General features: G+C 62.4%; 53 protein-coding genes and 1 rRNA gene (1 of these 54 running past the window's edge). 22 read left to right on the top strand and 32 right to left on the bottom strand.

Going from position 1 to position 57,671, the window contains the following annotated elements:
- The 3 genes from IB234_RS15105 to IB234_RS15095 form a co-directional block, all read left to right on the top strand.
- Nucleotides 1-211: the 3' portion of a DNA cytosine methyltransferase gene (locus IB234_RS15105; RefSeq protein ID WP_192319290.1), read on the top strand. The gene continues 500 nt to the left of window position 1, outside the view; the window shows 211 of its 711 coding nt (coding positions 501-711); the start codon falls outside the window, past its left edge; it ends in the stop codon at nt 209-211.
- A gap of 6 nt (nt 212-217) precedes the next feature.
- A complete protein-coding gene (locus IB234_RS15100) occupies nt 218-457 on the top strand; it encodes a hypothetical protein (protein ID WP_192319287.1) in 240 nt (79 codons plus the stop codon).
- A gap of 109 nt (nt 458-566) precedes the next feature.
- Nucleotides 567-773 (top strand): hypothetical protein, encoded by a 207-nt coding sequence (locus IB234_RS15095; RefSeq protein WP_192319284.1) that lies wholly within the window; start codon nt 567-569, stop codon nt 771-773.
- A 74-nt stretch (nt 774-847) separates the two neighbouring features.
- On the opposite strand, the gene IB234_RS15090 is transcribed toward IB234_RS15095, so the two are convergent.
- The 6 genes from IB234_RS15090 to IB234_RS15065 all read right to left on the bottom strand — a co-directional run bounded on the left by IB234_RS15090 (nt 848) and on the right by IB234_RS15065 (nt 3,427).
- Nucleotides 848-1,048: a hypothetical protein gene (locus IB234_RS15090; protein WP_192319281.1), complete on the bottom strand. Its 201-nt coding sequence runs from the start codon at nt 1,046-1,048 to the stop codon at nt 848-850.
- An 88-nt stretch (nt 1,049-1,136) separates the two neighbouring features.
- Nucleotides 1,137-1,454 carry a hypothetical protein gene (locus IB234_RS15085; protein ID WP_192319278.1) on the bottom strand — a complete coding sequence of 106 codons (318 nt, stop codon included), beginning with the start codon at nt 1,452-1,454 and terminating at the stop codon, nt 1,137-1,139.
- Nucleotides 1,455-1,508: 54 nt separating this feature from the next.
- Nucleotides 1,509-1,676: a hypothetical protein gene (locus tag IB234_RS15080; protein WP_192319274.1), complete on the bottom strand. Its 168-nt coding sequence runs from the start codon at nt 1,674-1,676 to the stop codon at nt 1,509-1,511.
- A 114-nt stretch (nt 1,677-1,790) separates the two neighbouring features.
- Nucleotides 1,791-2,024 carry a hypothetical protein gene (locus IB234_RS15075; RefSeq protein WP_192319271.1) on the bottom strand — a complete coding sequence of 78 codons (234 nt, stop codon included), beginning with the start codon at nt 2,022-2,024 and terminating at the stop codon, nt 1,791-1,793.
- 12 nt (nt 2,025-2,036) lie between these two features.
- Complete coding sequence (locus IB234_RS15070) at nt 2,037-2,288, bottom strand: hypothetical protein (protein WP_192320092.1); 252 nt, start codon at nt 2,286-2,288, stop codon at nt 2,037-2,039.
- A 395-nt stretch (nt 2,289-2,683) separates the two neighbouring features.
- Nucleotides 2,684-3,427, bottom strand: a complete 744-nt coding sequence (locus IB234_RS15065; RefSeq protein WP_192319268.1) for a DUF4145 domain-containing protein — start codon at nt 3,425-3,427, stop codon at nt 2,684-2,686.
- Between the two features lie 86 nt (nt 3,428-3,513).
- Between IB234_RS15065 and IB234_RS15060 the strand changes: the two genes are divergently transcribed.
- The 5 genes from IB234_RS15060 (at nt 3,514) to IB234_RS15040 (ending at nt 8,219) form a co-directional block, all read left to right on the top strand.
- On the top strand, nt 3,514-3,825 hold the full coding sequence (locus tag IB234_RS15060) for a hypothetical protein (protein WP_192319265.1): 312 nt from the start codon (nt 3,514-3,516) through the stop codon (nt 3,823-3,825).
- 52 nt (nt 3,826-3,877) lie between these two features.
- Complete coding sequence (locus tag IB234_RS15055; RefSeq protein WP_192319262.1) at nt 3,878-4,330, top strand: hypothetical protein; 453 nt, start codon at nt 3,878-3,880, stop codon at nt 4,328-4,330.
- A 149-nt stretch (nt 4,331-4,479) separates the two neighbouring features.
- Nucleotides 4,480-5,079 (top strand): hypothetical protein, encoded by a 600-nt coding sequence (locus IB234_RS15050; protein ID WP_192319259.1) that lies wholly within the window; start codon nt 4,480-4,482, stop codon nt 5,077-5,079.
- Between the two features lie 337 nt (nt 5,080-5,416).
- Nucleotides 5,417-6,598, top strand: coding sequence for a tyrosine-type recombinase/integrase (locus tag IB234_RS15045; protein WP_192319256.1), 1,182 nt, complete (start codon nt 5,417-5,419; stop codon nt 6,596-6,598).
- Nucleotides 6,599-6,632: 34 nt separating this feature from the next.
- A complete protein-coding gene (locus IB234_RS15040; RefSeq protein ID WP_192319253.1) occupies nt 6,633-8,219 on the top strand; it encodes an ABC-F family ATPase in 1,587 nt (528 codons plus the stop codon).
- A gap of 62 nt (nt 8,220-8,281) precedes the next feature.
- Here the strand turns inward: IB234_RS15040 and IB234_RS15035 are convergent, their stop codons facing one another.
- Together IB234_RS15035 and IB234_RS15030 are read right to left on the bottom strand one after the other, a co-directional pair.
- Nucleotides 8,282-8,716, bottom strand: a complete 435-nt coding sequence (locus IB234_RS15035) for a DoxX family protein (RefSeq protein WP_192319250.1) — start codon at nt 8,714-8,716, stop codon at nt 8,282-8,284.
- A 94-nt stretch (nt 8,717-8,810) separates the two neighbouring features.
- Complete coding sequence (locus IB234_RS15030) at nt 8,811-10,238, bottom strand: transglycosylase SLT domain-containing protein (protein WP_192320049.1); 1,428 nt, start codon at nt 10,236-10,238, stop codon at nt 8,811-8,813.
- A gap of 215 nt (nt 10,239-10,453) precedes the next feature.
- On the opposite strand from IB234_RS15030, the gene IB234_RS15025 reads away from it, so the two are divergent.
- Nucleotides 10,454-11,260 carry a TatD family hydrolase gene (locus IB234_RS15025; protein ID WP_192319247.1) on the top strand — a complete coding sequence of 269 codons (807 nt, stop codon included), beginning with the start codon at nt 10,454-10,456 and terminating at the stop codon, nt 11,258-11,260.
- Here IB234_RS15025 and IB234_RS15020 read toward each other — a convergent pair.
- The 14 genes from IB234_RS15020 to tagH all read right to left on the bottom strand — a co-directional run bounded on the left by IB234_RS15020 (nt 11,257) and on the right by tagH (nt 29,321).
- The gene (locus IB234_RS15020; RefSeq protein WP_192319244.1) at nt 11,257-12,054 is read right to left on the bottom strand and encodes an acyl-CoA thioesterase; all 798 of its coding nucleotides are present in this window, start codon (nt 12,052-12,054) and stop codon (nt 11,257-11,259) included. The two genes, IB234_RS15025 and IB234_RS15020, sit on opposite strands and share 4 nt — an antisense overlap.
- Nucleotides 12,055-12,148: 94 nt before the next feature.
- Nucleotides 12,149-12,880 carry a CHAD domain-containing protein gene (locus IB234_RS15015; RefSeq protein WP_318652026.1) on the bottom strand — a complete coding sequence of 244 codons (732 nt, stop codon included), beginning with the start codon at nt 12,878-12,880 and terminating at the stop codon, nt 12,149-12,151.
- A 49-nt stretch (nt 12,881-12,929) separates the two neighbouring features.
- Nucleotides 12,930-14,924 carry a DUF3488 and DUF4129 domain-containing transglutaminase family protein gene (locus IB234_RS15010; RefSeq protein ID WP_192319241.1) on the bottom strand — a complete coding sequence of 665 codons (1,995 nt, stop codon included), beginning with the start codon at nt 14,922-14,924 and terminating at the stop codon, nt 12,930-12,932.
- Nucleotides 14,921-15,880: a DUF58 domain-containing protein gene (locus IB234_RS15005; RefSeq protein ID WP_192319238.1), complete on the bottom strand. Its 960-nt coding sequence runs from the start codon at nt 15,878-15,880 to the stop codon at nt 14,921-14,923. Before IB234_RS15005 ends, IB234_RS15010 begins: the two co-directional genes overlap by 4 nt.
- The gene (locus IB234_RS15000; RefSeq protein WP_192319235.1) at nt 15,880-16,797 is read right to left on the bottom strand and encodes an AAA family ATPase; all 918 of its coding nucleotides are present in this window, start codon (nt 16,795-16,797) and stop codon (nt 15,880-15,882) included. The genes IB234_RS15005 and IB234_RS15000 overlap by 1 nt, the downstream gene beginning before the upstream one ends.
- A gap of 1,287 nt (nt 16,798-18,084) precedes the next feature.
- Nucleotides 18,085-18,369, bottom strand: a complete 285-nt coding sequence (locus tag IB234_RS14995; protein ID WP_192319233.1) for a hypothetical protein — start codon at nt 18,367-18,369, stop codon at nt 18,085-18,087.
- Between the two features lie 340 nt (nt 18,370-18,709).
- On the bottom strand, nt 18,710-19,261 hold the full coding sequence (locus IB234_RS14990; protein ID WP_192319230.1) for a hypothetical protein: 552 nt from the start codon (nt 19,259-19,261) through the stop codon (nt 18,710-18,712).
- A gap of 194 nt (nt 19,262-19,455) precedes the next feature.
- Complete coding sequence (gene tagF / locus IB234_RS14985; RefSeq protein WP_192319227.1) at nt 19,456-20,088, bottom strand: type VI secretion system-associated protein TagF; 633 nt, start codon at nt 20,086-20,088, stop codon at nt 19,456-19,458.
- Nucleotides 20,088-23,693, bottom strand: a complete 3,606-nt coding sequence (gene tssM / locus IB234_RS14980) for a type VI secretion system membrane subunit TssM (protein WP_192319224.1) — start codon at nt 23,691-23,693, stop codon at nt 20,088-20,090. The genes tagF and tssM overlap by 1 nt, the downstream gene beginning before the upstream one ends.
- Nucleotides 23,694-24,995 (bottom strand): DotU family type VI secretion system protein, encoded by a 1,302-nt coding sequence (locus IB234_RS14975; RefSeq protein ID WP_192319221.1) that lies wholly within the window; start codon nt 24,993-24,995, stop codon nt 23,694-23,696. It lies immediately after the preceding gene.
- 29 nt (nt 24,996-25,024) lie between these two features.
- Nucleotides 25,025-26,362 (bottom strand): type VI secretion system baseplate subunit TssK, encoded by a 1,338-nt coding sequence (tssK, locus tag IB234_RS14970; protein WP_192319218.1) that lies wholly within the window; start codon nt 26,360-26,362, stop codon nt 25,025-25,027.
- A gap of 35 nt (nt 26,363-26,397) precedes the next feature.
- Entirely contained in the window at nt 26,398-26,976 is a 579-nt protein-coding gene (gene tssJ / locus IB234_RS14965; RefSeq protein ID WP_192319214.1) for a type VI secretion system lipoprotein TssJ, read from the bottom strand.
- Nucleotides 26,977-27,009: 33 nt separating this feature from the next.
- Complete coding sequence (locus IB234_RS14960; protein WP_192319211.1) at nt 27,010-27,828, bottom strand: PP2C family protein-serine/threonine phosphatase; 819 nt, start codon at nt 27,826-27,828, stop codon at nt 27,010-27,012.
- Nucleotides 27,825-29,321 (bottom strand): type VI secretion system-associated FHA domain protein TagH, encoded by a 1,497-nt coding sequence (tagH, locus tag IB234_RS14955; protein WP_192319208.1) that lies wholly within the window; start codon nt 29,319-29,321, stop codon nt 27,825-27,827. The genes IB234_RS14960 and tagH overlap by 4 nt, the downstream gene beginning before the upstream one ends.
- A 77-nt stretch (nt 29,322-29,398) precedes the next feature.
- Between tagH and IB234_RS14950 the strand changes: the two genes are divergently transcribed.
- The 12 genes from IB234_RS14950 to tssH all read left to right on the top strand — a co-directional run bounded on the left by IB234_RS14950 (nt 29,399) and on the right by tssH (nt 43,946).
- Nucleotides 29,399-31,771 carry a serine/threonine-protein kinase gene (locus tag IB234_RS14950; protein WP_192319205.1) on the top strand — a complete coding sequence of 791 codons (2,373 nt, stop codon included), beginning with the start codon at nt 29,399-29,401 and terminating at the stop codon, nt 31,769-31,771.
- Nucleotides 31,772-31,806: 35 nt separating this feature from the next.
- Nucleotides 31,807-32,244, top strand: coding sequence for a TssQ family T6SS-associated lipoprotein (locus IB234_RS14945; RefSeq protein WP_192319202.1), 438 nt, complete (start codon nt 31,807-31,809; stop codon nt 32,242-32,244).
- A 15-nt stretch (nt 32,245-32,259) separates the two neighbouring features.
- Complete coding sequence (locus IB234_RS14940; RefSeq protein ID WP_192319198.1) at nt 32,260-33,255, top strand: ImpA family type VI secretion system protein; 996 nt, start codon at nt 32,260-32,262, stop codon at nt 33,253-33,255.
- 41 nt (nt 33,256-33,296) lie between these two features.
- Nucleotides 33,297-33,845, top strand: coding sequence for a type VI secretion system contractile sheath small subunit (gene tssB, locus IB234_RS14935; protein ID WP_192319195.1), 549 nt, complete (start codon nt 33,297-33,299; stop codon nt 33,843-33,845).
- Between the two features lie 17 nt (nt 33,846-33,862).
- Nucleotides 33,863-35,356, top strand: coding sequence for a type VI secretion system contractile sheath large subunit (tssC, locus tag IB234_RS14930; protein WP_192319192.1), 1,494 nt, complete (start codon nt 33,863-33,865; stop codon nt 35,354-35,356).
- A gap of 182 nt (nt 35,357-35,538) precedes the next feature.
- Complete coding sequence (locus tag IB234_RS14925; protein WP_192319189.1) at nt 35,539-36,024, top strand: Hcp family type VI secretion system effector; 486 nt, start codon at nt 35,539-35,541, stop codon at nt 36,022-36,024.
- 361 nt (nt 36,025-36,385) lie between these two features.
- The gene (locus IB234_RS14920) at nt 36,386-37,060 is read left to right on the top strand and encodes a type VI secretion system accessory protein TagJ (protein WP_192319186.1); all 675 of its coding nucleotides are present in this window, start codon (nt 36,386-36,388) and stop codon (nt 37,058-37,060) included.
- 29 nt (nt 37,061-37,089) lie between these two features.
- A complete protein-coding gene (gene tssE, locus IB234_RS14915) occupies nt 37,090-37,569 on the top strand; it encodes a type VI secretion system baseplate subunit TssE (protein WP_225580623.1) in 480 nt (159 codons plus the stop codon).
- Between the two features lies 1 nt (nt 37,570).
- Nucleotides 37,571-39,439, top strand: a complete 1,869-nt coding sequence (gene tssF / locus IB234_RS14910) for a type VI secretion system baseplate subunit TssF (protein WP_192319179.1) — start codon at nt 37,571-37,573, stop codon at nt 39,437-39,439.
- Nucleotides 39,436-40,485 (top strand): type VI secretion system baseplate subunit TssG, encoded by a 1,050-nt coding sequence (gene tssG, locus IB234_RS14905; protein ID WP_192319176.1) that lies wholly within the window; start codon nt 39,436-39,438, stop codon nt 40,483-40,485. Before tssF ends, tssG begins: the two co-directional genes overlap by 4 nt.
- 1 nt (nt 40,486) lies before the next feature.
- Nucleotides 40,487-41,278 carry a hypothetical protein gene (locus IB234_RS14900; RefSeq protein WP_192319173.1) on the top strand — a complete coding sequence of 264 codons (792 nt, stop codon included), beginning with the start codon at nt 40,487-40,489 and terminating at the stop codon, nt 41,276-41,278.
- A gap of 10 nt (nt 41,279-41,288) precedes the next feature.
- Complete coding sequence (tssH, locus tag IB234_RS14895; protein WP_192319170.1) at nt 41,289-43,946, top strand: type VI secretion system ATPase TssH; 2,658 nt, start codon at nt 41,289-41,291, stop codon at nt 43,944-43,946.
- Nucleotides 43,947-44,144: 198 nt separating this feature from the next.
- On the opposite strand, the gene IB234_RS14890 is transcribed toward tssH, so the two are convergent.
- The 5 genes from IB234_RS14890 to IB234_RS14870 all read right to left on the bottom strand — a co-directional run bounded on the left by IB234_RS14890 (nt 44,145) and on the right by IB234_RS14870 (nt 49,064).
- On the bottom strand, nt 44,145-45,101 hold the full coding sequence (locus IB234_RS14890) for an NAD(P)H-dependent flavin oxidoreductase (protein ID WP_192319167.1): 957 nt from the start codon (nt 45,099-45,101) through the stop codon (nt 44,145-44,147).
- A gap of 56 nt (nt 45,102-45,157) precedes the next feature.
- Nucleotides 45,158-45,841 (bottom strand): enoyl-CoA hydratase/isomerase family protein, encoded by a 684-nt coding sequence (locus tag IB234_RS14885; RefSeq protein WP_192319164.1) that lies wholly within the window; start codon nt 45,839-45,841, stop codon nt 45,158-45,160.
- 17 nt (nt 45,842-45,858) lie between these two features.
- Nucleotides 45,859-47,052, bottom strand: coding sequence for an acyl-CoA dehydrogenase family protein (locus IB234_RS14880; protein ID WP_318652032.1), 1,194 nt, complete (start codon nt 47,050-47,052; stop codon nt 45,859-45,861).
- An 82-nt stretch (nt 47,053-47,134) separates the two neighbouring features.
- Complete coding sequence (locus IB234_RS14875; RefSeq protein WP_192319158.1) at nt 47,135-48,250, bottom strand: acyl-CoA dehydrogenase family protein; 1,116 nt, start codon at nt 48,248-48,250, stop codon at nt 47,135-47,137.
- 31 nt (nt 48,251-48,281) lie between these two features.
- Entirely contained in the window at nt 48,282-49,064 is a 783-nt protein-coding gene (locus IB234_RS14870) for an SDR family oxidoreductase (protein ID WP_192319154.1), read from the bottom strand.
- A 114-nt stretch (nt 49,065-49,178) separates the two neighbouring features.
- On the opposite strand from IB234_RS14870, the gene IB234_RS14865 reads away from it, so the two are divergent.
- Nucleotides 49,179-50,219: an AraC family transcriptional regulator ligand-binding domain-containing protein gene (locus IB234_RS14865; RefSeq protein ID WP_192319151.1), complete on the top strand. Its 1,041-nt coding sequence runs from the start codon at nt 49,179-49,181 to the stop codon at nt 50,217-50,219.
- A gap of 135 nt (nt 50,220-50,354) precedes the next feature.
- Here IB234_RS14865 and IB234_RS14860 read toward each other — a convergent pair whose 3' ends face one another.
- The 5 genes from IB234_RS14860 to rrf form a co-directional block, all read right to left on the bottom strand.
- The gene (locus IB234_RS14860; RefSeq protein WP_192319148.1) at nt 50,355-52,499 is read right to left on the bottom strand and encodes a 3-hydroxyacyl-CoA dehydrogenase NAD-binding domain-containing protein; all 2,145 of its coding nucleotides are present in this window, start codon (nt 52,497-52,499) and stop codon (nt 50,355-50,357) included.
- Between the two features lie 76 nt (nt 52,500-52,575).
- Nucleotides 52,576-53,781 (bottom strand): acetyl-CoA C-acetyltransferase, encoded by a 1,206-nt coding sequence (locus tag IB234_RS14855; RefSeq protein WP_192319145.1) that lies wholly within the window; start codon nt 53,779-53,781, stop codon nt 52,576-52,578.
- A gap of 250 nt (nt 53,782-54,031) precedes the next feature.
- Nucleotides 54,032-55,171: an acyl-CoA dehydrogenase family protein gene (locus IB234_RS14850; RefSeq protein ID WP_192319142.1), complete on the bottom strand. Its 1,140-nt coding sequence runs from the start codon at nt 55,169-55,171 to the stop codon at nt 54,032-54,034.
- Nucleotides 55,172-55,223: 52 nt separating this feature from the next.
- Nucleotides 55,224-56,879 carry an AMP-binding protein gene (locus IB234_RS14845; RefSeq protein ID WP_225580622.1) on the bottom strand — a complete coding sequence of 552 codons (1,656 nt, stop codon included), beginning with the start codon at nt 56,877-56,879 and terminating at the stop codon, nt 55,224-55,226.
- A gap of 699 nt (nt 56,880-57,578) precedes the next feature.
- Nucleotides 57,579-57,671 (bottom strand): 5S ribosomal RNA (gene rrf / locus IB234_RS14840); the annotation flags it as partial.

The raw sequence follows: 57,671 nt of genomic DNA, 5'->3' as shown, positions 1-57,671 counted from the left end.
GATCCAGCCACTGGGGCGGGACATTTCAGGAAGTCGGCGGCAGCAAGAACAAATTGCGTGGAACGCCCACCGGCAAGCTGTATGTGAACCCGGATTTCTGGGAAGGCCTGATGGGATGGCCGATCGGATGGACCGGAACCGAGCCATTGGCGACGGCCAAGACCCGCGAGTGGCAGCGGCAGCATTCCGCCTGCTTTCAGGTCAGGGGTGACGCGGCATGAGCTGGTACGCCACCAGCTGGCAGCACATGCTGGCGGTGCACCAGCAGGCCCAGGCCGACGGCAAGGACGCCGCCGGCATCGCGCGAATAATCGACGAGAGCTACCCGTACAGCGAGCGCAGCGGATGGGCCTACAAGGCCTGGCTGGATGCGCGGCGGGACTTCTTCCGTCAGCACAGCCTACCGCTGCGCAGGGCGAAGAAACCGAAGGAAGGTCTGTTCACGGGGGAGCAGTAAATCCGCATACCTGCTCGTCGTCCGATATCGCCGCCGAATCATTGAACAGCTCTCAGCGCCCCTTCCTCCAATTCAATAGGAGCCACCACGGCTTCGATTGAGGTGAATCATGACCAATACCGACTATGCGAATACCCAAGGGGCAAATGATCCGCAAGATCCGGTGCCGCCTGTAGGGCCGGACGTGGAACCTGATGAGGGCGATGAGGACGTACAGGACGAGGAGCGTCCAGACGACTGGCACGATCCGAATGATACTGGGAACAAGCGACCCAACCGGCCCGATGAAGGCGAGCCGATGAAGTACCCTCGCTGAGCGCTCAGCCTCCCAACAAACCCGGCTAAGGCCGGGTTCTTGCTTGGCTTACATCGCAAGCTCGGTCCGCAACGTCACCCCTTCGCATCCTCAGCATCCGCGTTCTCGAAGTAGTCGTTGTGGGCCTGCTCTGCCACGGACTCCAGCTGAAACATATGCTCCTTGGCATCCGACGTGCTCAGATCAGGATCGCTGCTCAGGTAGCTATCGATTTCGCTCCACGATGCAGCTGCAGCCCTTGCCAGTCGACGACTGCGCTCTTTGAAAGGGTCCATGACGATCTCCGAGTGTGGTATTCAAAAGACCGCAAACGGCGCGCAAAGGTTTAAGGAGTTCGCTTCCAGATGCCTGGAGCCATCATGGCTACTCAGCCCGCTGATAGGCTTCAGGGAAGATGCCTTGTGCGGCCAACTGCTCGTCGTATGCGTCGATCACAAGCTCTCTGGCCTGGAAATAGCCGAACAGTCTGCCGCTGTAGATGAACGCCAGCTCGCCCCAGAAGTGGTAGACCGTGGCCACCGCAGCGATATCTGGATGCCGCTGCCAATCTGCACGGCCGCGAATCTCAGATAGCCGTTTTCGGATCGTAGCGCGGTCGCCCGTGAGCCCTGCTATACCGCGCTCAAGAACATAATTCAGGATCGCTTCGGCCGATTCAGTGTCGTTGAATATCTTGATCATGCTGCCTCCTTGCACAGCAGATATATGACTACCGCTTTCGGTGTACGAACGCCCTCAATTCGTATTCAGCAGCGGCAGCGTCTCGGGCGAGAAGGCGCAGACCCACAGCCTTCTCATCGGAGTCGATAGGATAATTTCGAAGAGAAACAGCTCAACAGCTCGTTGAGCTTCGTTGCGGTGATCCATCAGCATCTGCACGCTTGTGGCGAGGAACTTGATCATGGCGCCCTCCCTGTTGGGAATGGGGCCGCCGGGAAAGCCGTTCCCTGGCTGGGCAGCAAGAGACCCAGCATAGACCCATCTAAGCGGCGCAGCGCACCGCTTGTCACATATCGGCTACTTGGGCTGCAGCAGGTCGACATCGGCGATGGTAAGCGCCGGTACCGGAACCAGTTTCCGGCTCTCTGCCAGGCGCTGGCGGGCTGACAGGCGCTGGAACATGTGGCTTTGCAGGCGGGACAGCAGCGCAGCGTCGACACGGAAGTGGCCGCAGCCGAGGCAGATCACCTCGCGGCCTTCGGAGGTGGACAGGTCCTCGCACGGCTGGAAGCACACCGGGCAGCCGATCATAGCGGCCCCCGGTCAGAGCACACGGTTGCGCTCGTAGTACATCACCTGCTTGAGACGGTGCAGGGCGACCAGATCGCCTCCAACACTGTCGCGCCAGGACTGGTGAATGTTCTTGTAGTGCCCGTCGATATCGGCGAACAGGCGCCGGTACCGCATGATTTCCAGCACCAGCGTGCGCGCCTCCGGACAGGGTTGCTCAGCCCAGAGGCGGCGCAGCTCCTCGCTGGTGATTGGCTTGAAGTCAGGGAGATTGTAGGAATTCATAGCCTGCAAATACTGTATGCATTTACAGTATTCTTGCACGCTGTGTCGCGGCCGTCTCCAGCCGCTCATCACCAGGGCCGCCCTGCCCGGCCGTCATCCCGATGCTGCCGGCCAGGCGGGCGGACCGGCAGTGTAGGCCTTGGCGGAGGGCGCCGGTGACGGCATGCGACGAGCGCACCTTGGCGGAATTGTGCGCCTGGGGGAATGGCCACCCTCGCCTTCACTCTAGAGGGTGTCGAGTTCGTGGATGGCCAGATGTATCAGCAGGCTTGGCACTGCAAGTTCTCGGACGAGAAGTTCACAGTGCCCTGGTCATTGTGCCCGCGGTCGACGCTGAATGAGCTTATATAGATTTATCTATTCCCTATATCCAGCTCTACTCGATGCTCAATCATCTAAACACTTCTCCTCACTGGTCCCTTGTGCTCACGAATTGCTGCCGCAAGCTCTTGAATCTCCTTTCTGCGCTCGCTAAAGCACTCCTCAACAAGAAAGCTGAATATTTGAAAGGCATCTTCAGCGTCTTTATGAGTTATGCGAGATCCCGAATGACTTCCTTCATTCCCGAGCCAGCGTATAGCATCAAGTAAAGTATATTCGTTTGACGCAGGATCGAGACTCTTAATTCTTGTACCCAAACTAACAAAGGCACCAACAGGAGATTCCGGAACACCAAGGAATGTCAATACACCCTCTGCGGCCATTCTCAAGCTATTACAGCAAGCCGCAGGGTGGGAATAATATAGAGCCGACGCAGACTCCAAATGCGCGACTACTGCATCGGGAGTTTTCGGCGGGCAGACAACAAATTTGAGAGGAGGGAAGAAATACTTAGGACTTAGATAGTCATGCCATATTTTGTTCCAGCCGCCCTCTCCATCGACCTCGTACTCTTCCTCCACATAACCATCGCCTTGAACAAACACCAACTCCTCACAGGCTGAGCACTTTAAGGAGAGTCTGAATACATGAACCACATACGTAGGATCCCACCAATACTCTTTCATATCCTTCGTGCTAGCCTCAGTTGATGTGACATGCATATCAACCGCGGACATAGTAGCGGCTTGACAGCAGGGGCACCTGTAACTCGGCACATGTTCTTTATGGAAGGAAGTTTTAAACAACAGGCTATCCACACTTAGCTCCTTGCTAGTTCGGCCTCTGCCGCTTCGCTTGACCCTATCCCAACTCTCCTACTTCACGCCACTGGCGAGGTATCCCCATGCCCACTGATTTGGTCGCTGCCCTGCGCGGCGAAGACGGCGATCTGTTCGTCAAAGAAGCTGCTGACATGCTGGAGCGCCAGCAGAAGCTGCTGGACAAAGACGCCGCTGTCGCCGGCCACATGCAGGCAATAGTCGATGGCCTGCGCAACCAGTTGGAGGCACTGCGCACTGCCGCGAACACAGCCATCGAGCGTGCTGCGGTGTTCGACGATGGTAGCGACGGGGCTGATGCTGAGTCCGCGCGCAGCGTGGTGGTCATCCTCCGCGGGGCACTCGCGCCGCAGCCCGTAGAACACCAATCCTCCTAACCCCCTTCCCCTACTACCCAACTGCCGGCCACGCCGGCGGTAAGGATTCCCTATGCCTGTTAATCCGACTCACCACATCTGCCCGGAGTGCTTCTACACCTGGGCCCATGGCCAGGACGGTGGCCATAGCTGCGTGCAGCGGCTGAAGGCCCGTATCTCCGTACTGGCAGCCGCACTGCAGGAGAACCACGAATGGCACCAGCAGTACGACGAGCACGGCGGTTACCCCGGCTCTGCTCTGGAGAACAGCAACGCCCACGCACTCGCTGATGCCGCTGCCGAGTGGAAACTGCCGTGCCAGGTCCGACTGCCGGGCGGCATGACCATCGGCAAGGGCTGCAACCTCAACACTCTGCTGCTGGCCGTGCGCCGACGCGAAGGCGCCCTGCCATGGCAGTTGGATTTCGACATACCGATCCCGGTCGATAGCGGGCTGCTACGACTCCTGCGGCCACTACCTGAGCAGCCCCTGGGCATCGACAGCGAGGGCGGCAGCCATGACTGAAGTGAAACCATGCAAGCTCGGCAAGCGCCACAAGTGGAAGTTTGCCCACAACCGCATCACCCAGAGCGGCGGACCTCGAACCATCCGAATCAGCAAACGCGGCGTATATCGCTGCGCATGCGGCGCGACCAAGCTCGGGGAGCCAGGCCATGACTGAGCGCCCGATCCTGTTCAGCGGCCCGATGGTCCGCGCCATCATCGAGGGCCGGAAGACGGTCACGCGGCGGGTGGCCAAGCCGGTCAAGCACCCTGACCTGGGCAATATCTACGCGCCCGGAGCCCTGGTGCTGGAGCACGAGCCACAGCATGTGATTGACCGCGCCTGCCCCTATGGCCAGCCCGGCGACAGGCTGTGGGTTCGCGAGACGTTTGCCGTCTACGGCGACGAGAAATTCGCCGCGATTCATTACCGCGCCGACCGCCCGCACGACGTTGGCCGTAAGGGCGTGGGATACAAACCGTCCATCCACATGCCTCGCTGGGTCTGCCGCATCCTGCTGGAGATCACCGCAGTGCGCGTCGAGCGCCTGCAGGACATCAGCGAGGATCAGGCCGAAGCCGAGGGTACTCAGGGATGCGTGCCGTACTGCCAAAGCCCGTACGACAGTGATGGCGCTCCAGCGTGTGACTGCATGAACCTGACTTACAAGGAGTCATTCCAGGCCCTATGGAGCAGCATCAACGGCGCCAATTCATGGGCCGCGAATCCCTGGGTCTGGGTCGTAGAGTTCAAGCGGGTGATGCCTTGAACGCCCCGACCTACTGCCGCACCTCCGGCGCACGCATTGGCCTCTGCACCTGCCTACGGTGCACAACGCCCGCTCCACCTGCAGGGCCCTAAACGGGCCTCGCAGTCTCACCCCATCGCAAACATCATTCACAGCCGGCCGATGCCGGCGGAGGTAGCCCTATGTCTGCAGCAGAGATCGTGCAGCCGCCGGACAAGGTGACAGAGAAACAAATGGCCGCGCGCCTCGGCATTACCCCCAGAGCGCTGGAGGCCAGGCGCGCCCGCGGGCAGATCCCCGCGAGCGTGTGGAAAAAGGTCGGCAGCCGTATTTGGTATAGCGTCAGGAGATACGACGAGTGGCAAGAAAGCCTGTGGGCCTCCCCCGAGGCGTTGAACTGCGGGGCGACACCCTCCGCGTCCGCTTCAAATGGAACGGTAAGCGCTGCTCCGAAACCCTCACCTATCCCACCACGCAAGCGGGCATCGCAGCTGCCGCCCGTCTACGTGATCAGGTAGCCCAGATGATCAGGCTCGGCGTGTTCAATGAACAGAAGTACGCCGAGCTCTTCCCTACCTCCCCCAACGCTGCTTACAGCGTGTCCCGTGCCTTCGGTCCTTTTGCACAGGTCTGGCTCGATAGTCGATCGATCACGGAGGGCACCCGCGACAACTACAAGTCGACGCTGAATGTCTGGTGGATGCCATACCTGGCGACGACACCCCTGCATGCCATGTCACCGGCCTTCATGCGCGAGTTGGTGGTGCGGATCCCTTGGACCTCCGACGGCGTGAAAGCCAATGCCATGTCGAAGCTGAGCACCATCATGGACTCGGCGGTCGCCGACAAGCTGATCACGGAGAATCCCATGGAGGGCCTGGACATCCCAGAGCGTACGGACGCCAAGGTCGACCCATTCACCCTGGCGGAAGCCGATCTGATCATTGAGAAGCTATACGCCACGGAGCATTGGCCGAGCCAGATCTACGCCGCCTTCTTCGAATTCGCCTTCTACTCCGGTATGCGCCTTGGAGAAATCACGGCGCTGCGCTGGGAGGAGGTCAACTTCGAGAAGCGGATGGTGCACGCCTGTCGGACGGTCGCGAAGAAGCAAGTGGTGGAGCGGACCAAGACCAAAAAGAATCGCTACGTGCTGCTCAATGACCGCTCGATTCATGCTCTGCAGGTCGCCAAGGCCTATGTAGAGCGGCGCGCTAAGGGGAAAGGCAGAGTGACCGAGTTCCCCTACTGCTTCCCCCCGAGCAAAGGCGCGGAGTTCATTCAGCAGACGAGTGACCTGCACCATCAGTGGCGGCCAACCCTAAAGGCGCTGGGTATTCGTTACCGGCCCCCGTACAATGCGCGCCACACTTACGCAACGATGTGCCTGATGGCCGGCATGATGCCCGCATTCATCGCAAAGCAGCTCGGCCATTCGATTCAGATTCTGCTGACTCGATACGCACGATGGCTCGATGGCGCGAGCGACTGGGCAGAGATGGAAAAACTAACTTTTGCCCCAAAAGTGCCCCAGGCATAAACGCAACCCTCTGAAACCCGCGAGATAGAGCCTCTTGATTTCCACCGCAAATATCACCATGCAGTTCGGCGCCAAGCCGCTGTTCGAGAACGTTTCCGTCAAGTTCGGCAGCGGTAACCGCTACGGCCTGATCGGCGCCAACGGCTGCGGCAAGTCGACCTTCATGAAGATCCTCGGCAGTGATCTGGAACCCTCCGCTGGCCAGGTGATGCTGGAGCCGAACGTGCGCCTGGGCAAGCTGCGTCAGGATCAGTTCGCTTACGAAGAATTCACCGTGATCGACACCGTGATCATGGGGCACGAGGAGCTGTGGAAGGTCAAGGCCGAGCGAGACCGCATCTACTCGCTGCCGGAGATGAGCGAAGAAGACGGCATGAAGGTCGGTGAGCTCGAGGGCGAGTTCGCCGAGATGGACGGCTACACCGCCGAATCCCGAGCCGGCGAGCTGCTGCTCGGCCTGGGCATCCCGCTGGAACAGCACTTCGGTCCGATGAGCGAAGTGGCTCCTGGCTGGAAGCTGCGCGTGCTGCTGGCCCAAGCGCTGTTCTCCGATCCGGAAGTGCTACTGCTCGACGAGCCGACCAACCACCTGGACATCAACACCATCCGCTGGCTGGAAAACATCTTGGTGCAACGCAACAGCACCATGATCATCATTTCCCACGACCGTCACTTCCTGAACTCGGTCTGCACTCACATGGCCGACCTGGACTACGGCGAGCTGCGCCTCTTCCCGGGCAACTACGACGAATACATGACCGCCTCGACCCAGGCTCGCGAGCGCCTGCTGTCCGACAACGCCAAGAAGAAGGCACAGATCGCCGAGCTGCAGACCTTCGTCAGCCGCTTCTCGGCCAACGCCTCCAAGGCCAAGCAGGCCACCAGCCGCGCCAAGCAGATCGACAAGATCCAGCTGGAAGAGGTCAAGCCATCCAGCCGCGTCAGCCCGTTCATCCGCTTCGACCAGAACAAGAAGCTGCACCGCCAGGCAGTCACCATCGAGAAGGTGTCCAAGGCCTTCGACGACAAGGTGCTGTTCAAGAATTTCGGTTTCCAGATCGAAGCCGGCGAGCGCGTAGCCATCATCGGCCCCAACGGCATCGGCAAGACCACCCTGCTACGCACCCTCGTGGGCGAACTCACCCCGGATACCGGCAACGTGAAGTGGACCGACAGCGCCGAAGTTGGTTACTACGCCCAGGACCACGCCCACGATTTCGAGGCCGACGACACCCTGTTCGAATGGATGGGCCAGTGGACCACTGGCGAACAGAACATCCGCGCAGCCCTGGGGCGCATGCTGTTCTCCTCTGACGAGATCCAGAAGTCGGTCAAGGTTCTCTCCGGTGGCGAGCAGGGCCGCATGCTGTTCGGCAAGCTGGCCTGTCAGAAACCCAACGTGCTGGTGATGGACGAACCGACCAACCACCTCGACATGGAATCCATTGAGGCGCTCAACCTGGCGCTGGAGAACTACCCTGGCACGCTGATCTTCGTCAGCCACGACCGCGAGTTCGTCGGCTCCCTGGCGACCCGCATCATCGAGCTGTCGGAAACCGGCGTTACCGACTTCAGTGGTAGCTACGACGACTACCTGCGCAGCCAGGGCGTGATCGTCTGAAATCTGGGACCCAAAAAGAAAAAGCCCCGCACTAGGCGGGGCTTTTTCTTTTGCGAGGCGGATCAGCGAGCGATGGCCCGATCAGCAGAGAGTCGGCCTGCACCCTCGACAACCAACACCGCTCCGATCACTCCCAGAATCATCGCGTACTCGAATCCGTTGTTGGTGATGAAGAAGCCATTGGCCCAGTGTACCGTTGCCGCAGCGATAACCATGGTGAACACCAGTACAGCCGCCGCCGGGCGCACCAGCAGCCCGATAACCAGGGCCAGGCCGCCGAAGAACTCCGCACTACCCGCCAGTGCCGCCATCAGGTAGCCCGGGGTGATACCTATGCTCTCCATCCACTGCCCTACTCCCTCCAGTCCGTACCCACCGAACCAGCCGAACAGCTTCTGGGAACCATGAGCGGCGAAAGTCAGACCAGCGATTACGCGCAGCAGGGTAATACCGTAGCCAGCGCGAGTGGGCATCAGGGTGTTGATCAGCTTGTTCATGTGTGCCAGTTCCTTGTGTTGAAGTTCAGTTAAGTGAGGCACATCTTATTCGAATAATTAGATACAAAAAGCGCAAATTAGCGACAATTAAAATCTAATTTTTAGATAATTTATTGGCACTGAGTTTTTGTGAACGAGGATCGAGCCGGAGCCGCTCCCGGTCATAGGCCAGGAAGTACTTGTTCACGCTGTTCACGTAACTGACGGCTCCCATACCGAGTTGCTCCATGGCCACTCGCTCGACCTGGAAAAACCAGCGATTGGGGTTCAACCCTCGCCGCCTCGCCTCCGCCCGCAGGCTTTGCACCCTCTGGGGGCCAAGGTTGTAGGCCGCGAGGACGAAGGCCATTCTCTCCGACTCTTCAATCTGCTTGCTGGCGAAGAACTCCCGGCGCAAACGCGCCATATAGAGAGAGGCCGCATGCACGTTGCCTTCCAGCCCTTGAATACTGCCGACCCCTACGCTGCGAGCCGCCGCAGGGGTGATCTGCATCAGGCCGGTAGCCCCGGAGGCACCCCGGGCGGCCGGATTGAGGGTCGACTCCTTGTACGCCACAGCAGCCAGGTGCAGCCAATCCACGCCTTGTGCTTCGCCGTGCTTCTGCAGCACGCTACGAACTTTCTCCAGACGCTGGCGATCCATGGTGGACATCGGATTGCGCACCTTGTAGGAGCGCCGGTAGAAACGCTGAAAGGCAGAATCCTGATCGGCAGGTACCCGATAGTCGGCGAAAAATCGATCGATCCTGGCTCGCAGCATCGGCGAGTCGCTGCGCACAAACCAGCTCATATCCCCTTTTTTGCCCACCACGAGATGGCGATCGATGCGCAGCCCGGGCATCACCTTCTGCCAACGCTCGGCGATCGGCAGTTCGACGGCGGTCCATGGATAGATGCCCGCCTGCACCATCTCTAGTACATCCTCTACCGCCAGGCTCGAATCCGCCCACTCAACCGCTATGGGCGGCCTGCCATCCCGGTGCAGCTTCTGATTGATCTCGCGCAACGCATCACTTACGGCGCTGCCCACCGGCAACGTCAGGGTACGCCCGGACATCTCCTCCAAGCGTTTGAAATTTCTGTTCTTCCGATTACCCACCACGACCAGCACCACATTGCTCCGAGCAGGAACACTGGCGCTGATGCCGAGGCCAGGGTGGGCATCCAGTAGCTCTCCTGGGGCCACCAGATCCCCCTCGCCCTTCTGCAAGGCGGCTATCAGTTGGTCCTTGGGCTTGGGGATGATTTTTAGACGCAGCTCGTGACCATCACCGGAGCCACGATTGAGGAACTGGTCGAATGCCCTCAGCCTCTGGTACTCGACACCTATGGCCTGTCCCCGGATCTGCCCAGAACTGTTCCGGCTCTGATTGACCAGCACTCGCAGTTCGCCACTCTTTCGAATCTCGGCCAAGTCACGGTGTTTGATGGTAGGCGGCAGGTTGCCACCAAGCCCACTCAGCCGCGCCTGGGCCGGGAATGTCATCAGCAAACAGAGTAGAAGCAGTAACGTCCGTGTCATCGATACCCTCCAGCAAGCCATCGCCCGCTCAAAAGAGCCGAAACGACGGATGGCCTGCATACAAAGGTCGCGGAGGTTGGCACAACAGCTCTCAGGCTGCCAGACAGAACTGACAAGAGGCATTAAAAATCATAAATAACCGCCTGTAATTTAAGTATTTTTTATCAAAACACCGGCTCTGTTATCCTGCCCGTCCCGGTTTGCGAGGTAGCACCATGCAACTCATCGACATCGGCGTCAATCTGACCCATCCAAGCCTCTTTCGAGAGCGTGATGCCGTACTCGCCAGAGCGAGAGCCGCAGGTATCTGCCAATTGCTACTGACGGGGACCAGCCTGGAGGATAGCGATCGTGCGCTGGCCCTGTGTGGCGAGCTGGATGAGAGCGGGAAATCGCTTTTCAGTACCGCCGGGGTACATCCTCACGAGGCCAGCCAATGGAGTGCCGACAGTGCACGCCACCTGAGAGCTCTACTAGCCGAGGCATCGGTGCGTGCGGTGGGAGAATGCGGGCTCGACTTCAACAGGGATCTGTCACCTCGCCCTCAGCAGGAAAAGGTACTTGAGGAGCAGTTAGCCCTGGCGGTCGAAACAGGGCTGCCGGTGTTCCTGCACGAACGTGATGCCGGGGAGCGCCTCGGAGCCATACTGCGAGAGTTCCGCGACCAACTGCCGGCGGCTGTGGTGCACTGCTTCACTGGCGACAAGACCAGCCTGTACGGATATCTTGATCTGGACCTTCACATCGGCATCACCGGCTGGATCTGCGACGAGCGACGGGGAACCCATTTACATCCGCTGGTGCGGGATATCCCGGCGGGTCGTCTGATGCTGGAGAGCGATGCTCCCTATCTGCTGCCACGCACCCTGCGCCCGAAGCCGAAGAGTGGGCACAACGAACCAGCCTACCTGACCGAGGTGCTGCATCAGGTAGCCATGCACCGGGGCGAGACCAGCGAGCAGTTGGCTACCCATACCACCGCCACTGCTCGCGCCTTCTTCGCCCTGCCGGAAATCGACTAGTCGAAAACGGTCGTCGTCTGCCGGCTCAAGGCGAGCAGTTGGCCATCCGGAGTCCATAGACGCGCCGCGATATGGCCGTAACCATCGGCGGCATGTTCGATTTCAGCGCGATACAGGCACCAGTCATGGGTAGTAAGGCTGGGGATCGGATGGACGAACTCGATGGTCCACGTCAGCGAGCTGCCCGGTGCCGGCTTGCTCAGGTGCGAAAGCACTGCCGGCGGCCAGGCATCGACAAGTGCAAGCAGATGGGCCTCAGTCACCTTGTCATGGCTGACATCGCTCCGCAGACGCACCCAGCCCCCCATGTACCGCGAGGGATTATTACTGAAGGGCATGCCGCCCTCGCCCCAACGCATGGCCAGAAAGCGGGTGAACTCCGGAGTCACGCCACTCACATAAGGCAGCTCCTGGCACTGTTCAGCCGCAGGCATGGCCGGAGCAGGGTCGGCACCGATACGCACCGAGGAGTCGCGCCCCGCCCCGAAGCTGCCTTGAACCAGAGCGACCACGGCGCCGTTCTGCACAGCCCGGCCAACCAGTTGGCTGACCGATTTGCCCTCGCGCAATACCTCAACATCGAAGGCCACCGGCTCCCCCATCAGCATGGGGCCGACAAAGGTAACTGAAAGCGAGCGCACCGGCCGACCGGCCGGCACCTTCAGACGCATGGCCTCGAACACCATGGCGGCCACGAGACCACCGAAGGTGGCGCGGCCCTGCCCCCACAGACCGGGAACGACAACATGCTGCGGATGTGTGTGTACCGCGTGAATCAATTCGGCAAAGGTCATGCACTGTCTCCTGTATGCAAGCTAAAGCTTAGAGAAAAGTGCGACATGACGGGAGAGACCTGCCGGCCAATTCAGCGGCGATATCGGCGCCCATTCAGAAGGGGCGCTGCTCCAGCGGATAGTATTCGAGCAGTTCCGAGAGTGCCTGATCAGCATCCTGCTCAGCCTGCGCCAGGCGGTCGCGCCAAGCGGCGACACAGGGTGCCAGATCCGGCTCTATCAAGGCGCGTTGCAGCCACTGCCAATGGTCGTGCCAGTCACCAAGGGCACTCTGCACCTTACGCAACGCCTTCAGCTCAGCACCACTCAGCTGGACCCGCTGTGGCCAGGCCTCAGCACAGTAGCGAATCCGCTTGATCAACAGTCGCAACCTGTGGCGATCATGGGAGGAGTCACGCAGCGCTTCGGCCAGTTCCTGGCGCTGCCTACGCATATACCTGCCGACATCCCGGCCGCGTACCCGCCATTCGCCGTCACAGAGCGCACGTCGCTGATCCTCCGGCCACTCATCGAGCAGGATGCCCAGTTTCAACATCGGTATGCCATCCAACAGGCGAGAACGCCCTCCCTCCAATTGCATGCGTCGAATCTTGGCGGCCTGAGGCTGGCCACGCCGCTCCAACTCCCCGGCCAGCACCTCCAGATCTCGCAACGGCCCGCTCGCATCACCAACTGCCGATGCCGCTTTCTCGAGCGCCATACAAAGCTCCTGCTTGCGCAGCGGGCGCAGAAGGCTACGCAGACGGCGTAAGGCAATGCGCAGATCATGCAAAGCCTCGTCATCGGTCTGCATCTGCAACCTGGCGCTGCAGGCATACAGTTTCACCTGCAACTCGATGATCCGCTCACACAACTCACACCTGAATCCGGCCACCCTATCCCTCCTCTCGCCGAGCCCGCCAGGGCAATTCACGGCGCAAGCGCCTTAGCAGATCACGCAGGACCCCAGGCGCCGGCTCCTGGCTACCATAGCGCTGAGCCTCGAATGCCTGGGCGAACTCGGCTATCGCCCGAGCCTGAAGCGGCATCAGCGCCATGGCTCGCTCGGAAAAGGCTCGTATTCCCTCGCCCTTGCTGCGCTGCACACCATGGCGAGCGAGCAGCGTCTCGTAGCGACGCAACAGCTTCTGCTGCGGATCGCCCACACGTCGCCAAGGTTCGAACAGCCATAGAGCCAGCAGCCCCAGCATAAGGCCGCCGCCGCCGACCATCACGATGGCCATGCGTTGCCAATCCAGCTTGCCGAACCAACTTTGCAGCAGGCTCAGCTGCTGCTCACTCCGGTAACCCAGCACCCAACGCTGCCAGTTGTAGTTGATATTCTCCCAGGCAATTCTCAGATCATTGACCCACCCCAGGTTGCGGTACCGCAGGGGCGAGAACGGCGAGTCCTGCAAAAAGCCATCGTCAGCAGCGAAAGCATCCTGTGCGCCCCGCTCGATTCGCGTAGGCGCAACCTGGAAAGTAGGATCAATGCTCACCCAACCCCGCCCCTCCACCCAGTACTCAACCCAGGCATGGGCGTCAAGTTGGCGAACCGAAAAGTAGTTGCCTACAGAGCTGTATTCTCCCCCCTGATACCCCGCTACCACGCGTGCAGGTATTCCGGCAGCGCGCAAAGTAAAGGCCGTGGCTCCTGCATAATGCGCGCAGAAGCCCTTGCGGCTAGAAAACAGAAACTCATCGACACTATCGTCCCCCATCACTGGCGGGCGCAGGGAATAGCTGAAAGGTTCGCGGCTGAAATGCTCCAGTACCGCGCCAACCAAGGACTCATCGTTAGGATGCGTCTGCCTGAGCCCGGCCGCCCAAGCTCTGGTCTGAGGATTACCCTGCTCGGGAAGCTGCAAGGTATTGCGGCGCACAACCGGTGGAAGGCCGACCGGCTCACGTAGCGCTTGCGGCCAGGACTGCGCTTTATAGAGCCAATTTTGAGTCAGCGGACGTCTGGCCTGCTGGCGAAAATCACTCATCTGAACCGCATTGGCGTCGCTAACCTGCCCCACATCCAGCACGAACAACCAAGGTCTGCCGCTCGGTTGCACAACAACTTCATAGCTCACTGCTTCTCCACGAGCAGCCCAGCGCGGCCTGACACCCAGTTGCCCTCCCCACGACTGCGACCAGCGCCGGCCGTCGAAATGTTCCAGAGTGAGCGCCCGCCAATACAAGTCGCGCTGCGCCGGGGCTTCACCATCGAAACTGGCGCGAAAGGCCAGCGCCGTTGACTGCGCCAGCTCCGCCACATCTGCCGGGCTCATGCTCTCAGAAAGACCGGTCACGCCCTTCTTCGGGTTCGGCAAGCTCCACAGCGGCTCCATGCGCGGGAAGAACAGAAACAGCAACAGCATCATCGGCACGGCCTGCAGCATCATTGTGGCCGCCTGCTTGACCGTAGCAGCCGGCCGCTCGGCAAAGTCGCTCTGTTGCATGCCGATCAGGGCAGCCAGAAGCGCCGTCACGGGCAACAGGCTGTAGAGCGCCGACAACAGCCCATCGTCGAACAGATAGCTGGTCACCACCACGAAGAAGCCCAGGAATATCACCACCAGCGCATCGCGCCGGCTACGCAGTTCCACCAGTTTTAGGGTAAAGACAGCAACCAGTAACAGCACCCCACCCTCGACACCGATCAGGGTGCCGCGAGAGAAAAACACGGCGCCCGCGGCGGCCAGCAGCAAACCTATGCGCACCAGCCGCGACGGGTAGCGCGCCCGCATGCGAAACACCTGCACCCGCCAACCGGCACAGAGCATCCACAACGCGGCGATCCAGATAGGCAGATGCAACAGATGCGGAAGTATTACCAGGACCTGTGCTACCAGTAACCAGGTAAGCGCGATACGTGGAGTCGGTTGCACGACACTCATGGCTGCCCCCCGTACAACGCCAGTGTCCGCAGGCAACGCTCACGGTGCGCCTCACCGACACCGGGAACCAGCTCGGTGCCCGGTAGGCGGAGGCCATAAGGCTGCTGGCGCATGTCCAGATGCAGCACCCAGTGACACAGACGTGAAAGCCGCTCTTCGACACCACCACCAAGCGCCTGGAAATCCAACCACAAATCATGCCCGGCGAGCGCGGAGAAATCCTTGACCAGCAATCCCTGGCCACGGGAAAACGCTTTCCAGTGCAATCGCCGCTTGGAGTCTCCCGGCTGGTAGATTCGTAGCCCCTGGTAGTCATCCGCCCCCTGCCCCGCAGCACGCCGCCCTTCACCCTCCTCATCGGCGATGCCGTCCACCGCGAGGGGCAGATCTCCCTCCAGCGGTCGCGGGTAAACAAGCACTGCCTGATCGAGATCGACCCAGCTCCAGGCCACCAGAATACCCAGAGGGAAATGACTCTCGACCCGCATTCGCTCAGGCCGTAACCAGCCACGGTGATGGGCTGGCAATGTCAGCTCGCACTCGCGTTGGCCGGCAAGAGGTACATCCACCACCTGCAACGGCTGGGGAGGCCAGCCGATGCCTACAGCATGATGCGCGCTGCGCACCCCCTCCAGACGCACTCTGAAGCGGGCCTGCTCGCCGACGAATACGGGGTTGCTGGCACCGGCCTTGAGAACGAGTCCCGCAAAATTGCGATAGGTATGCAGAATCGCTACCACGAACAGCGCGCTCAGCAGAAACGTCAGGCCATACGCCAGGCTGTTCTCGTAGTTGATGCCGGCCAGCAGCATCAGCATCAATACCACCGCGAACACCGCGCCGACCCGATTGGGCATGATGAAAATGCGCCGCTGGTTAAGCTGCACCTGCGCGGCCGCAGGAATGCGCCGCACCACCCAGCGACGCCAGCGCGCCTTGATCGAAGCCGACGCCATCACACCGCCGACACTTCGCGCAGCAGCCACTGCACCAGTGAACCGCCACCGTGCCCGGCCGGGTCGGCCCGCTCACGCAGGCGATGCCCGACGACCGAGGGCAGTACTGCCTGCACGTCCTCAGGAATCACATAATCGCGGTTGGCCAGGAACGCCCACGCCCGCGCGGCCGCCAGCAACGCCAGGCTGGCGCGCGGCGACAATCCCCAGGCGAACTGCGGCTCGCTGCGGGTCGCCTCTACCAGGCGCAACACGTAATCGACCAGCGCATCGCTGGCTCGCACCTGGGGAATCAGCGCCTGGATTGCCGCCAGTTCCGAATGATCGAGGATCGGTTCCAAGCGAGGCAAAATCTCCCGGCGGGCCTCTCCCAGCAGCAGCGCACGCTCGGCTGCTCGTGCCGGATAGCCCAGCGACAGACGCATGAGAAAGCGGTCCAGTTGCGACTCTGGCAACGCGAAGGTACCACCGGAGCTGACCGGATTCTGGGTGGCAATCACGAAGAAAGGATCAGGCAGCGGGCGGGTCGCCCCCTCAATGGTCACCTGCCCCTCCTCCATCGCCTCGAGCAGCGCGCTCTGGCTCTTCGGCGTGGCACGGTTGATCTCGTCGGCTAGCACCAGCTCCGCGAAGATCGGGCCGGGATGGAAAACGAACTGGCTGCTCTCCCTATCGAACACCGAAGTACCGAGAATATCGCCAGGCAGCAGGTCGGAAGTGAACTGGATGCGCTGGAAACTCAGCCCTAATACGCGTGCCAGGGCGTGGCTGAGAGTGGTCTTGCCCATCCCAGGCAGGTCCTCGACCAGAAGGTGCCCCCTCGCCAGCACACAGGTCAGTGCCAGGCGCACCTGCGGCTCCTTGCCCAGCAACACCTGGTTCACCTCATGCAGCACCGCTTCGAGTTTCGTCCGCATTCTTCGCTCCTGTTCCAGTCCGTCGATGCTACTGGGCGCTCCGGTCCGGGCAAAGCTTTGCGAAACAGTTGCTCACGAAACTGTGCAAAGGATCGAAGACTCGACCTGATTGGGCAGCCCGATTCGTGGAAGCAAAAAGACCATCCTGCGATGGGAAACAGCAAGCCCACTCGACTATTGGACCGTCGAGGGCCGTGGCGTATTTCAGTTAAAGCCTCGGTGGCTCAGGCTCCCGCCCTTCCCTGCCGATGAAGCCATGAAACACCCAAGAATGTAGGCACTTCTACAGTCGACCTCGCCGCACCTCTAGATGAATGCAGCGCAAAAGCTGCCCAGCCGATTAGCGCTCATGCCCGAGCCTTATTCCTCGAGCGCCCTACAGGGCTCAAGCAAGCCACCATGCAGTCACAAGTTAGATCCTGTATAAAACATGCCGCCATAGACACTAGCTCTGAGACCGAAACCAGCCCGACACACATTTAAAACCGGCAAAAACCGCACATTCAAAAAACAAAGACAAAATAAAAACATAGAGAGTCTCTATATTTGAACTCTCCTCTATCGAGCTCGAACCGAAATAGTCAATAACAGCATTACAAATATCACTCAATAGCTTTGGAAAAAAATCAGGATAGGTGTAAAAAAACCTTGTGATAAATGCCGCTCCAAGCAGCAAAAAAATCAGAACAAACAATATCTTGAAAAAATCACCCTTGAAGCAAACCAACCCCACATTAGCACCCTCTCAATATTACAGCTATTTCTTAATGTGAGCATTATAGTAATAGATGGAATAAACAAACCCAGGAAGGCATCCCCAATCAAGCAAAAAAGCAAGCCATGCATAGTGACTTTTCGGATTATTTGGAAAGAAGAAAAACCCTAAAAAAAGGCATACCCCACCAAGCAAAGGAATCCACGACGGTGACTTCTCTTTCTTAACAAACCCCACATAAAAGCAGCGCCAATTCAAGAACACCAACCACATACCAATCACAAACGAAAACACGCAAAAAGCGATTATCACTATAGTATCCAGCGCATTAGTATCGAAAACAAGCCATCCTACCTTGCGCTCCAAGAAAAATGATACCTGCTTTAAAGCTATAGATATCCCACAGTGCTTAGCACATAAGTCAACTAAAGACTTCAAACTGAATTGAACTCACCACCCTCCAACGACCAACAACCCAAACCACACAACGAATATAACCGCCCCTATAACCTTAGTTTCAAATACTCCTATATCTTTATCAGCACCTCAATCCACAACCAATCTCTTACTTCTCAAGGATCATTTTTACCATGCATCCTTCTTACCCATGGATCAACCCATCTGTAAAAGATGAAATTATAAGAAAAGCCAGGAATACAGCCAAGATCAAAGAAGAAAAGCAACCACCAAAATGGGCTTTGAAGAAGATATAGCCCAAGCGAAGAGGCTCCTCCCCCAACAATCGGAATCCACGATATACTTTCTTTTCTTACAAAAATTCCGTAGAAAGCATAGAAATTAAAAACAATGAAAGGAATTCCTAAAGTTATCAGTATCAGCCCCATCACGACTTGCATTTACTTTACCAAAGACCATTTCTACACTGGACAATCAAAAATCACCCAGAACTCAAATGAGAAGAATAAAAAATCGCCAATCTGCCACATCACCACCATTTATCATCTTGAGATTCAATCCAAAACCAAAAAGCGCCTAGTAGTCCAAAGTACAGCCACCATATCCAAACCATAACCCCTTCGCTAGCTCTGGCCATAAAAGAAAAAAACAGAACCCCCGCAACAAGAGCACATACGGAAACCACTCTATTCTGTCGACGAAACTTATAAATCAGAATAGCCACACTCAAGATGCTCAATAAACCTATCAGCCCCCACAAGAAATTAAAGAGCATAAAAATCACTCCTTATTTTTCTTGTCAGGCATCATCGAGTATACGCCGTCGGTAACGGAAGCCCCGTCAGAGAAAATCAACGCACTATTGCTGGTTTTATAGGCCCTCACAGTCTCCCACTGATGAAATGCTGAGCCTTTGTACTTTTCAAGAACCACAGGAATCGTATTGGCGCGCACAACCGCAGCAATACTCACAGAGGCACGCGCGATGTCACCATGGGATCTATCGCCGGTATAAAACTCCGCGGCCGAGCGATAGGCCTCGCCCACGAAATCATCCGCCACGCACTGTGCGGCCGGGCCATGGAATGTCCTGCTGACATTGCACATGGCTCCCAGGTAGGTGGATGCTCCATCCACCATCAGGTATCGGCCCGCAATGGCTCCACCGGGTAGCTTGCTCAGCATCCACCCCGAATAGACGCTGGCCTCTCCAAGAAGCATGTACCCAGCGTTCTTGCCCACCTCCATGAGACTTTGGCCATACCCCCTCCAGAAATCCGGGTCCCCTAGCGCATCCAGAAAAGAGGGTTCTTTGTAAGGCGGCGCACTCACCGGCCTGCTCTGGGCTGGCACACGATTAACAGGGGGATAAGGCGCTACGGGCGGAGCACAGGTAGGCTGATCGTCCCCCACCCCAAGCGGTCCTGGCCGGCGATAACAGGTCATGCTGAATCCCCTTAGATAGCTATTGGCGAAGTGCTCGCCCCTTTCCCTGATTGCGATCTTCCAGTGGTACGAAGCCGCCCCTACGCCGGCTCTCCACGAGCGGCAAACAACTGTCCGAACAGCTCCGCATCCGGCGCTCCCCGATGGCTGATCTGCAGGAAGGGGCGGTCGTGGCGCAGGACTGCCCACCAGGCTGAACCGTTGCCCTGCGGCTGGAAGCGTTCGAGCACGGTCGGTCTCGAGGGCGAGATGTCGGGTGACCTCCAGGCCAGCTCGTTGAGCTGCTCGGCGAAGGCGTCCGGGGACGGCAGGTCCCTGAGTGCCGATGGCAGGAACTGGCTCAGCGCCCGCAGGTGCGCGCAGAGCCGGGGATGGTCTTTCGCCAGGTCGTCGTCCAGGTCGGCGAGCACCATCAGGGGAAAGTAGCGTCCCACCCGGTCGACGCTGGCCATGAGTGCGCCGCAGCAGGCTTGTTCGCCCCACAGGCCGGCCGGCACCGCGAAGCACCAGACGGGCGCGACCAGATACGCGCTCAGCCAGTCCGCCTCGCCCTGCTGCAAGGCACCGAGGCCTCGCTGGAACCAGCCGTCGACGACCTCTATCCGCGACCTGTCGAGGCCTCGCGAGACGAAGTCGCCGACCGATGGCAGCTTGCCGAAAAAGCCATACTTCGGCGCCGGCCGCTCCGCCACCGGTATCGGGAAATCCTCCATCAGATCTGTCCCGGGCAGGAGAAGCTGGCGAGCTCGGCCAGGCGGAACGGGTTCTGCACGCTTCCGGCAGTGACTTCCAGCACCACCTTGCGGCCCTGGACCATCAGGGTGCTGACGAAGCGCTCGGGCCCGGACACGGCCCGGTTCTCGCCCTCGTCGAACAGACGCATGGCGGCCCAGGGACCGTTTTTCACCAGGTAGCCGCTGGGCGCACCACTGTTCATCAGCTCCAGTCGCACCTGCTGGGTGCCGCGCGGCCCCGGCCACTTCACCTGCTGGGGTACCTGCGGGCCGTGGGCGTACTGGAAGACCTGGCCGTCGAAGTCCAGGCTCAGCTGGCTGATCGAGGCATCCATTTCCAGTACCCGGATCGAGAAGGACATTTCCGGCGAACGGGTTCCGTAGGGGAAGAACACGTCGCGAATCCGCGCCGCCCGCTGGAACGAGGTCAGCGGCACCTCGACGCCACCCGGCTGACGCAGCAGCCAGGTCCTGCCGGACATGTCGGCCAGCGGCGCGAGGTTGTCCTGGAAGAAGCTGTCGAACATGCCGCCGTAGGCGAATAGGCGGGAGAAATCGGCCAGGGTGACGTCCTTCTCCGACGAGCGCCGGAACGGATAACGACCGTTGATGGCCTGGCGACAGAAGGCCCCCAGCGAGCTGTCCAGCTTGCCCCCCAGCATGACCCGCATGCTACCGCCCGCCTGGGCCGTGCCGGCGTCGGCCAGCGCCTCCAGCATGGTGCGCAGGGGGGCCGGCAGGTAGGCCGCCTCGGCGCGGATACGGTTCAGCTCCGTCAGTTGCGGTGTGCTGGCCAGTGCGGGTGATGCACCGCTGCGCAGGGCCGAGTCGGCACTGGACAGGTTCATGTACATCTCGTTGAACAGGCGCAGCACGGCCTGTATCGGCGCGTTGCCGCCATCGTTGGTGACGAGCCGTCGGATCGGCTCGAACCTGTCGTCGACGATTCTCTCCAGCTGTTCCGCGTTCGCGGCCGGCCTGGTGAGGCCGGACGGACCGAACACTCGCTCCAGATCGGCGGCCGCGGTCTTGACGCGCTTGCCGGCCTCCCCGACCACCGAAGACTGGGAATCGGTCTTGGGATCGACCTTCAGCAAGGTGGTCTCCCGCGCCACCGCGCGCAGGAACTGGGCCAGCGGCGAGTCGGGCGCCGACAGGATGCGGGCCACTTCCATGCCCTGGGACATGGACGGCGTCTCGATCAGGCGCACATCGGCCAGGTATTCGTCCCACAGGCGCACGTACTCGTGCAGGTAGAGGCGTTTGATGTCGCGCAGGGTGGCGCCGTCCACCAGGCGCGTCGCCTGGTCCGTCAGCGGCCGTTGCGGGCGACTCAGCACCCAGTCCTCCTCGCGTTCGAGCAGGCCCAGGATCGAACCGGCTTCCGGCAGGAACACCTTGTGGTAACCGTTATGGGTGAACAGCGCCGGGATGCCCTGGATCAGCGGCTTGCCACTCGCCCGGGTGAAGACCAGGGCGGACTGCGGTCCGCCCGCCTCCGCCACGGTGAAGTCGACGCGGCTGCCATCCATCAGGCGCAGCTTGAGGCGGCTGTAGGCACGATGGGCGAGGGAGAAGGTCGCCAGTTGCTCGCGCTTCTGCCGCACCAGTTCCTCGTCCTGCGGATAGGGCGAGGCGACGGATTTCTCCGCCAGCAGGTTGTGCAGGTGGCCGAACAGCTGTTCGCGCTGCTGCTGCGACACCGAGATCGGCAGGCTGCGCTCCCACTCCATGCGCACGAAGGCCTCCAGCGCCTCGCCATCGTAGTGCGACGGATCGTTGAGCATCAGGTAGGACTTGAGCACCTCGTAGGTGAGTTCGAGGTTGTCCTCCGGCGTGGTCTGCAGCAGGAATTCGAGGCGCCGCACGATGCGCGGCAGCAGCGCCCGCTCCAGCGCGGCCTGGTAGGTGCGCTGGGCCGACGCATCGAGCTTGCCGCCCTGGTAGAGGCCGTAGGTGTAGCCGATCGGCGGCTCCGAGGCGGGGAAGTCGGGGCCGGCGGCCAGGCCGTTCAGCTCGGTGAGCACCGGCACCAGTTCCAGCAGGCTCTCGCCCTCGGAGGCGGCCAGGGTCTGCAACTGGCCGGCCATGCGTTCGGTGCGACCGTCCACCAGGTCGATGTAGCGGCTGTTGTTGCCGAAGCTCAGCGCCCAGGCGCCCAGCACCAGGACCAGCAGCAGGGCGACGGCGCCGTGGCCGGCAATGCCGAGCAGGCGCTCGCGCCGCTCGGCGCGCTGGTTGCGTCCGGCCAGGTGGGCCTCGGGGAAGATCACCTTGCGCAGCACGTCCTGCAGGAAGTAGCTCCTGCCCGTCCCGGCCGGCGAGGAGCGCAGGGCAACCCGGGCGTCGAAGCCCAGGCTGCGGCCCAGCCCGCCGAGCACGCGGTCGAACGGCGTGCCTTCCTGGGTGCCGCTGGTGAAGTACAGGCCCCGCATCATCGCCTGCCGGGCGAAGCGGCTCTCGGCGAACACGTCCTGCAGCAGTTGCCGCAGCACCGGGATCAGGGCGTGGAAATGCTGTGGCAGGGCGTAGGCACAGGCGCGGCGCGCGGTGTCGTGCTCGGCGAGCATCAGCTCGGGCATCTCGTCGAACAGGCGGTGGGCCAGCAGCTCCAGCTCGCCCTGCAGGGCCTGGCCGAGCGCCTCGCCCTGCAGGCCTCCATCGGCGTTGTAGGGCAGCGTCACGCCCCAGACCTGGGCCCGCTCTTCCTTGCTCAGCGTGGCGAAGTATTCGTTGAAGCCGCCCAGCAGGTCGGCCTTGGTGACCAGTACATAGACCGGGAAGGAGATGCCGAGGGCATCGTGCAGTTCGTTCAGGCGCGCGCGCAGGCGAGCGGCGTGCTTGCCCCGCTCCGCCTCGCTGGCGCCGAGCAGGTCGGAGACCGAGACGGTCAGCAGCGCGCCGTTGAGCGGCTGGCGCGGGCGGAACTTCTTCAGCAGGCCGAGGAAGCCTTCCCACTCCGCCTTGTCCGCGGCGGCGTCGCTTTCATGGGTGGTGTAGCGGCCGGCGGTGTCCAGCAGGACGGTCTCGTCGGAGAACCACCAGTCGCAGTTGCGCGTACCGCCCACGCCCTTGACGCTCTCGCGGCCGAACTCTTCGGCCAGGGGGAAGCGCAGGCCGCTGTTGATCAGCGCGGTGGTCTTGCCGGAGCCGGGCGCGCCGATGAACACGTACCAGGGAATCTGGTAGACGTACTTCTGCCGCAGCCGGGCGAACCAGCCCTGCTCACGGTCCTGGAAACGGACCTGCTTGAGCTTCTCCAGGGCCTGCTCGAAGTTGCCGCGCAGTTCTTCCAGGGCGGCATCGGTCGGCTGCTCGGGCGTCACCCCCGCGCGGGCGTTGGCGATGGCGTTGAGCAGCCGGGCGTTGACGTGCTGCCGGCGCCAGAACAGCACCAGCAGGCGCAGGGCGAGCAGCCCCAGGACGATGCCGATCGTCCACAGGCGGGCCGGCACCGGCTCCAGCGGGCGCCAGTCGGCGAAGGCGAACAGCGGCCCGAGGAACCAGATGACCAGCACCAGGGCGAGCAGGCCAAGCGCGATGAAGACGTAGCGGTTGAACAGCAGGGAGAACAGCCAGCGCATTTATCGGATCTCTTTCTGCAGGTCGGCGGCGGAGGCGAAAACCGTGATGTCGACGCGGCGGTTGAGTGCACGGTTGGCGGGCGTGTCGTTCGGCGCGACCGGCTCGGCCGAGCCGCGCCCCTGGGCGGACACGCGCCCGGGCTCGCGGATGTGCTCCTCGAGCATGGCCGAGACGTTTCCGGCCCGCTCCATGGACAGGTGCCAGTTGGACGGGAAGCGCAGGGTGCGGATCGGCACGTTGTCGCTGTGGCCGACCACGGTCACCTTGCCGTTGACCTGGTCGATCTCCTCGCCGATGCGGCGCAGGATGGCGTGGAAGCGCGGGCGGATGTTCGGGCTGCCGGAGTCGAACAGGCCGTCGCCGAGTATGGAGACCGTGCTCTGCTCCGGCGCCTCGCGCACCGAGACCAGGCCGGCGCGGATTTCCGGTTCGAGGAAGCGCGAGAAGCGGATCGGCGGCTCGCTGCTGCGCGTCACCACCGGCATGTCGGGCAGCTTCAGCGCGCCGATGGCGATGAAGGCGCTGTCGGAGCGGTCGGCCAGGTGGAAGGCGAGCAGCATGTAGACACCGAATCCGATCAGCAGCGCGGTCAGCGCCGACACCCACACTGGCAGCACGCGCCAGACTGCGGGCAGCTCGCGGGTGATGCCCTCCCAGTGCGGAGAGAGTGCCTTGAGCCGATCGCCGCGCACCTCGCGGATAATCTCCGCCAGGCGCCGGCGCAGGCTTTCCAGCTGGCTCTGGCCGTTGTTGACGATGCGGTAGCGCCCCTCGAAGCCGAGGGAGATGCAGTAGTACATCAGCTCCAGCAGGTCGCAGTGCTGGCGCGGCGACTGGGCCAGCTTGCTGAGTAGCTGGAAGAACTTCTCGCCGCCCCAGGTCTCGTTGTGGAAGGTCACCAACAGGCTGTGCCGCGACCACACCCCGGAGCCGCCCCAGGGCGTCTGCGCCGCGGTCTCGTCGAGCACCGTGCACAGGCAGTAGCGGGCGGCGATCAGGGTTTCGTGGGAGATGCCCTCGTGGCGCGCGCGGGTCTCGAAGTTGCGCACTTCCTGGGCGAGGTGGTCGCGCAGGCGCTCCGGATCGGAGTTATGCACCAGGGTGCGGATTTGGTAGATCAGGTTGAGCAGCGGGTTGGCCGCCGCCACTAACGGGTTGCTGCCCGAGTGGATGTCGGGCAGGTCCGCCAGGGGCGCCGCCGCGTTCATGGCACCCATGGCGGGCGCCTCGCCGCCCGGATTCGGCATCACGAAGGTGCGATCTTCTCCGGACGAGGGGTTGAGTGCGTTCAGGTTAACCATGAGTCATGCGCTTCTGGTTGGGAGCGGGCTCAGCGACGAATCGCCCAGCATTCGAGCTCGATGTCGGGGAAGTCGCCGGCAATGTGCAGGGCCAGCGCGCCGGACGCCTGCAGCTGCGTCCACAGGTCGCCGACGGTGTCCATCTCGAAGTAGTGGTAGCCGGCGTGGTACGGGATCTGCCGCGGCGCGATCGGCAGCGAGCGCAGCGCGATGCCGGGCAGGTGCAGGTTCACCAGATCGCGGATTCGATCCACCGGGCCGATCTTCACCTGGCTGGGGAAGCGCGCGCGCAAGGTCTCGGGCGCGATGCTGGAATGCACCGCCAGCACGAACTGGGCGTTGCGCAGCAGCTCGCCATCGGCCACCTGGCCCACGCGGACGCCGTAATTGCGGTCGATCAGCTCGATCTGCACGGCATTCTGTTCCAGCACCGAGGACAGCGCGTTGCGCAGCGCCACCATCAGCGGCGGCAGGCAGCACTGGAGATCGTCGTGGCTGTACTTCGGCCACTCTGGGGCGCGCCGGTCCCGCTCGGAGAAGGTCGCCAGCTCACCCGCCAGTTGCGCCAGGGCGACGTAGAAACGCTCGGGGTGCACACCCGGCGCCAAGAGCATATGGGCCAGCAGTGGCTGCGCCCGGTTGAGCAGTTGCAGGAGGAGGAATTCGCCCACTTCGGAAACGCCGCCGCGCCCCGGCTGGGACAAGCGCTCGGCGAGCACGTCGGCCCGCTGGTTGACCAGCCCGTGGGCCTCGTTGAGCATCGACACCAGGCCATGGCTGGCATGGCAGGTCACCACGGGCGGCAGGTAGTGGTTGTCCAGCACCAGTTGCCTGTCGCTGCGGCACTCGACGACGCGGGCCACGCCGACGCCCAGCCAGGCATCGGTCATGTCCCGCTCCAGCATCAGGCGCAGGCGCGGCTCGGCCAGCTGCAGCTCGGCCGGCTCGCCCGCCACCGAGTTGACGTCGCCGACCAGTGCGTCATGGACGGTGTAGCGGGCCAGCGAGCGGGGCCGCTCCTCGAACAGGACTTCCTCGGTGCCGGGCCGACGCAGCGGCAGCGCCAGGTAGACCATCTGCTCCACCACGCCCTCGGTGAAGTCCAGCGGCTCCGGGCATTCGCACTGCAGGGGGAACGAGAAGGGCGTGCCATCCGGCAGCAAGCCTTCTGCCTCAACGATGGCCAGCTTGCCCAGGGCGAGCGCCGCCAGGTCGAACTTGAGGACCCTCGCCCCCCAGAAATACGGCTCTCCTGCCAGGCTCCGACTGTGCGAGAAAAACTCCAGATAACGCTCTTGCTGCTGGAAGTGCTGCGGGCGGAGGAACATCCCCTCCGACCACACCACCCGCTGATAACCCTTGCTCATGTCCCCTCCTGGACCAGATTCCCTGACGCCCGCCACTACTGCGCGGCGGGCGCGGACAACTTCACCTCACTGGCCTCCAGACGGATCGCGTAGTCCAGCGACTTGCGCGACCAGCGCAGGAATTCGGGCAGCTCGAACCAGGGCGCCTTCGGCTCCGGAATCACGGCGACCTGCCGCCAGACACTCGCTTCCAGGTCGCGATATCCCACCAGAACCGCCAGCGCGCGGCCGTCCAGCTCGACCTGGTAATCACGGACCGACGACTCGCCCGGGCTGATCATGAACGCCTCGCGGTGCAGCAGGTCACCAGCCAATACGGCCTCGTCACGCTCGGCGAGCGTGAAGTAGTCGGTCGACGAGAAGGTCGCCGTGTCGCGCAGCCGGAACAGGCGCACGGCGACCGGTGAAGGCCGCCCATTGATGTCCGGATTGAGCGCCTCAGACGCGGAAAGCTCGACGCGGATAGACACCGGCTCGGGCGGTTTGGGCGTGGAGGAACAACCGGCCAGGCTCAGGGCGGCGAGCGTCACGCAGGCAGCTCTAATGTGCGCGAGCCCCGCACGGCGGGCGCCTGGACGGCGCGGTTCGATGTGCGATACGACGGATACTTTCATTCGACATCCATTGGCAGACAGCAGTGACTTGTTTCAGAACTCGCGCATGACCGGGACATGCACATCCCAGCGCACGGTGATCTCGTTGGGGTTGCCGATCCACACCGCCAGCGCGCTGTAGTTGTCCTGGTCCGGCGAGCCCTGATCGACGATCAGCTTCTCCATCCGCACCAGCCACTCCTCCGCCGCGTTGGCGTGAAGCAGGGCCTCGCTCATCTCGTATTCGCGCACCGCTTCCCAGAAGCCGTCGGTGCAGATCAGGAAGGCGTCCCCCTCCTCTACCTCGAACGGCGTGTCGAGCGCCTGGGCCGGCAGCTCGTCGCCCACTCCCAGCGCGGCGAACAGCAGGTTACGCTCGGCGTGCCCGCGGACCATGTCCTCCTGCAGCACGCCGGCGTCGACGAAGCTCTGCACGACGCTGTGGTCCTTGGTCAGCTGCCGGCAGCCCCGACGCCGAAACAGGTACAGCCGGGTGTCGCCGACATGGACCCACTGGGCCTGACGCGCCGCCTCGTCGAAAAACAGCGAAGTGACGGTGGCGCTCATGCGCCGCAGCGGGCTGGACAGGCCCTGTCCGTAACGGATGGCGGAGTCGGCCTGGGCCACCAGCCGCTCAATGCTGTCCCGCGTCAGCGAGGGCGCCGAGGAATAGGCGCTGAGCATGGTGCGCACCGCCGTTTCCGACGCCACCTCGCCGCCACCATGGCCGCCCGCACCATCGCACACCACGAAGCAGGCGCCGTTGGCTGAGGTCCAGTAGCCGCAGGCATCCTCGTTCTGCTCCCTGCATCCCAGCCGGGACAGGGTGGCGAACTCCACGCGAGGACCGCCGGCGGCCACGTAGACGGTCATTGTCCCCTCCCCGCGTAGATCTGCTCGATCTCCTGTTCGTAGGCACGGGCGAAGGCGTTCTCCAGCAGGGTTTCCAGCTCCTCGCGGGCGGCGCCGGCGATCTCGGCGAAGTCGGCGGCGTACAACAACCAGAGCCGCGAGCGGCGCAACGCCGGCAGCATGGACTCCAGCGCGGAAGGCTCGCTGCAGCGGCGCTCGATACGCTCGGGACTGAAACGCCCCACCAGTTCGTACATGGCGCTGCGGGAGCCGGCCAGCAGCGCCACCTGGTGGGCGGCCAGGTCGTCGAAGGCATCCTCGATCGCCCGCTGCGGCGCCATGAAACCGGGGAAGCGGGTACCCAGCAGATGGACGATCGCAGACTGCCCGTCGGGAGAGAACTTCAGCGGGTTGTTGCCCTGGGTGGCGATGATGGTGACGCCCGCGCGCATCTCGTGCTTGGCGGCGGAGCGGGCGTGGATGAGGCGCACCGTGCCGGCGGTCATCTCGGAAAAGAGCCGGCCCAGGTTTTCCATGAACTCGGTGGAGACCGCGGGCAGCGACGAGGGGGCAACGCCACAGCCCCTGGCGAAGGCGGCGCGCAGATCATCGTGGCCCGCTTCGGCAGTAGGCTCGGCCGGGCGCTCGACGGGGCGCTGCTTCACGAGTTGTACGGGGGTGCTTTTCTCGGGCTCGACCGGTGCCGGTTGCTCGACCACGGGCCCGGGCTTCGGCGGCTCACTGGCGACGGGCTCGACGACGAGTGGCGGGGCAGCCGGGCTGGGTACGGGCTGTTGTTTGGCAACGGGAACAACCACGGACGGTGCATGGAACAGTGCATCGACTTCCAGGCCGTGGTCGAGCGCCAGGCTGCCTTCGACCAGAGCCACCTCACCGACCTGCCCGCCAAGCAGCGCCAGCGGGTCGACGTTGCGCGAGGTGTCGAGCATCGGCGCCTGCAGTTTCGGACTGGCCAGCGGATCGTCGATGGTGATCTCGCCGCGCAGCGGCAGCTCCGCGATCATCGACGGCGCGTCGGCGACGACGAAATCGGCCAGGGACAATTCTTCGGTGACATGGCTGCGCTCGTCCGGCCGCTGGGGCACGGCGAACACGTCGAAATCGGCGGGAATGGTCGCCCTGGCGACGGGCTCGGCGACGGGAGCAGCGGCAGCCACTTCGGCCACGCCACGCAGGCCCAGCACATAGCGGCCGAACACCGCTCGCCCACTGCTGCGCATGACTGAGGACTCGCCGGGACCGATGCTGACACCGTCGATCAGGATGGCGCTGCTGGAGCTGACATTGGCCACACGCACCGCGTCGGCACCGGCCGGCGTCAGTTTCGCCTGGAAGCGGGAAACGAGACGTTCCGGGTCCTGCAGGACCAAGTGATTGTCTGAACTGCGTCCTACGGTCAGCTCACCAGCTGCCGTCATGCATCCACTCAACTCGGATGCCAGCGGCTTTCCGTCGTACGAAAGAACGACCAGTTCGATCCCTGAACGGGGCATCTGCTACCTCCCTGTAGCATCACTTGCTCAACGGTAAGGCACCTGCAATTGCGCGTCCTACATGCGCGACACACCAGATGCTTCCCACGTTCCGCCAGCATCATCCTGAATGCCTCAGGCGGAACATCGTTGTTTGCGGCGCTGACGATAACGTCTATCCGGCTTGGTTAAAACGGCTTAAAACGAGAACCCACGCGCAAACCGAGCAACGCATTTTCAATTACAGTCCGCGGCAGTTTTTCATCTGCATCAGACGAGAAGCATTCGGCATGGACGCCACAGCAAGTACCTACACCGCCCAAGATCCGTCTCGGCTCCGGCAAGATGCCCGGCCGGCCGGCGCACTTCCTCCGGGCACCCAACTGCACGAGTTCGTGCTGGACTCCACTCTCGGCGAGGGTGGTTTCAGCATTGTCTATGCAGCACGCGACACCCGCCTGCATCGCGACGTAGCCATCAAGGAATACATGCCGACGGCCTTCGCCAGCCGTAGCGATCAGGACAGAATCGAAGTCCGTTCGGAGCGCCATCGCTCGGCATTCGATACAGGCATGCACAGCTTCATTGATGAAGCACGACTGCTGGCCAGATTCAAACATCCGGCTCTGGTCGAGGTGCTGCGCTTCTGGGAAGGCAATGGCACCGCCTACATGGCGATGCCCCGCTACAGCGGCCAGACGCTGCGACAGTTGCTGCGAACTCACGGAAGCTCGTGCGACGAAATCTGGCTGCACAGCATCATCGGGCCCATTCTCGGTGTCCTGGAAATGCTCCATTCCCACGACATCTTTCATCGCGACATTGCCCCCGACAACATCATCATCCAGAGCGATGGTGCTCCCGTCTTGCTCGATCTCGGGTCGGCCCGCCTCGTGCTCAACGACGCCTGCCAGGCACCGACGGTCATCGTCAAACCGGGTTATGCCCCCATTGAGCAATACGCCGAAGATCTTTCCACGCCTCAGGGACCATGGACGGATATCTATGCGCTGGGCGCGGTCCTGCACCTGGCAGTAACCGGCAAGGCGCCACCCGCCTCGGTCTCGCGGCTGATGAAAGACAACCTGGAGCCGCTGTCCGGTCGAAATCTGCCGGGCTTTTCCGAGACCTTCCTCCGTACCGTCGATCACTGCCTGGCACTGCAGCCGGGCGAGCGTCCGCAGTCCATCGCTCTGCTGCGCGAGCTGCTGGGCATCGATGGAACAGTGCAGCCCCACCCGCTTTCCGATGCACCGACGACCACAGGCTTGCGCCCAACCATCTCGGTCGACGACGCGAAGACCATCATCCTCTCTAGCGAGCAGATGGCCGACCTGATGGTCCAGGCCACCGGGGCACAGGCCAAACCGAAACTGCCTGACCCATTCCAGCTGCCCGCCGCTACCGCGCAAAAGAACACCGACGAAACCAGCTTCCCGGAGATGAAGGAACTGCTCAACGGCGATGCGAAGCGCAGCGCCGGCAAGGTCGCCGTACCCTCCGTCTCGCACGCGACTACCTCACCCTCGCCGGCCCGCGCGGATCCCGTCGTCGGATCGCGCGCACCGCTGATTGGTCTCTCGGTTGCAGCCTGCCTGCTGATCGCCGGCACAGTCGGCTGGGGGCTCTGGGGCCAGCGTGGCGACTCGGATGCAGATCCCTCTCTGGTCCAAGCAACGCCTGCGTCCGAGCCAGCCCCTAGAGCAGATATCGTGAAGTCGTCCGCCCCTCTGCCTGTCGAGGCGGCACCAGCCGCGAGCGAACCCATCTTCATGCCGGCGCCAGCCTCCGCCAGCGAACAGCTGGCGCCGGTGCAGGTGATCGCACCGACGCCGATCCCTATACCCACCGCGGAGCCACTCCCGGAGCCGCTACCGGTACCCGAGCCGACGCCAACACCGCAGATCGCCATGGAAACCCGCCCCACCACCGCGAGCACAAATGAGGTGGCTCCGCCTCCGGCGCCCGCCCCTCAACGCCGGCCACAGGTCGTCGATACCGGCACAGTGCAGATCCATGTGCAACCGTGGGGTGAAGTCTGGGTCGATGGCAAGAACCACGGGGTCAGCCCACCAATGAAGAAGCTCGACCTGCCAGTCGGCGAATACCGTATCGAGTTGCGTCGCCCGAATCAGCCCGCCCTGGTCCACAACGTTGTAGTCGAAAAGGGCACCACCATTACCCTCAACCAGAACGTCCAGACCGGCACCAGAGCCGTGCGCAAGCCTGCCGCCGTCAAACCGGCCACATCCGAGACAGCTGGCAAGGGCACCCTGGCGCTACGCATCCAGCCTTGGGGCGAGATATGGGTCGACGGAGTCAAGCACGGGGTCAGCCCTCCCCTGCGGGAAATCCAGCTGCCCGCCGGTGTGCGCTCCGTCGAGATCCGCAATCCCAGCTTCCCCGGCCAGAGCCACAAACTCGACATACCCGCCAACCGACGGGTGACATTACGGCACAGCTTTCAGTGAGCCCGCTTTCCCATGAGTCGTGAAATCGAATGAAGATGATCCGTATCACCACCGCCTCAATCCTGATGGCTATTCTCGCCTCCACCCTGGCTGGATGCGCCAAGGAAAAGCCACTTCCGCCACCGCCGCCGACAGCGGAGGAAATTGCGGCCCAGCAGCGCGAGGAGCGAGGCAAGCGGAGCCTCATGGAGGGCATCCGCCTATACCAGGGCGGCAACTACTTCCTAGCCGAGAACAGGTTTCTCGCCCCTGAAATCTGGGAGGCCAGCACCGGCACTCAACTCCAGGCCCTCAAGTATCTGGCGTTCGGCTACTGCGTCACCGAGCGCTATGCGCAATGTCGATACGCATTCGAGCGGGCCCTGCAGATCGACCCGTCGTTCAAGCTGGATAGCGCCGAGGACGGCCACCCTCAGTGGGGTCCTGTATTCGCAAGGGCAAGCGAACGCCCAACCAAGCCTTCCACCCACTGATAGCTGGGCGCGCTCATGAATCTCGATATCGACACGCTTTTGGCGTCTGTCACGGCCGAGCTACCAGGCGGTAGCGCCCTCGATTACGACGCCGACTTCCTCGAGCTCGAGCGAGAGATGCGGGGCGTACCCGAACAGCAGTACGGCGAGACGCTGGTTCGAGCCCAAGACCCCAATTGGCCGGCAGTGCTGCAGATGGCCAGAGCACTGCTGGTCAGAAGCAAAGACTTCCGGCTCGCCGTCGTCATCACCAGAGCGCTCGCGCGCCTGCATGGCCCCCGTGGGATAGAGGAAGGCCTGACACTCGTCATAGCGATGACACGTCGCTACTGGCACGACGGACACCCAACGCTGCTCGACGACGGAGAGGAGGACTTGCTACCCCGCAGCAACGCACTGGCTGATCTCGCGGCTATGCGCGGGTTGCCCGATGACCTGCGGTGCGCCGAGGTCAGCAGCCGACAGCTGGGTAAGCTGCCCCTGGGCACCCTAGAACGCATCGCGCAGTCGCGAGGCGACGCCGGGAGCGAGCCACTGCAACGTGAGCAGTTGCCCCGCTTCCTGCGAGACGAGCTGGAGTCTGGAAATCAGGATCTGCTGGCGCTACCTCGCGTACGGGAGCGCATTCATGAGCTGCGCGATCTTCTTCTACCATCGCTGGGCGTCGAACACACACCGGACTTCACCGGAATCATCGGTCTCATCGATCTCATCACACCCACGGGCTCGGGCTGCGAACACCCGGGACAGCCGGAGGCACCACCAGCACCGGCAAGCCTGACTACAGACGGCCCAGGCACATCCAAGGCCAACAGCCGGAGCGATGCCATCGCCATGTTGGATGAGGTCTGCGAGTACCTGGAGCGCAGCGAGCCCGCCAACCCAGCCCCGCTGCTCATTCGCAGGGCTCGCAAGATGATCGGCCAGGACTTCCTCGCCATTCTTCGGGACCTGGCTCCGGCCGGGGTACAGCAAGCAGAAACTATTGCAGGCCTGACCAGGCAGGAATAACTACCGCACCACCGAGCCCGTTGTTTCATGGAGAGAAACAGATGAATAACCCGCGCCACGAGACGGTTAATCGAAAGAGCAGCCAGAAGTTCATTGCACGTAACCGCGCTCCACGCGTGCAGATCGAATACGACGTCGAGCTGTACGGTTCGGAAAAGAAGATCCAGTTGCCCTTCGTGATGGGCGTGATGGCGGATCTGGCAGGCAAGCCGAAGGAAGCCCTTCCAGCCGTGGCCGACCGCAAGTTCCTCGAAATCGATATCGACAACTTCGACGAACGCATGAAGTCGCTGCAGCCTCGGGTCGCGTTCGTTGTGCCCAATACCCTGACCGGAGACGGCAACATCGCCATCGATATCACGTTCGACAGCATGGACGACTTTTCCCCTGGGGCGATCGCGAGAAAAGTGGGCGCGCTTTCCCAACTGCTCGATGCACGTACTCAACTGAACAACCTGCTGACCTACATGGACGGCAAGACCGGCGCCGAGGAGCTGATCGGAAAGGTTCTACAGAACCCCGCGTTGCTGAACTCCCTGGCTGCCGCTCCACGCGTTGAAGCGACCGCGCAAGAAAGCAGCGACGACTGATCAAGGAAGATCCCGACATGACAGCCATTCAAGCCAGCAACCTGCAACTGGAAACACTGAGCGGGGGAGATTTTTCCGCGCTGCTGCAGAAAGAATTCAAACCCAAGACCGACGAAGCACGAGAGGCAGTTCAAAGCGCAGTGCGCACGCTCGCCGAGCAGGCCCTGGTCAACGCCACGACCCTGAGCAACGACGCCTACAAGGCCATCGAGGCAATCATCGCGGAGATCGACCGCAAACTATCCGAACAGATCAACGCGATCATCCACCAGCCCGAATTCCAGCAGATCGAAAGTGCATGGAGAGGGCTTCATCATCTGGTGAACAACACCGAAGTCGACGAGATGTTGAAGATCAGGGTGCTCCCCATTTCCAAGAAGGAGTTGCATCGAACTCTGCGGCGCCACAAGGGGATCGGTTGGGACCAGAGCCCCATCTTCAAGAAGGTTTACGAGCAGGAATACGATCAGTTCGGTGGCACACCCTATGGCTGCATAGTCGGTGATTACTTCTTCGACCACTCCCCGCCAGACGTGGAGCTGCTCAATGAGATGTCCAAGGTGGCGGCCGCCTCGCACTGTCCCTTCATCGCGGGCGCCGCACCTTCGGTCATGCAGATGGAGTCGTGGCAGGAACTCGCCAACCCACGGGATCTGACGAAGATCTTCGAGAACACCGAGTACACCGGTTGGCGCAGCATGCGCGCCTCGGAGGATTCTCGCTATATCGGACTCGCCATGCCGAGATTTCTGGCTCGCCTCCCCTACGGTGTGCGCACAAACCCGGTGGACGAGTTCGACTTCGAGGAAGATACCGATGGTTCCAATCACAGTGGCTACTGCTGGGCCAACTCGGCCTATGCGATGGCTGTGAACATCAACCGCTCATTCAAATACTTCGGTTGGTGTACATCGATTCGAGGCGTCGAATCCGGCGGTGCGGTCGACGACCTGCCGACCCACACCTTCCCTTCGGACGATGGGGGTGTCGACATGAAATGCCCGACGGAAATCGCCATCTCCGATCGGAGAGAGGCAGAACTCGCCAAGAATGGGTTCATGCCGCTCATCCACCGCAAGAACTCCGACATGGCAGCCTTTATCGGCGCCCAGTCCCTGCAGAAGCCGACCGAGTACTACGATCCGGATGCCACTGCCAATGCCAACCTGGCGGCGCGACTACCCTATCTGTTCGCCTGCTGCCGGTTTGCCCACTACCTCAAGTGCATCGTCCGCGACAAGATCGGCTCGTTCCGCGAACGCGAAGACATGCAGCGCTGGCTCAACGACTGGATCATGAACTACGTCGACGGCGACCCCTCGAACTCATCCCAGGAAACCAAGGCGCGCAAGCCCCTGGCAGCGGCCGAGGTAAAGGTCGAGGAAGTGGCGGACAACCCCGGCTACTACACCTCCAAGTTCTTCCTGCGACCACACTACCAGCTGGAAGGACTGACAGTCTCTCTTCGCCTGGTTTCGAAGCTTCCTTCGGTGAAGAACGCCACCAGTTGAACACCACCCAGAGAGCCGTAGCCAAGCGAATTGGCCGTTAAAGGATCTCAGCAACCACCGTATCTAGACGATCCGATACTTCAACTCAACAGAGGCAGGACAAACAAAGAAATCAGCACGCCATCCAGAGTATCCGGCCGGGTGATCGGCCGACTAAAAAACCATTTCATAAGGGAATAGAAATGTCTTCACTTCAGGATTTTTTCATCAAGATCGACGGCATTCCGGGCGAGTCCAAAGACTCCAAGCACTCGGGGCAGATCGACGTACTTCAATGGGGCTACTCGGTCAGCCAGACTTCCACGTCCCACACCGGCGGCGGCTCCGGTGCTGGCAAAGCCAACTTCGGCGAACTGCACTTCACCCACTACGTGGACAAGGCAACCCCGAACCTCATGAAGTACTGCGCCAGCGGCAAGCATATTGCCAGTGTCGAAGTGTCGTGCTGCAAAGTGGGTGACGGCTCGCAGGAGTACATGAAAATAACGTTGAACGAAGTTCTGATCACCCACGTGAGTCCGATGGGCTCGACCAGTGACCCACGAGTGACCGAATCGGTCGGCATGTCCTATGGCAAGGTCAAGGTCGAGGTGAAAGAGCAGAACACCGACGGCTCGATGGGCGCCACGGTTACTGGCACCTGGGATGTCAAACAGAACAAGGAATGACCTGCATAGGCTGAGAATGTCATTCAGCAGCCTTGGGAAAACTCCGTAAACGTTCTTCAAGGGTTGCCGAGGAGCACCATGGCCCTCGGCAACCCCTCTCGGCCCCATAAGTCACAAGACATCTCGCTCGATAAACCCACAGCCCGATATCTACCGGAGCTCTAACTCCGTGTATTCGACCAGGAAGGATCAGTAGATCCTGCAGTAGCACCGTACTTGCCAAGGATAGGCATCGATGAACCCGGCCAGCGCTCCATCCCTGTTTCAAACCTCATTGAACGAGCAGGTCGCCTACCTGCTTCAGAGTATTAGGCACGCTCCGACAGACTCCAGATTGCGTATCCACTACGCGCAGCTATGCATGGTGAAAGGTGACTGGGAGCGCGCAGCCGCTCAGTTGCAGACGATCGCCCAGATCGATGCCAAATGCCGTCTGATGTCTCACACCTATCAAGACGCCATACGGTGCGAGCGTACCCGGGAGCAGGTGTTCGCTGGCCAGCTGGAGGCCAAGCCCCTGGGCCAGCCTAGGGGCTGGCTGGCTTCCCTGGCCCGGTCACTGGCATGCCGAGCCCAAGGTGACTCGACGCAGGCCCTGGAGCTGCACACGCGGGCGTTTGAGGAAGCCGGCGAGACGCCGTTCCTCATCGACGGCACTCAGGTCGAGTGGATCGCCGACGGTGACTCCAGACTCGGACCGGTCTGCGAGCTCTTCCTCGACGGCCAATACTGCTGGTTACCGTTCGAGAACATCCAGCGCCTGGAGATCGACGCCCCCAGCGACCTCAGCGACCTGGTCTGGATTCCCGCGCGGGTAACATTGAACAGTGGCGACCCGCACTCCGTGCTGCTGCCGGCGCGCTACCCATTCAGCCATTCGGAGCAGGACGCCCTCGCGCTGGGTACGCTGACGGAGTGGCGGCCCCTCAGTGACACTCTGTGGACCGGCACCGGGCAGCGCATGCTGATCAGCCCTGCCGGAGAGCATCCGCTGCTCGAGATTCGCCAGCTATTGTCGTTGGCCACTCAGCCATGAGTGCTGCTAGCGAGCACAGCAACCGGCTGATGCCTTCACTGCTGGATCGACTGACCGACCACGCCCCACAGCGTGGTAGCGAAGCCCCTCACGAACGGCTCACCAGTTCTTCCTATCTCCGCGAAAGCGTCCTTCGCGACCTTTCCTGGCTGCTCAACACCGTGAATGCAGAATCGACGACAAGCTTCGAAGGCAGCCCGCTCGCCCAGATGTCGGTAGTCAATTTCGGCATTCCAGCGCTGTCCGGCCGCCAGTTGGCTGCGGCCGACTGGAAGGATGTAGAGACCACGCTGCATACAGCAATCACCACGTTCGAACCGCGAATACTGCCGGACTCGCTCGAGGTACGCGTATTGCCTGCAGCCCAGGGGCTGGCCTCGCGCAACCGTCTGTCCCTAGAGATACGCGGTCAACTCCGCTCTCAGCCCTACCCTCTTGAACTGCTGCTGCGGTCCAGCATCGATCTGGAGTGCGGCCTGGTATCCCTGGAAAACGTCGGGAGGTCATGAGATGGACCCCAGGCTGCTGAACTACTACAACGACGAGCTGGCCTACCTGCGAGAGCTGGGCGCGGAGTTCGCCAAGCAGTATCCCAAGGTCGCCGCCCGACTGGGTATGTGCGGCACGGAAGTAACAGACCCCTATGTCGAGCGCCTGCTGGAAGGCTTCTGCTTTCTGACCGCACGCATCCACCTGAAGATGGATGCGGAATTCCCCCGATTCTCTCAACGCCTGCTGGAGGTTGTTTATCCGAACTACCTGTCGCCGACGCCGGCGATGTGCATCGTCCAGTTCACACCTGGCGAGATGGGTGGCAACCACGAGAACGGCTTCGTTGTCGCTCGGGGTACCCGACTCAAAGAGCCCCTGCGGGCCGAGCGCCGGACCCAGTGCGAGTTTCGCACCGCCCATACCGTCGAGCTCTGGCCGCTGACCTTGGCATCCGCCCGCTTCGAGGGCGCGCCCGCCGACGTCCGCCTGGCGCGACTCCAGCTGGACCGACCGATCAGATCAACCCTGCATCTGCGTCTCGACTTCACCAGTGCTCATGGCGGTCAGGCGCCTGGGCTCGATCGTCTGTCCCTGCACCTGCGCAATAGTGGACAGCTAGCCTCTCACCTCTATGAGCTGCTCTGCGGCCATACCCTTGGCATAGCGGTTCGCCCTACCGATTCCGGTGAATGGACCCTGCTGCCAGCAAGCTCACTACAGCCCGAGGGGCTATCCGAAGACGAATCACTGCTGCCCTACTCCCCTCGCGGCTTTCAGGGCTACCGGCTGTTGCACGAATACTTCGCGATGCCTGCGCGCTATCACTTCATCGCCATCGACGGACTCGCCAAGGCACTCGCAGGGAGTCGCGACGCCAGCGGCTTCGAGATTCTGATCCTCCTTGACCGCAATGCCAGCGAGTACGAAACGCTGATCGGCCCCGAACACTTCGCCCTGTTCTGCACCCCAGCAGTCAACCTGATCGACATGCGCTCCGACCGGGTTCCGGTCGCGGGCAATCGCCACGAGTTCCATGTGGTACCGGATCGCGCCCGCCCCATGGACTACGAGGTCTACAGCGTTGCCCTCGCCGAGGGCTTCGGTCAGGACAATACCGTGGAGGCCGAATTCCGCCCGTTCTACACGTGCGTCGCTCAGGACCGAGGCGAGCATGGCAGCTATTTCTCCGTACGCCGCGAACCGCGGCGCCCCTCCGACAGCTCACGTCGTCACGGAGCTCGTACCACCTACATCGGCTCGGAGGTGTTTCTCAGCCTGGTCGATCGTAAGGAAGCCCCCTATTCGGGCACGCTCCGCCAACTGGGAGTGGAGATGACAGTCAGCAATCGCGATCTGCCCATGCTGATGTCGATCGGCAGCAACCAGGATCTGATTCCTCTCGGCTCATTGCCAGTCTCCGCCGTGCGCATCATCGAAGGGCCGACCAAGCCACAGCCGGCAGCGCCAGAAGGTGAGCTGACCTGGCGCCTGATCAGCCAACTGGGGCTCGGCTACCAGACGCTGACCGACCTGACACCCGAACAGGGGGCCGAAGCGTTGCGCGAGTTGCTGACTCTCTATGCCGCGCTGGGGGACGCAGCCGTAGCCCGACAGGCTCGGGGGCTGCTCGGCGCCAGCCTGAAGCCGGTGACCAGGAGGCTGCCAGGGTATGGCCCGCTGACCTTCGGTCGGGGTGTCGCCATCGACCTGACCGTCGATGAAACGCAGTTCGCGGGTGGCAGCGCCTATCTGTTCGGGACCGTGATGGAGCGCTTCCTCGCCCGCCATGTAGGCCTCAACACCTTTATCGAGGTCAGCCTGAGCAGCGCTCAGCGAGGCCGCATCGGTCAATGGGCGCCTCGCTTCGGCACGAGGCCCACAGTATGACGAACTTTTGGCAACACCTCTCCGAGCATCCCTATCACTTCGATCTGTTCGCCACGCTAAGACGCATCGAATCGCTGTCCCCCCATGCACCACGCCTGGGTCACTCGCAGCGGCCCCAGCAGGACCCCCTGCGACTGGGACAGACGCCTTCCACGGCCTTTGCGCCCTCGACCCTGGCCGAGCTGGATGAAAGGCAAGAAACAGCCAAGCTGCGCATCTTCAGCTTCGGCCTGTTCGGGCCCAATGGCCCCCTGCCGCTAGCCCTCACCGAATATGCCATGGAGCGCGCCAACCACCACGGCGATGAGACCATGACGGCATTCGCCGACATCTTTCATCATCGGTTGATCCAGCTGTTCTATCGCGCCTGGGCCTCGGCTCAATCCACGGTGAGCCTGGACCGCCCCCAAGAAGACAGTTTCACCCGCCATGTAGCCAGCCTCGTCCAACAGGGCTTCGAGTCCCAACGCGAGCGCGACTCGATCCCCGACCATGCGCGCTGGGCCCATGCGGGTCATCTGGTCCGCCAGGTACGCAATGCGGAAGGGCTGGAGCGGATTCTGGGGAACTTCTTCCAGACGCCGGCACGCGTCGAGGAGTTTGTCAGGCATTGGTTGCCTCTGCCGAAGGAACAGCGCACCCGACTCGGAGCAGTCCGCAATGCAAGGCTGGGAGTCGATGCTGTAGCCGGCCAGGCCGTGCCGGATCGGCAGCATCGTATCCGCATCCGCCTGGGGCCGATGAGGCTGGAGGGATACGAAAGCCTGCTACCCACCGGCCGTAGCCACCGACAACTGCTCGACTGGCCCCGCAGCTACATGGGCATCGAGTACGCCTGGGACGTACGTCTGGTCCTGCATTCAGCCGAGGTGCCGCAGGTGTCACTCGGTGGCAGCACCCGCCTGGGATGGACGAGCTGGCTCGGCCTGGGAGACCCAGCGAGAGATCGCGACGACCTCATTCTCGATCCCGAGCGCCTCGCCGCTTCCCCATACCCTCCACGCCGAACGGCGTGCCACCCATCATCCGAATCAACGAGGCATTAGCATGACCCCCTTCAACTCTCTGCATCGCCATCTGCTCTGCGCAGTACTGATCGGTTTCACATTACCAAGCCATGCCAGCGTAGAGGCGGACATGGCATTCGCCCTGGACAGTATCTGGCACATGGAGCGCCCTTCCGTGTCCCTGGCAGGTGAATCGTTCGCGAGCAAGACCTCCAAAGCAGGCACGTCGTACCGAGCGAAATCGAACAACTCGCCGGCCTACCTGATGACGGGCGAGGAGTCGGCCAGCATCGAGTTCGGACGCAAGCGCTTTTCCGCTACGGAAAGCCCGTGGGGGAGCTTCCCAAGGCTGGACATGGAGCATGCTCGCTTGCTGGAACTGAGCACACCGAAGAAGCGCTACGTCGCGCTCGTGGGGCCCGGTAAAGGTCTCTTCTCGGTCGGCGACTGGCAGCGTTACGGCTTCATGCATGTCGTGGACATCACCGCTCGCCACGCTCCGGTGTACTACCCGCTGTTCTCCGATGCGTATCTGGGCGAACGAGTTCTGGGACGGCTGCCGGGCTCTCCAGTACTTAATTTCGCTCGCCTGGTCCCTGCGAGCTGGGCCACTCGAGCCGAACCAAGCGCCTATGAAGTCTCGCTCTACGCCCTCGGCGCCAAAGGCCCTGAGCGCGTTATCAAAGAGGGGCGCCCCCTGGCCTATGTGCTGAAACGCCAGGCCGGACGCTGGAGTATCGAGCGCACCGACGTAACACCAGCTACCGAACTTCTGGACTTGAACAAGCGCGCGTTCACGGCCCCGAACCTTCCCGCCGTTTCGGTCCGATGAGCAGATCATCATGAGCAATATCAGCCGCACCGCCCTCTTCGGCAAACTCAATACGATTCTGTACACGGCCATAGAAGGCGCCACCGTATTCTGCAAGCTGCGCGGTAATCCTTACGTGGAGCTGACACACTGGATTCATCAGCTGCTGCAACTGAACGACAGTGATCTGCACCGGATCATCCGCCACTGCGAACTCGATGAAACACGCCTGAACAGCGACCTGGCGCGAGCACTGGAGCGCCTACCCAAAGGCGCCACTGCCATCAGCGATCTATCCGAGCACGTCGAGAATGCCGTCGAGCGCGGCTGGGTCTATGCGACGCTCCTGCTGCAGGAGGACCGGGTGCGCGGTGCCTCGTTACTGCTTGGTATTCTCAAGACGACGCACCTGCGCAACGTCCTGGCCACCCTGAGCCGAGAGCTCGCCAGCATCGACGCCGATGCCCTGGCCCGCGATCTACCACGACTGCTACGCGGCTCGCCGGAGGAAGGCCTCGCCGCCAGTGACGGTAGCCACGGAGAACCGGGCGAGGCCAGCAACGCCCTGGCTCCTTGCGGCAAACAGGACGCCCTGAATCGCTTCACCGTCGACCTGACTGCAAGAGCGGCGCAGGGAGAGATCGACCCGGTCACTGGGCGTGATGAGGAAATCCGCCAGATCACCGACATTCTCATCCGCCGCCGGCAGAACAACCCACTGCTGACCGGGGAGGCCGGGGTCGGCAAGACCGCCGTAGCCGAAGGCTTCGCACTACGCCTGGCCAGCGGAGACGTACCTCCACAACTGCGGGGCGTATCGCTGCTGATGCTGGATATCGGTTTGTTGCAGGCAGGCGCCAGCATGAAGGGGGAGTTCGAACAGCGTCTGCGCCAGGTGATCGATGAGGTTCAGAACAGCCCCAAACCGATCATCCTGTTCATCGACGAGATCCACACCCTGATTGGCGCGGGCGGCGCGGCAGGTACCGGCGACGCAGCCAATCTGCTCAAGCCAGCGCTCGCCCGAGGCAGCTTGCGCACCATCGGCGCTACCACTTGGAGCGAGTATCGCCGCTACATCGAGAAGGACCCTGCCCTTACCCGTAGATTTCAGGTCATTCAGGTGGATGAGCCCGATGAGCCGTCGGCTATCGCCATGGTCCGGGGCATCACCAGCGCGCTGGAACAGCATCATCGGATACAGATCCTCGATGAAGCCATCGCCGCGGCGGTCCGTCTTTCGCATCGCTACATACCTGCCAGGCAACTGCCGGACAAGGCCATCAGCCTGCTCGACACGGCTTGCGCCCGGGTGTCAGTCAGCCAACATACCCTGCCCCCCGAGCTGGAGCACTGCAGGCGCCATATCGAGATGCTGGAAACGGAGAAGGCCATCATCGAGCGCGAATGCGCCATCGGCCTGGATGTTGCTGAGCGCGAAAGCAAGTGCCTGGCGCAGTTGGATCAGCAGCAAACTCTTCTGGCCGTGCTGCAGGCACGCTGGAATAGCGAACAGGATGTCGCCAGGCAGCTTCTGGAAGCACGTGAGCAATTGCGCTCAGCCGGCTTGTCAGGACTCGAGCGCGACACTCTGCTGGCCGAGCACGCCCGGTTGCAGAGTGAACTGGCAATGCTGCAGGGGGACTCACCACTGATATTGCCGGCAGTGGACGAAGCCGCGGTGGCCTCCGTGGTCGCCAGCTGGACCGGCATTCCTGTCGGACGCATGGTCCGCAACGAAATTGCCGCCGTGCTGGGCCTGGTCAACACCCTGGAAAAACGAGTGATCGGACAACGCCATGCACTCGAACTGATCGCCCGGCGGGTCCAGACAGCAAGAGCACATCTGGACAGCCCCGACAAACCCATCGGGGTCTTCATGCTGGTCGGCCCATCAGGTGTGGGAAAGACCGAAACCGCACTCTGCCTCGCCGAAGCCCTCTATGGCGGAGAGCAGAACCTGATCACCATCAATATGAGCGAGTTCCAGGAGGCCCATACCATCTCCAGCCTCAAAGGTGCACCGCCAGGTTATGTGGGCTATGGCGAGGGTGGCCTGCTGACGGAGGCCGTCAGGCGCAAGCCCTACTCGGTGGTGCTGCTGGATGAAGTGGAGAAGGCTCACCCAGACGTGCATGAGCTGTTCTTCCAGGTCTTCGACAAGGGCTGGATGGAGGACGGTGAAGGGCGTCAGATCGACTTCCGCAACACCGTGATCCTCCTGACCTCCAACGTCGGCACCGACTTGATCATGAGTCTGACCCGAGACCCCGAACTCATCCCCGAGCCCGAGGCGATGGCATCAGCCCTGCGAGCCCCACTTCTACAGGTATTCCCGCCCGCCTTCCTCGGCCGCCTGAACGTCATTCCCTACTACCCGCTGAACGACGACATGCTCGCCAGCATCGTGCACCTGCAGCTGGAGCGCATCCGTAAACGTATCGAAGAGCGTCACGCCATCGAGTTCGAGTACAGCAACGCAGCAGTGAACCTGGTCATTCGTCGTTGCACCGAACTCGAATCGGGTGGACGCATGATCGATGCGATTCTCACCAGGAATGTATTGCCTGTGATCAGTCGGCACTACCTCCAGCATCTGGCGGATGGGCGCAGACTCTCACGCATCTGGCTGGATGCTCAGGGAACGGAGTTTATTTACGACTTCAATGAGCGGTCGATGGCTCGATGATAAGAAAACGCCTAAAAGTCCCTATGGGTCTGGCGCCTCCAAGCTGGCATGCGGCGTCAACGACACCTCGCCCCGCATGACACTGACGCCAGTGCACCGCCGAGGATCGGTTTCGGCCTCGGCGGTGCAGCTATAGCCCAGCACGGCGCCGCTCCGCCAACTGCACGCGCACCTATCGATAGCCACATCTAACTCTGTCTAGGCTTCCATCAACCGTGCTTTCGTCTCTGCATATTCGCGTTTGAGCTGCGCAACATACTCGGCCACCGCCTGCACCCTACTGACCGAGCCGATGCCCTGGCCGCAGCCCCAGATGTCCTTCCAGGCCTTTTTAGCGTCGCCGCCAAAGTTCATCTGGCTGGGATCGCTCTGCGCCAGGGCGTTGGGATCCAGGCCGGCAGCGATGATCGAGGGTTTCAGGTAGTTGCCGTGCACGCCGGTGAAGAGGTTGCTGTAGACGATGTCGTCGGACGAGCACTCGACGATGGCCTTCTTGTAAGCGTCGGCAGCATTGGCCTCCTCGGTGGCGATGAAGGCGGAACCGATATAGGCGAAGTCGGCGCCCATGGCCTGGGCGGCCAGTACAGCACCGCCCGTGGCGATGGAGCCGGACAGGGCCAGCGGGCCATCGAACCACTGGCGGATCTCCTGGATCAGGGCGAACGGGCTCTTCTCTCCGGCGTGGCCGCCGGCACCCGCGGCAACGGCGATCAGGCCATCTGCCCCCTTCTCGACCGCCTTGCGGGCAAAGGCGTTGTTGATCACGTCGTGCAGCACCACGCCGCCATAGGAATGCGCCGCCGCGTAGATGTCCTCGCGTGCGCCCAGTGAGGTGATGATGATCGGCACCCGGTACTTCACGCAGAGCTCCATGTCGTGCTCCAGGCGGTCGTTGCTGCGGTGCACGATCTGGTTGATGGCGAAAGGCGCCGCCGGGTTGTCGGGGTTGTCCCTGTTATGGGTCGCCAGGGTCTCGGTTATCTCCGCCAGCCAGTCTTCCAGCAACGAGGCGGGACGTGCGTTGAGCGCCGGCATGGAGCCGACCACGCCGGCCTTGCACTGCTCGATCACCAGCTTGGGATTGCTGATGATGAACAGCGGCGAGCCGATCACCGGGAAGGGCAAGCGATCCAGCGGTGCGGGCAATCTGGACATCATGAACTCCTGTTTCCTGTGCGAGATGGCGCCTGTTCGGCAGGCGCCGGTTGTGCTCAAACTACAGGGATACCACGCTGCCCGGCCAGCCCCACGAGTGTAGGACGCAGGCCGCGCTTGATCGCCGTGTAGGTGGCGCGATCACGGGTCGCCATATCGGCGGCCAGGGTCATGGCCGCGGGCAGCACTTGGTCTTCCGGCAGGGCCTGATGCACCACCTGGCGGCGCGCACAATCCTCCCCTCCCCAGGCATTGCCGGTGAGCGCCAGCTCGTCGATGGCGGCGCGGTTGGGCAGCAGGCAGACGATTTCCAGCAGCGCCGGGGTAAAGGGCAGCTTGATCTTCACCTCCGAGAAACAGAAACGGCCCCGATCCGCGCGCATCAGGCGGAAATCGCTGGCCGCGGCAATCAGCGCACCGCCGGCATAGGCGTTGCCATTGATGGCCGCCACCACAGGCAGGTTGAGCAGGCCCAGGCGAATCAGGAAATTCTCCAGCCGCGTGGCGAAGGCCATGGGGTTCTTCTGGCGCATCAACCAGGGCAGGTTGATGCCATTGCAGAAGGTCTTGGGGTCGGTGCTGGTGATCACCAGCGCGGCATCACCACGCTCATGCTCGATCGCAGCGAAGTTCTCCAGGTACTCCTGCAGCACCTCGTCGCACAGCAGGTTGCCGGCCTCGCCATTGGTCAGGGTCAGGACGAAGACCCCGTCGTGTTTTTCCAGCTTCATCGTGCTCATGGGCAGCTCCTGCGCGACTACTTCAGCTGCGCCGACGACAGCCCCAGCACGGCACGGGCGACGATCAACTGCTGGATCTGCTGGGTGCCCTCGAAGATGTCGAGGATCTTGGAATCACGGGCGAACTTCTCCAGCAGGTACTCCTCGCTGAAACCCAGGGTCGAGCAGAGCTCGACACAGCGCAGCGTCACCTGATTGCCCATGTGCCCCGCCTTGGCCTTGGCCATGGACGCCTCCATGGAGTTGGGCCGCTTGTTGTCCGCCATCCAGGCCGCCTTCAGGCTGAGCAGACGCGCCGCCTCGTAGTCGGCCTCCATGCGATAGATCTCCGCCTCCAGCGCGCTGGCGTTCCACAGGCTGCGCTCGTAGCTCGGTGTGAAGCCCTCGCGACCGAGAATCTCGTACAGCAGATCCAGCGCCGCCCGCGCCACGCCCAAGGCCATGGCGGCGACCACCGGACGGGTGTTGTCGAAGGTCTGCATGGCGCCGCCGAGGGCCTGCTTGGCATCCTCGGCGATCTCCGCCGAGCCCAGCACGTGATCCTTGGGAATGCGGCAGTCGGTAAAGGTGATGGCGGCCGTGTCGGAGACGCGGAAGCCCAGCTTCGGCTCCAGGCGCACCACCTGCATGCCCGGCGCACCCTTGGGCACGATGAAGGACTTGATCGCGCGCTTGCCGAGCTTCTTGTCCAGCGTCGCCCACACCACCACCGCATCGCAGAACTGGCCGGCGGTGACGAAGATCTTCTCGCCGTTGAGCACCCACTCATCACCGTCCAGCCGTGCGCTGGTGACGATATTGGCGGTATCCGATCCGGCACCCGGCTCGGTGATGGCCATGGCGCACCACAGCTTGCCAAACTTCTCGCGCTGCCCGGGCGTGCCCACTGCTGTGATCGCCGCATTGCCCAGGCCGAGACCCGGAATGCTATTGAGCATGGCCACGTCGCCCCAGCTCATTTCCGCGGTGGTCAGCACCGCCATCATGTTCTGGCCGTTCTTCACCCCGGCGGATGGCGCGCGCTCGCCCTTCTCGGCCGGGCCATTCATGACCCCGGTCGTCCTGATCATGTCGGCCACCGGCACCAGTTCGATGGGCTTGGCATGCTCAGCCTTGTCGTACTTGCGACTGATGGGACGGAACACTTGCTTGGCCAGCGTGCGCGCCATGTTTGGCACGGTCAGCAGCTTGGCGGGTACTTCAAGATTGATCATTTTTCCTTCCTCACTTCAGAACCCTTCCACGACCTGCTGCGTGTCGTGCAACAGCATTGCAAGAGGTCGTAGACGGAGCTCAGATGATGGCCGCGCCTTCGAGCACGCCGATGGCGCGCAGGTTGCGGTAGAAGAGTTCCACCAGATGCTCACGGATGAAGCCATGCCCACCCAGCAGCTGAATGCCGTTGGTGCCGATCTCCATGGCCTTCTCGGCGCAGAGCACACGGGCCAGGTAGGCTTCCTTGTGGAAGTCGAGCCCCTGCTCGGCACGCGATGCCGCGCGCCAGGTCAGCAGGCGCATACCCTCCAGCTCGATGGCCATGGTCGCCACCATGAAGGCCACGGACTGGCGCTGGGCGATGGGCTCGCCGAAGGCCTTGCGCTCGTTCACGTAGGGCACCACGTAATCCAGCGCCGCCTGGCAGGTACCCACCGCCAGGGCGCAGGTGCCGATGCGCGCCAGATCCACCAGGCGCTGCAGATCGAAGACCTTCTCATCCTCGCCGAGCCTGGCGCAGGCTTCGACCTGCACCTCCTCGAAGCGGATGCGCGCCAGCTCCAGCGCCTTGAGGCCCATGGTCTCCTCGCGCACCGCGCTCATGCCTGCCGCGCCGCGCTCGACGATAAAGGCGGCCGTACCCTCCTCGTCCTGCAGCTGCGCCACCACCAGTAGCAGCTCGGCCGACAGGCCCAGCGCCACCAGGGACTTCTCGCCATTGAGCACGTAACTCGCACCTGCGCGGCGTGCGGTGGTATGTAGCTCGCGGGCATCGAAACGCGCCCGCGGCTCCATCAGGGCCACGCTGGCGGCGACGAAGTTTTCTCCGGCCAGGCGCGGCAGGTACTTCTCCTGCTGGGCCTGGCTACCCTGATCGAGCAGCGTGTTGACGAAGGACAGTGGCGTCACCGCGCCCAGCGCCAGGGACATGTCGCCCCAGGCCAGATCCTCGATGGCCAGCATGTTGGAGATGGGCGAACGTGCGGCGCCCGCACCACCTAGCGCCTCGGGAATTGGCATCAGGGTGAGGCCCAGCTCCAGGCTGCGGGCATAGAAGTCCGCCGGCACAGCGGTGGCCTCGTCGGCCTCGCGGCTGTGGCTACGCAGGACGTCCTGGGCGAAGCGCTGCAGCGACTCGCGCGTCATGCGCTGATCGTCGCTCAGGTTCAGGTCGAAGGGCTGATTGTTGGTCATGGCGCTCTCTTGCGGTTAAGGACTACGGAACTCAACCCATCAGGGCCTGGGTGATGGCACCCGAGCCGCCCAACGCCAGGCCGCCATCCACCGATAGCACCACGCCGGTGACATAGCCGGCCTGCGGCGAGCAGAGCCAGAGCGCGGCGTTGCTGATGTCTTCCAGTTGGCCGAAGCGGCCGAGCGGCACCGAGCGCACCCAGGCGGCATGTGCCTTGGCATTCGGCGCCAGGCGCGCCATGCCCTCGGTGCCTTCGATGGGGCCCGGGGCGATCGAGTTGACGCGTACGCCGGACTGGCCCCACTCGATGGCCAGGGTGCGGGTCAGCTGGTCGACACCGGCCTTGGCCGCACACACGTGCGCCTGCAGCGGCGTCGGCATCCAGCTCTGCCCGGCGCTGATGTTGACGATGCGCGCGCCCGGCTTGCGCAGGTGCGGGAAGGCCGCGCGCAGCACGTTGAAGGTGCCGTGCAGGTCAATGTCGACCACGGTGCGGAAGGCGTTGGACGACATGTTGGCCGCCGGGGCCAGGAAGTTGCCTGCGGCGCCAGACACCAGCACATCGATCGGGCCGAGTTGTTCGGCGGTGGCCGCCAGGGCGGTGGCCACGCCGTCGAAGTCGCGCACATCGGCGGCGAAGCCGCGGACTTCACCGCCATGGCGGAGCAGCTGGGCCACGGCCGCATCGAGCTTGTCCTGGCTGCGACCGAGAATGGCCACGCTGGCGCCGGCCTGGGCGAAGGCATCGGCGATGCCGAGATTGATCCCGCTGCTGCCGCCGGCAATGAACACAACCTGCTTGGAGAAGCTCATCGTTGCACCTCGTACTCATGGATTGATGGGTACGCAGTGTTGGCTCGCTTGCCCCTGGGGTCGATGCCGTGATACGACATAAATATGGCAAAAATAGCCAACTAGGATTTCGCCGTGAATGTCGACCTGAGCCAACCCGTGATCCCCGCCCGCTACGCCCGCGGCCTGCTGACGGCAGCCGAAGCCCGCGGCCTGTTGCGCGCCGAGCTGATGGCAATGGCGCGCATCGACGAGGCGGATCTGGGCGGGCGCGGCGCGCGGGTCAGCACCAAACAGTTCTCCCAGCTGTACGGTGGCATCGTCATCGGCCTGCAGGACGAGTCCTGCGGCCTGCACTCGCGCGCGGTGCCATTGGGAGGCATCGAGATGCTCTGTCGTGCGGCACTGACCACCACGACGCTGCACGACTGCCTGCCCGTTGTCGCGCGCTGCATTGCCCTGGTGATGGGTGATTTCCGTGCCGAATTCCAGGCCGAAACCCGCACCGAGCGCGCACGGCTCAACCTGTTCGAGATGGTGCCGCCCACAGGTGATCGCGCCCTCGCCTACGAGCTGGCCCTGTTCACCCTTTGCGGTGTGCTCTCCTGGCTGTTTGGCCAGCGGGTGCCGCTCACGTCCGTATCCCTGCCGCTCGGCAAGCCCCGGCACGCCATGGCCCTGAGCATGTTGCTGGCCGCGCCCCTGCACTTCGACGCGGAGAAGGCCAGCATCGAATTCGCTGCCGACAGCATGGCGCTGCCCATCGTCCGCACGCCTGACGAGGTATCCCGCCTGATGCGCCGCGCGCCGGCCAGCTTCATCGAAGTGCTGGTCGAGCAGGCTGAACTGCCGGCCCGTCTGGTGGCCATGCTGCAACAGAGCATGCCGCACCCGCTGACCCTGGAAGAGGCGGCCTCGCACATGGCCATGTCGCCGCGCACCCTGCACCGCAAGCTGGCTGCGCTGGGGGAAAGCTTCCAGAGCATCAAGGATGGCTGGCGCTTTCGCCAGGCCATGCAGCTGCTGTCATGCACGGACACGCCGGTCAAGCAGATTGCCGCTGACCTCGGTTTTTCCGACCAGGCCACCTTTCGCCGCGCTTTCGCCCAGTGGGCGGGCCACCCGCCAGGCACGCTGCGCAAGGCCCGCCAGGAGGCGTCCAAACAGCACTCATAGTGTCTATATTTGCAATTATCTCTTGGCGCTACATCTCTCTGGATACAAGCAAAAAAACGGGAGGCCAATGGCCTCCCGGAAAGCACTGAAGCTCACGCTTCAACTCCAGTGCAGGCTTTTTTGGCACTCAAACGATCAGAACAGCTCTTTCCGATTGGCCTTCTCGATCAGCAGCGCCGGTGGCTGGAAACGCTCACCATAGCGTTCGGCGAGTTGCCGGGCCCGCGTGACAAAAGCCTGGATGCCGTACTGGTTGATGTATTGCAGCGCCCCACCCGTCCAGGCGGCGAAACCGATACCGAAGATCGAGCCGATATTGGCGTCGGCGGTGGAGGTCAGCACGCCCTCCTCCACGCAGCGCACCGTGTCGATAGCCTGGGCGAAGAGGAAGCGGTCACGCAGGTCTTCGCGCGGAATTTGCTGATCGGTTTTCTCGAAGCGCGCCTTGAGCTCCGGCCACAGGTATTTCCTGCCACCCTCCGTCGGATACTCGTAGAAACCGCCTCCCGCCGCCTTGCCCGGCCTCTTGAATTCGAGCATCAGGTCGACGATGGCAAAGGCCGGATGCTGCGGCAGAGCCTTGCCCTCTGCCTTGAGATCCTCGATGTTCTGATTGCGGATATGCGCGGCCAGGCTCAGGGATATCTCGTCGGAGATCGCCAGCGGGCCGACCGGCATGCCCACGTTGAGCGCCTCGTTCTCGATCATTGCGGCCGGCACGCCCTCACCGAGCATGGCGATGCCTTCGTTGATAAAGGTGGCGAACACCCGCGAGGTGAAGAAGCCGCGGGCGTCCTTGACCACGATCGGGGTCTTCTTGATCTGCAGCACGTAGTCGAAGCCGCGCGCCAGGGTCTCGTCGCTGGTCTTCTCGCCGCGGATGATCTCCACCAGCGGCATCTTGTCGACCGGGCTGAAGAAGTGCAGGCCGATAAATTTGTCCGGACGCTGTACCGCGGTGGCCAGGCCGGTGATCGGCAGAGTCGAGGTGTTGGAAGCGATCACGGCATCCGGCAGCGCGGCGGCCTCGGCGGCGGCATTGACCTTGGCCTTCAGACCACGATCCTCGAACACCGCCTCGATGACCAGGTCGCAGCCTTCGAGGTCGGCGTCGCTGGCGCTCGGCAGGATGCGGGCAAGGAAGGCATCGCGCTTCTCGGCGGTCATCTGCCCCTTGGACACCTTCTTGTCGAGCAGCTTGGTCGAGTAGGCCTTGCCCCTCTCCGCCGCCTCGAGGGACACGTCCTTGAGCACCACCTCGATGCCGGCGGCCGCAGACACATAGGCGATGCCGGCCCCCATCATGCCGGCACCGAGCACGCCGACCTTCTTGGTCACGTACTGCGGAATACCTTGCGGGCGTGAGCTGCCGGCGTTGATCTCGTTGAGCTGGAACCAGAAGGTGCCGATCATGTTCTTCGCCACCTGGCCGGTCACCAGTTCGGTGAAATAGCGCGCTTCGATCAGTTGCGCGGTATCGAAGTCGACCTGGGCTCCTTCGACGGCGGCACACATGATCTTCTCCGGCGCCGGGAAGCAGCCTTTGGTCTTGCTGCGCAGCACGCTCGGCGCGATGACCAGCATCTGCGCCATGGCCGGCGAGCTCGGCGTGCCGCCGGGGATCTTGTAGCCCTTCACATCCCACGGCTGTGCGGCAGCCGGATTGGCCGCGATCCAGACGCGGGCCTTGGCCAACAGATCGTCGCGGCTATCGGCCAGCTCATGCAGCAGGCCGGCTTTCAGTGCGGCATCGGCACGCACTTTCTTGCCTTCGACCAGGTACGGCAAAGACTTTTCCAAACCCAGCAGGCGCACCATGCGCACTACGCCACCACCGCCCGGCAACAGGCCGAGAGTGACTTCCGGCAGGCCCAGCTGCACATGGCTTTCGTTCAGGGCGATACGGTGATGGCAAGCCAAGGCGATTTCCCAGCCGCCCCCCAGCGCGGCACCGTTGATCGCAGCGACCACCGGCTTGCCCAGGCTTTCCAGGCGACGCAGCTGTCCCTTGAGTTCGAGGATGCCGGCGTAGAAGCGCGGCGCATCGGCCTTGCCGATGGTGACCAGCTCATTGAGGTCGCCGCCAGCGAAGAAGGTCTTCTTCGCCGAGGTGACGATCACCCCGGCGATGGAGTCCTTCTCGGCCTCCAGGCGATCCACGGTGGCGCCCATGGCCTCGCGGTACACGGCGTTCATGGTGTTGGCGCTCTGGCCGGGCATGTCGATGGTCAGGACGACGATATTGTCCTGGCCCTTTTCGTAACGGATGGCGTCAGTCATTTTCTGATTCCTTGGCTGCGTAGGGCGGGTGAAACCCGCGTCTGGTCGTTTGCGCGGGTTACACCCGCCCTACCGGTCAAATACGTTCGATGATGGTCGCGATGCCCATGCCGCCGCCGACACACAGCGTGGCCAGGCCATAGCGCAGCTCGCGCTTCTCCAGCTCATCCAGCAGGGTGCCGAGGATGGCGCAGCCGGTGGCGCCCAGCGGGTGGCCCATGGCGATGGAGCCGCCGTTGACGTTGACCTTGTCCTCGCTGACGCCCATGTCCTTCATGAACTTCATGACAACGGACGCAAAAGCCTCGTTGACCTCGAACAGGTCGATGTCCCCCACGCTCAGGCCAGCCTTGGCCAGGGCCTTGCGGGTGGCCGGCGCCGGGCCGGTGAGCATGATGGTCGGGTCGGTGCTGGTCACGGCGGTGGCGACGATGCGTCCACGCGCTTTCAGGCCCAGCTCGCGGCCCTTGGCCTCCGAACCAATCAGCATCAGCGCCGCGCCATCGACGATGCCCGAGCTGTTGCCCGGGGTGTGCACATGCTCGATGCGCTCGACATGGCTGTACTTGCGCAGGGCAGTGGCGTCGAAGCCCATCTGGCCCATCATCTCGAAGCTCGGCTTAAGCTTGCCCAGGCCTTCGAGCGTGCTGTCGCCGCGAATAAATTCGTCGTGGTCGAGGATGACGATGCCGTTCTGGTCGGTCACCGGAATCAGCGATTTGCTGAACGAACCATCGGCGCTGGCGCGCGCAGCCTTCTGCTGCGAGCGCAAGGCGAAGCTGTCGACGTCCGTACGCGAGAAGCCCTCGATGCTGGCAATCAGGTCGGCGCCCACGCCCTGGGGCACGAAGTTGGCCTGCATATTGGTGGCCGGATCCAGCGCCCAGGCACCGCCGTCAGAGCCCATGGGGATACGCGACATGGATTCCACGCCGCCGACCACCACCAGATCCTCGAAGCCGGAACGCACCTTCATCGCGCCGATGTTCACTGCCTCCAGGCCCGAGGCGCAGAAACGGTTGAGCTGCACACCGGACACGCATTCGGCCCAGTCGGCGGCCAGCACGGCAGTCTTGGCGATATCCGAGCCCTGGTCGCCAATAGGCGTCACGCAGCCGAGCACCACATCGTCGACCTGGGCGGTATCGAGCTGATTGCGCTGCTGCAGCGCCTTGAGCAGGCCGACCACCAGGTCGATCGGCTTGACGCTGTGCAGCGCGCCGTCCTTCTTGCCCTTGCCGCGCGGCGTGCGCACGGCGTCGTAAATATAAGCCTCGGTCATGACTGCCTCTTGGATATACAGATTAAGAGTGGCGCTAGGCCATTTAATGAGTCTTCCGACTCAGTAACTTCTGAGTCGCCGCCTAAGTTGAATCGAACCGATTCAACGGCCAAACGCGACCCGCTCCACCCAGTTACCAACCGGGTGGACTCGAACTTGTTTGAATAACTGTTGGCGCCTGGAATTATTGGTTCGCGCCTATTCGCCATCTATAGCGAGAGCGGACAGCGCTGTGGCCTTTGTTGCCAAATCAGTCCAGCAACGCGCGGGCGATGATTTCCTTCATGATTTCCGACGTGCCCGCGAGAATCCGCCCGACCCGCTCGTCCTGATACAGGCGGCAGATTTCGTACTCTTCCATGTAGCCGGCACCGCCATGCAGCTGGACGCCCTCGTCCACCATGCGGCCGAACACTTCGCCGGCATAGAGCTTGGCGCGCGAGGCATCCACCGCATCCAGCTGGCCTTGCAGGTGCGCCTCGACGCAGCGATCCACGTAGACCTGGGCGATATCGATCTCGGCATCCAGCGCGGCCAGCTTGAAGCGGGTGTTCTGCAGCTTGCTCAGCGGCTTGCCGAACACCTTGCGCTCGCGCACGAAGTCGCGGGTCAGCTCCAGCGCCAGGCGCGCCGCCGCCACGCTACTGCAGGCAGCGATCAGGCGCTCCTCCGCCAGGCCCTGCATCAGGTGGTAGAAACCGCCATGCACCTGGCCCAGAACATTGGCTTTGGGCACCCGGACGTCATGGAAGAACAGCTCCGCGGTGTCCTGGGATTTCAGGCCCATCTTCTGCAGGTTGCGCCCACGCTCGAAGCCGGGCATGCCCCGCTCCACCAGGAACAGGGTAACGCCGTGCGGGTTCTCCGCATGGGTGCGCGCCGCCACTATCACCACGTCGGCGTTGATACCGTTGGAGATGTAGGTCTTCGAACCGTTCAGCAGCCAGTGATCGTCCTGCTCCACCGCGCGGGTCTTCATGCCGGCCAGGTCGGAGCCGGCGTCGGGCTCGGTCATGGCGATGGCGAGGATAGTCTCGCCGCTGATCATCCCCGGCAGCAGGCGCTGCTTCTGCTCGGCGCTGCCGAAATGCTCGATATAGGGGCCGACCAGGCGGCTGTGCAGAGTGATGAAATAGCCACGGTCGCCGTGCAGGGTGTTCTCCTCGATGAGGATCTGCTCGTAGCGGAAGTCCTTCAGCCCCAACCCGCCGTATTGCTCGTCGGCCCACATGCACAGATAGCCCTGTGCGCCGGATTTGCGGAAGGCCTCGCGGTCGACGATGTTGGCCTCGCGCCAGCTTTCGCTGTGCGGGCGGATTTCCTGCTGGAAGAACTTGCGGACCGAATCGCGGAATTGCTCCATCTCGGGTTCGAACGGGCGGCGCTGCATGGGAGCCTCCTGGGGTTGGTATCGGGTAGTAGGGATGGATCAGGCGGTGTCGTCACTCCCACAGCACGGCGGTGCGGGAGTTCGACCAGAGTGCGATCTGCGCGCTGTAGTGGCGCTCGATCTCGTGGCGCTTGATCTTCAGGGTGGGGGTGAGCAGGCCGCTGTCGATGCTCCAGCTTTCCCGCACCACCACCAGGCAATGCAGGGCGGTCTCCTTGGGCACGCCGGCGTTCACCTTGCGGCCCAGGTCTGCCAGCTCCAGCGCCATGGCCTCCCTGGCACGTGGGTCGTCAGCCTCGGCGCGGGCGCTGTCGGTCAGCACCAACAGCGCCACGGGCTGAGGCATGCCCTCGCCGCACACGCAACAGACCTCGATCAGCGGGTGGTTGCCCAGCTGTTGCTCGATGGGCGCCGGCGGCACGTACTTGCCCTTGGCGGTCTTGAACAGATCCTTGGAGCGCCCGGTGATGCGCAGGCGGCCCGCCGTATCCAGCTCGCCGAGATCGCCGGTGCGCAGATAGCCATCGGCGGTCAGGTCCTCGGCGGTCTTTTCCGGGTTCTTGTAGTAGCCCAGCATGCCCCCGGGACTCTTCACCAGGATCTCGCCGGAGTCCGACAGCTTGCACGACACCCCCGGATTGGCCCGCCCGATACAGCCATGCACGGCGCCATCGCGGCGGATGCCATGGGAGTAGCCGAAGTTCTCGGTCATGCCGTAGACCTCCTTCATCTCCAGACCGAGCTGCTGGTACCAGCGGAAGACTTCCGGTGGCAGCGGCGCCGAGCCGGTGATGGCGAGCCGGGCATGCTCCAGGCCGAGGCCCGCCAGCACCCCGCGTTTCACCCGGCGCCCGAGCACCGGGATATTGAACAGCCAGCGCTGCAGCCATGGGGCGATCTGCGCATTGACCCCCGCCTGGAACTTGCTCCACAGCCGGGGCACCGAGAAGAACGCGGTCGGCCGGGCGCGCTGCAGATCCGCGCGGAAGGTATCCAGCGACCAGGCGAAGAACACCTGCGCGCCGCAGTACAGCGATAGGCACTCGACATAGGCCCGCTCCGCCGTGTGCGCCAGAGGCAGGTAGGAGAGAAAGCGCTCACGCTCGGTGAAGCCGAACTCGGCCCTGGTGCCCTCGAGAATCGAGGACATGCTGTTAAACGAATGCATCACGCCCTTGGGTCGCCCCGTGCTGCCCGAGGTGTAGATGATGGTGGCCAGATCCCCGGGCGCGGGCGAAGCAGGCTGCAGCAGCGGCGCTGTCGCCGCGACCAGCTTCTCCCAATGAGGTGCATCTATCTCAGGCGAGAACGGCAGCCGGATGCAGGGCAGTCCCGCCGATATGGCAGGGCCGAGCTGCGCCCAGTTGTCGCCATTTCCATCCAGCTTACCGATGAACAGCAGGGCCGCCTCGCTGTGCTCCAGCACATAGCCGAAGTTGTCGGCATCGAGCGTCGGGTAGATCGGAACCGACACATGCCCCGCCACCATGATCGCTAGATCGGCCATGATCCAGTGGGCGCTGTTCTTGCCCAGTAACGCAATCCGGGTGCCTGGCGGCAGGTCGAGGGATTTCAGGTAACCGGCCATGCGCCGCACCTGATCCGCCACCGCTGCCCAGCTGTAACTCTTCGCGACGCCCTCGGCATCGGGCTGCACCAAGTAAATATCGTCGGGCTTGGTCGACTCCCAATGGAATAGCAAGTCCATGAAAGTTCGCGACTCTAGAAAAGATCTATCTGGAGCAATGGCATTCATTGTTATTATCCCGCGCATTGTTTACCGACAAAACTTGCCTAGCGCGCGGCTCTTGCAGAGTAAATCAATAAACTCGGCGCAAGAGGCCCGCATAGACAGGTATATATGTGTGGAATTAATTGTCGGATAGCATTGCGCAGCCAGCTATAGCAGCAGCTGACATTGGTATTGCCAGAGTTGCCAACCGCTAGAGAGCGATTTGGCATGCAGCATTTTTCGTGCAGATCAGAAGCAGGCGGCGGTAAACCACGTGATCTTCGCGGGAGATTGACGTGTTTCCGTTTCGTTCCCGCGCATGAGGTTTCGATCAAGGACCATCTTGTAAATCATGCGCCTGAGGCACACCAATTACTGAATAGTACAAGTAAAGCAACGCCGAAATAGCCTAGCTAGTGGCGGCCGCTGACTAGAAAGAGAGAGCTCACAGAATAATGTGCGCACATTTTGCGTGAGCCAGAAACAAAAAACAGCCAATGAATATTCGATCAGCTGCTTCATTGGAGTATGGCCTTTATGCGCGCTACGTGGGATGGACCCGCTCTACTCCGCCAGCTGTCTCAGGACTTCCCTAGGCATACGTCGCTTCTGATTTTCTCGCGCCCAAAAGCCAAACCCCTACCCGATTGCTCGGATGGGGGTTTGGGGATAGGAGCTTGACGATGACCTACTCTCACATGGGGAAACCCCACACTACCATCGGCGATGCGTCGTTTCACTACTGAGTTCGGGAAGGGATCAGGTGGT

The organism is Pseudomonas sp. PDM16, from assembly GCF_014851865.1.
In the GTDB taxonomy this organism is placed as follows: Bacteria; Pseudomonadota; Gammaproteobacteria; order Pseudomonadales; family Pseudomonadaceae; genus Aquipseudomonas.
The sequence above is the reverse complement of the archived record's forward strand: the minus strand, read 5'-3'. Positions and strand labels throughout refer to the sequence as shown.

Bases quoted from the DNA above. Each gene is read 5' to 3' on its own strand.
- IB234_RS14890 (WP_192319167.1), bottom strand. From the start codon at position 45,101: ATGTCCAGATTGCCCGCACCGCTGGATCGCTTGCCCTTCCCGGTGATC.
- IB234_RS14940 (WP_192319198.1), top strand. From the start codon at position 32,260: ATGAATCTCGATATCGACACGCTTTTGGCGTCTGTCACGGCCGAGCTA.
- IB234_RS15035 (WP_192319250.1), bottom strand. From the start codon at position 8,716: ATGAACAAGCTGATCAACACCCTGATGCCCACTCGCGCTGGCTACGGT.
- IB234_RS15055 (WP_192319262.1), top strand. From the start codon at position 3,878: ATGCCTGTTAATCCGACTCACCACATCTGCCCGGAGTGCTTCTACACC.
- IB234_RS15000 (WP_192319235.1), bottom strand. From the start codon at position 16,797: ATGCGGACGAAACTCGAAGCGGTGCTGCATGAGGTGAACCAGGTGTTG.
- tssK (WP_192319218.1), bottom strand. From the start codon at position 26,362: ATGAGCAAGGGTTATCAGCGGGTGGTGTGGTCGGAGGGGATGTTCCTC.
- IB234_RS14995 (WP_192319233.1), bottom strand. From the start codon at position 18,369: ATGCAAGTCGTGATGGGGCTGATACTGATAACTTTAGGAATTCCTTTC.
- tssE (WP_225580623.1), top strand. From the start codon at position 37,090: ATGCCTTCACTGCTGGATCGACTGACCGACCACGCCCCACAGCGTGGT.
- IB234_RS14845 (WP_225580622.1), bottom strand. From the start codon at position 56,879: ATGGACTTGCTATTCCATTGGGAGTCGACCAAGCCCGACGATATTTAC.
- IB234_RS15005 (WP_192319238.1), bottom strand. From the start codon at position 15,880: ATGGCGTCGGCTTCGATCAAGGCGCGCTGGCGTCGCTGGGTGGTGCGG.
- IB234_RS14950 (WP_192319205.1), top strand. From the start codon at position 29,399: ATGCTTCCCACGTTCCGCCAGCATCATCCTGAATGCCTCAGGCGGAAC.
- IB234_RS15020 (WP_192319244.1), bottom strand. From the start codon at position 12,054: ATGACCTTTGCCGAATTGATTCACGCGGTACACACACATCCGCAGCAT.
- tssJ (WP_192319214.1), bottom strand. From the start codon at position 26,976: ATGAAAGTATCCGTCGTATCGCACATCGAACCGCGCCGTCCAGGCGCC.
- tssB (WP_192319195.1), top strand. From the start codon at position 33,297: ATGAATAACCCGCGCCACGAGACGGTTAATCGAAAGAGCAGCCAGAAG.
- IB234_RS15060 (WP_192319265.1), top strand. From the start codon at position 3,514: ATGCCCACTGATTTGGTCGCTGCCCTGCGCGGCGAAGACGGCGATCTG.
- IB234_RS14885 (WP_192319164.1), bottom strand. From the start codon at position 45,841: ATGAGCACGATGAAGCTGGAAAAACACGACGGGGTCTTCGTCCTGACC.
- IB234_RS14860 (WP_192319148.1), bottom strand. From the start codon at position 52,499: ATGACTGACGCCATCCGTTACGAAAAGGGCCAGGACAATATCGTCGTC.
- IB234_RS15085 (WP_192319278.1), bottom strand. From the start codon at position 1,454: ATGATCAAGATATTCAACGACACTGAATCGGCCGAAGCGATCCTGAAT.
- IB234_RS14975 (WP_192319221.1), bottom strand. From the start codon at position 24,995: ATGGTTAACCTGAACGCACTCAACCCCTCGTCCGGAGAAGATCGCACC.
- IB234_RS14900 (WP_192319173.1), top strand. From the start codon at position 40,487: ATGACCCCCTTCAACTCTCTGCATCGCCATCTGCTCTGCGCAGTACTG.
- IB234_RS15070 (WP_192320092.1), bottom strand. From the start codon at position 2,288: ATGAATTCCTACAATCTCCCTGACTTCAAGCCAATCACCAGCGAGGAG.
- IB234_RS14945 (WP_192319202.1), top strand. From the start codon at position 31,807: ATGATCCGTATCACCACCGCCTCAATCCTGATGGCTATTCTCGCCTCC.
- tssC (WP_192319192.1), top strand. From the start codon at position 33,863: ATGACAGCCATTCAAGCCAGCAACCTGCAACTGGAAACACTGAGCGGG.
- IB234_RS14855 (WP_192319145.1), bottom strand. From the start codon at position 53,781: ATGACCGAGGCTTATATTTACGACGCCGTGCGCACGCCGCGCGGCAAG.
- tssH (WP_192319170.1), top strand. From the start codon at position 41,289: ATGAGCAATATCAGCCGCACCGCCCTCTTCGGCAAACTCAATACGATT.
- IB234_RS15100 (WP_192319287.1), top strand. From the start codon at position 218: ATGAGCTGGTACGCCACCAGCTGGCAGCACATGCTGGCGGTGCACCAG.
- IB234_RS15025 (WP_192319247.1), top strand. From the start codon at position 10,454: ATGCAACTCATCGACATCGGCGTCAATCTGACCCATCCAAGCCTCTTT.
- IB234_RS14925 (WP_192319189.1), top strand. From the start codon at position 35,539: ATGTCTTCACTTCAGGATTTTTTCATCAAGATCGACGGCATTCCGGGC.
- IB234_RS14870 (WP_192319154.1), bottom strand. From the start codon at position 49,064: ATGAGCTTCTCCAAGCAGGTTGTGTTCATTGCCGGCGGCAGCAGCGGG.
- tssF (WP_192319179.1), top strand. From the start codon at position 37,571: ATGGACCCCAGGCTGCTGAACTACTACAACGACGAGCTGGCCTACCTG.
- IB234_RS15075 (WP_192319271.1), bottom strand. From the start codon at position 2,024: ATGATCGGCTGCCCGGTGTGCTTCCAGCCGTGCGAGGACCTGTCCACC.
- IB234_RS15010 (WP_192319241.1), bottom strand. From the start codon at position 14,924: ATGAGTGTCGTGCAACCGACTCCACGTATCGCGCTTACCTGGTTACTG.
- IB234_RS15090 (WP_192319281.1), bottom strand. From the start codon at position 1,048: ATGGACCCTTTCAAAGAGCGCAGTCGTCGACTGGCAAGGGCTGCAGCT.
- IB234_RS15095 (WP_192319284.1), top strand. From the start codon at position 567: ATGACCAATACCGACTATGCGAATACCCAAGGGGCAAATGATCCGCAA.
- IB234_RS14920 (WP_192319186.1), top strand. From the start codon at position 36,386: ATGGTGAAAGGTGACTGGGAGCGCGCAGCCGCTCAGTTGCAGACGATC.
- tssG (WP_192319176.1), top strand. From the start codon at position 39,436: ATGACGAACTTTTGGCAACACCTCTCCGAGCATCCCTATCACTTCGAT.
- IB234_RS14850 (WP_192319142.1), bottom strand. From the start codon at position 55,171: ATGCAGCGCCGCCCGTTCGAACCCGAGATGGAGCAATTCCGCGATTCG.
- IB234_RS14875 (WP_192319158.1), bottom strand. From the start codon at position 48,250: ATGACCAACAATCAGCCCTTCGACCTGAACCTGAGCGACGATCAGCGC.
- IB234_RS15050 (WP_192319259.1), top strand. From the start codon at position 4,480: ATGACTGAGCGCCCGATCCTGTTCAGCGGCCCGATGGTCCGCGCCATC.
- IB234_RS14960 (WP_192319211.1), bottom strand. From the start codon at position 27,828: ATGACCGTCTACGTGGCCGCCGGCGGTCCTCGCGTGGAGTTCGCCACC.
- IB234_RS15080 (WP_192319274.1), bottom strand. From the start codon at position 1,676: ATGATCAAGTTCCTCGCCACAAGCGTGCAGATGCTGATGGATCACCGC.
- IB234_RS15030 (WP_192320049.1), bottom strand. From the start codon at position 10,238: ATGACACGGACGTTACTGCTTCTACTCTGTTTGCTGATGACATTCCCG.
- tssM (WP_192319224.1), bottom strand. From the start codon at position 23,693: ATGCGCTGGCTGTTCTCCCTGCTGTTCAACCGCTACGTCTTCATCGCG.
- tagF (WP_192319227.1), bottom strand. From the start codon at position 20,088: ATGGAGGATTTCCCGATACCGGTGGCGGAGCGGCCGGCGCCGAAGTAT.
- tagH (WP_192319208.1), bottom strand. From the start codon at position 29,321: ATGCCCCGTTCAGGGATCGAACTGGTCGTTCTTTCGTACGACGGAAAG.